This is a genomic window from Bifidobacterium felsineum (genome assembly GCF_002802915.1).
Lineage (GTDB): Bacteria > Actinomycetota > Actinomycetes > Actinomycetales > Bifidobacteriaceae > Bifidobacterium > Bifidobacterium felsineum.
In genome coordinates this window covers 288,357-346,027 of the sequence record NZ_PEBJ01000003.1, presented here as the reverse complement: position 1 = coordinate 346,027, position 57,671 = coordinate 288,357, and the positions used below count along the sequence as shown (strand labels likewise).

Sequence of the window (57,671 nt, the reverse complement as noted above, 5' to 3'; positions counted from 1 at the left end):
GATCTGAGCGGCGAATACGCTATTTCCGATTCCGCCGGTTACCTCGATCTGGTGGCCGAGCATCGACTGACTCCCGGCATCCATCGTGTCTCCTACACGGTAAACAAACGTAAGCCGGTGAGCGCCAACCTGTATACGATTCCATCCAGCGCCAAAGTCGGCATCATCTCTGACGTGGATGACACCATCATGATTACCCAGGCGCCGGTGTTGTGGAAGGCCGCATACAACCTGCTGTTTTTGAATCCCAAGAAAAAAGCTTCCGTGCCGGGTATGAGCGTGCTGTTCGCCCGCATTTCGGACCTGTTCCCGGATGCCCCGTTCTTCTATCTCTCCACCTCGCCGTGGAATGTGGAAAGTTCGATTCGCAACTTCATCACCGACCATGGTTTTCCTGAGGGGCCGCTGCTGCTGCGCGATCTCGACCCGCGGCCGAAAACCTTCGTACCCACCGGCCCACAGCACAAACTGGAGTTCGCCGAACAGCTGATGGCCGATTTCCCGGACATGAAGTTCATTCTCGTCGGCGATGACGGGCAAAAGGATCCCACGACCTACGCCACCATCGTCAAACGGTATCCCGGGCGTGTGTTGGCCATCGCCATCCGCCAGCTGAGCCCCAAGGAGAGCCCTGGTCTGGCATCAGTGGCGGGGCTCACCTCCACGCAGCCCATGCCGGTCACCGAAGTTCCGGTGTTCACCGGCACCACAGGCGCGAACCTGCTCAAAACCATGCTGCCATACCTGCGCGAGCACGCGAAGTAGCGGTAAAGGCGTCGTAAGTCCCTTACCGGCGCGTACAATCGCGTGATATGACTGATACGACCGAGCAGAGCGTTGCAATGAAGCCGCCCGTGGCCAAGCGGGAACCGAAGCGCCGTGAATTCCACGGCGACGTGTTTATCGATAACTACGAATGGATGCGCGACAAGGAATCCGCTGAAGTTCAGGATTATGTTGCGGCACAGAACAAATACTGTGAAGCGCGCATGGCACACCTGGCCGGACTGCGTGGCACGCTGTTCGAAGAGCTCAAGGCGCACGTGGAAGAGACGGACATGTCCGTGCCCACGCGCATCAATGACTACTGGTATTTCACCCGTACCCAGCAGGGCAAGCAATACGGTGTGCAATGCCGCATGCCCGTGCGCGGAGAGGATGATTGGGATCCGCCGGAGGTCGACCCGCAGGGTGCGCCCGGTTCCATGCCTGGCGAACAGGTGGTATTCGACGCGAACGCGGAATCCGAGGGACACGACTTCTTCCGCCTGGGCGGCTTGGACCTAAGCCACGATGGCCGCTGGATGCTCTATGGCGTGGACGTGACCGGCGACGAACGGTATGACTTCCGCATCCGAGACCTTGACGCCACCCTTGATCAGGGGCGGCCCGTGGAGTTGCCGGAACTGTTCAAGGGCATCGGTGGCGCGTGCTTCACGCCGGACGGCCAGTGGGTGTTCTGGACCGAGGTCGATGACTCATGGCGCCCATGCGCCATCTGGCGCCACCATGTGGGTACGCCGGTCGAATCGGACGTCTGCGTGTATCGCGAGGCCGACGAGCGCTTCTGGGTGGGCGCGGGCATCAGCTTCGACGAACGCAGCATTGTGATCGGTACCGGTTCGAAAACCACCACCGAAGTGCTGATGCTGCCGGTGGCTACACCGGAAGGTGAATTCCAGGCGTTCATTCCCCGTAAAGACGGCGTGGAATACGATGTGAGCTTCGCCTGCTTTGAAGGAGCGGGCGAGCACGGCGAAGATGTGCCACTGGCCGTGGTCTACCACAACGCCGACAATCCGAATTTCGAAATCGACGTTATTGATATGCGCGCACACAAGCCGCCATATCGCCTCGGTGAAGGCGTCTGTGTGGCTGCCGGTTCGCCCTATGGCTGTGAGCATGGCGAACCTGACCGGCCGATTACCGAGGCGTACTTCAATCCGGTCAACCCGGTGATTCTGCAGGGTGCACATGGTCTCGGCATTGAAGGCATCGCGTTGCATAAGTATTTCGTGGCGTTGAGCTACCGCGCTGATGGGCAGACGCATGTGGCGTACACCACCAAGCAGGCCGCTGCCGCTGACTTTTTGGCCGGGCGGCCTTGGCGATTCACTGAGCTGCTGCCGCCTCCTTTGGACAACGATTGGGATATGGTTGCCGCCGATCGTGCGGATAGCACCGGCGATCATGGCGAACGACTGTGGACCGAAGACAACGTTGGGGGCGACGCTGATGGTGCCGGTGTTCCGCCGGCGGCTCCGCAAGAATTCCCACAGGACCACACTTCCTCATTCGATGGCGCGAGCGATGATCATCTGCCAGGCGAGACCCGTCGTCTGTACAGCATCGGTACCGGTGGCAACCCTTCATATGAGGCGCCTCGTATGAGGTATTCGTTCTCCAGTTACACCCGGCCTGGCGAACTGCATGAAATCGATCCGGCAACCGGGCGCGATACCTTGCTCAAACGTGGCAAGGTGCTGGGTGACTTCGATCCGCGCGATTACATGGAGCGCCGCGTATGGATTACCGCGCGCGACGGAGAGCGGATCCCGGTGTCGTTGGTGTGGCGTCGCGATTTCCCGGCACAGGATTCACCGATGTTCATCACCGGGTATGGCGCATATGAGATTGCCTCCGATCCAGGCTTCTCGGTGGCCCGACTGAGCATGCTCGATCGCGGCGTGCTCTATGCGGTGCCGCATATTCGTGGCGGTGGCGAAATGGGCCGCGCATGGTATGAGCAGGGGCGCAGGCTCAATAAGAAGCATTCGTTCGAGGACTTCGTGGATGCCACGCGGGCACTGCAAGCTGCGCATCTGGCCGACCCACGGCGCACGGTGGCCAATGGCGGTTCCGCGGGCGGCCTGTTGATGGGTGCGGTGGCCAATATGGCGCCGGAGTGTTTCGCGGGTATTGAAGCGGATGTGCCGTTTGTGGACGCATTGACTTCGATTCTGGATCCGGATTTGCCGCTGACCGTCACCGAATGGGACGAATGGGGCGATCCTCTGCATGATGCGGATGTGTACGAGTACATGAAGTCGTACACGCCGTATGAGAATGCGCCGGAAGTTTTAGGCGACGCCAAGGATTTCCCGCGTATCTTCATCACCACATCGATGAACGACACCCGCGTGCTGTACGTCGAGCCGCTCAAATGGCTGGCTCGATTGCAGGCCGCCGGCGTGGATGCCGTGGCGAAAATCGAGGTGGAAGCCGGCCATGGCGGCATTTCGGGGCGTTACAAGCAGTGGGAGGAAGTCTCCTACGAAAATGCCTGGTGTCTGGCCGTCATGCACATCACGCGTTAGGTGTGATGTGCCGAGTGTTGTGCTGAGTGTGTGCGCCGGGTCCATTAATGTGTCCACGTGCTGAGCGGGAGATAACCGGCACGTGGGCACGCGAGTAGGCTCCGATTGCATGGCAAAGACATACAAGATCGCCGTCATTCCCGGAGACGGCATTGGCAAGGAAGTCACCCCATGGGCACAGAAGGCCTTGGAAAAAGCCGCTGAAGGCGTGGCTGACTTCGAATACGAACATTTTGACCTCGGTGCTGAACGCTATCTGCGCGATGGCGCCATTCTTCCCGAGGAGGAAGAGGAGCGCATCAAGGCCAACGACGCCATTCTGCTTGGTGCCGTGGGCGACCCACGTATCAAGGCCGGCATCCTTGAACGTGGCCTGTTGCTGAAGCTTCGTTTCGACCTCGACCAGTACGTGAACCTGCGCCCCTCTAAGCTTTACAAAGGTGTGACTTCACCTCTCGCCAACCCTGGCGACATCGACTTCGTGGTGGTGCGCGAAGGCACTGAAGGCCTGTACTGCGGTGCAGGCGGTGCCGTCCGCCGTGGCACCCCGAACGAGGTGGCCACCGAGGTCTCCATCAACACCGCGTATGGCGTGGAGCGCGTGGTACGTTACGCATTCAAGCTCGCCATGAAGCGCAAGAAGCACGTGACGCTTGTGCACAAGAAGAACGTGTTGGTCAACGCCGGCGACATGTGGCAGCGCATCGTGAACAAGGTTGCCGAGGAATACCCTGAGGTGTCCCACGACTACCTGCACATTGACGCCACCACCATCTTCCTGGTCTCCGACCCGTCCCGCTTCGACGTGATTCTGACTGACAACCTCTTCGGCGACATCATCACCGATGAGGCTGGTGCCGTGGTGGGCGGCGTGGGTTACTCCGCTTCCGGCTGCATCAACGCTTCCGACGAATATCCGTCCATGTTCGAGCCGATCCACGGTTCCGCTCCGGATATCGCCGGCCAGAACAAGGCCAATCCGACCGCCGCCATTCTCTCCGCCGCCATGCTGCTTGAGCATCTCGGCTTCGACGATGCGGCTAAGAAGATTCACAAGGCCGTCGAAGCGGACATCGAGGAGCTCGGCTCCACCGTTCGCTCCACCGACCAGGTCGGTCAGGATATTCTGAACCGCATGTGAGCGATGTGATGTAGCCACACCTTGACTGTCGGTTTTTGAACGTTGACTGTAGGATTTCTCATACCGACTGTAGGTTTTTGAACACTGACTGTAGGTTTTTGAACACTGACTGTAGGTTTTTGAACACTGACTGTAGGATTTCTAACGTTTTTCGTTAGAAATCCTACAGTTTTTGTGTAATTCCCTACAGTCGGTGTTGAATATCCGTCAGTCAACGTTCAAAAACCTACAGTCAAAATGACTGGTGCTGGGTGCGTTGGCGTGTAGTGGGTGTGCTGCTATGGTGAGGACATGACGGGGATTGTGAAGCGTGGGGAATGCAAGACGCCAGGCGGCAAGCTTGTCGCGGTGAACGTGACGCTTGCCGCGGATGGAACCGCGCAATCCTGCCAACTGGACGGTGATTTCTTCGTCGAATCCGCATCCGACGCATCCGCGGCGCAATATCTTGATGCCATTGCGCGGGCGTTGATTACTAGGCGCCCGATTCAGCCGATTATTGACGCCTGCTCTGATTGCCAGCTCATCGGCACCGATGCAATAGCAATAGAAACCGCTTTTGCCCGTGCGATTGACCGGGACCTTATATATAAGGAATCAGTCAACAATAACAAGCATCCTCATAACAGTGCCGGCATGGCACCTGATGACTATGCCGAGCGATGGCAGCGGCTCAAGCGCGACTTGATTGTGCTCCACGATCATCCGCGCACACCGGACGAACAAATGCGAATTGATGAATCCTGGGCGCGCGAAGTGGCGGAAGGCAAGCGCTCACCGACCCTGCGTATCTGGGAGTGGACCGGACCGGCGGTGGTAATTGGCCGGTTCCAGTCAACGCGGGATGAGGTGAACCTTGATGTGGCAAAAGAACTCGGTTTTGATGTGGTGCGCAGGTGCACAGGCGGCGGTGCCATGTTCATCGAACCGGGCAATACGATCACGTATTCGCTGTATGCCCCATTGGAATTCGTACAGGGGGTCAGTATCGAAGAGTCCTACAAGCTCTGCGACTGGTGGTTGGTGGAGGCGCTTCGCGAACTTGGTCTGGATGTGCGGTTTGCCGGGCTCAATGACATCGCTTCGCAATACGGCAAGATCGGGGGAGCGGCGCAACGGCGTTTTCCGATGCATCGGGCGGCGCGTGGCAAGAACGCGAATGATGCAGCATCGGGCGCGGTACTGCACCACGTGACTATGGCGTATGACATTGATGCCGCCAAGATGAGCCAGGTGCTCAATACGAGCCGTGAGAAATTCTCCGACAAAGCCGTGAAATCAGCGCAAAAACGTGTCGATCCGCTGAAAAGCCAGACCGGGTTGAGCAGGGAGGCGATCATCGGCCATATGCTGCAATGGTTGGCGTAAGACGCGAGCGAGGAAACCAGCTAAGAGGCGGCGCGGACCAAAACGCAGACAATGGATGCGACTTATTGTGAACGCGAACAAAATCCTGACGGAATGTGTGAGGCGCGTTACAATATGACGAGTGGCCGACGCCGGCTATGAGCATAAGGACGGTGCGATGAGTGTGGATACTCCGAACATGTTTTCCGATGAGGAGAACATTCTGCTGCAAACTGCGCTGTTCAAGCAGGTTTCCCCCGCTGAGGCGGAGGAGCTGATTCCACATCTCAAACGAGCCGTGTTCGATAAAGGCGACTATATCTTCTCCGAAGGCGATACCGATCAACGCATGTATCTGCTTGAGCGGGGACGTGTCAAATTGATTCGCACCTCTGCGGATGATCGCGTGCAGCTGCTTTCCATCCATGCTCCCGGCGAAGTGCTCGGCGAGATTCCGGTATTCGACCCGCACGGTGGTCCGCGTACCGCCTCTGCCGTGGCCATGGGCAACGGAACCCGCGTGGTGTGGCTGGAACATGATGCGCTGTTTTCTTGGCTGGATGAGCACCCGCGCGTGGCCATCGACATGCTGCAGGTGATGGCCAACCGCCAGCGCGCCAACAACGAACGCATCTCCGATCTGGTGTTCATGGATGTGCCCGCACGCCTTGCCAAAACTCTGCTGAACCTGGGATCCCGCTTCGGCGAACCGGTGGAGCAGGGACTCAAAGTGCCGCATGACCTGACGCAGGAGGAGCTGGCCCAGCTGGTGGGTTCCAGCCGCGAGACCGTGAACAAGGCGCTGATGGACTTTTCCAACCGCGGGTGGATTGCGCGCGATGGTCGCTCGATCATCATTTTCCAGCCGGGCATGCTGATTCGGCGCTCGCGGCGATAGTTGCGCATTCGGCCAGCATTCAGCAAACATTACGCTAGTGCGATTCTTGTGATGATTGGCTGTTGTAACGGACTCGACACTGGATTGGTACGCCGGGCCATTTAGAATGGGGCCCATGCCCAAAAAGAAGTCCTTGACAGTTCGTCGTGTGCTTGTTCTCCTGCTGGCCTACATCATGCTTGCCGTATCCGGCGGCGTAGTGGCCAGCGTATTGTTCGTGCCTGGTGTGATCGGCGCGAACCAGGCCGCCAAGGCCGTTATCCCCTCGCTGAAGGTGGAGAACGTGGACTTCGACGTGACTAATTTGCCGCAGAAGTCGACTATGTATGCGAACGATGGCACTACGGTTATCGCCACGTTCTACAACCAGAACCGTATTGTGGTTCCGCTGAAGAAGATTTCCAAAGCCATGCAGCAGGCAGTGGTGGCGCGAGAGGACCGCCGTTTCTGGAGCCACGCCGGCGTGGATGTGCAGGGCGTGATGCGTGCGTTCGTGCAGACCTATCTGGTGCACGGTTCGCAGCAGGGTGGTTCTTCCCTGACCCAGCAGTATGTCAAGAATGTGCTGCTGATGCAGGCAATTGAAGATGATGATTCCATCGCCCAGTACCATGCCACTGAAGATACCGTGGCTCGTAAGATTCGTGAGATGCTCATTGCCGTGCAGATGGAGAAGAAGTACTCCAAGGCCGAGATTCTGCAGGGTTATCTGAACATCGCCCAGTTCGGTAGCAACCTTTATGGCGTGGAAACCGCAGCACAGCGCTACTTCAGCGTTTCTGCTTCTGAATTGACGCCGATTCAGGCCGCTACAATTGCTTCCATCACTAAGAACCCCAATAAGTATGATCCGCTGGTTGAAGCCAACCAGGAGGAAAGTCAGAAGCAGCGCAATATCGTGCTCGATTTGATGGCTCAGGAGGGTTATATCTCCCAGGCCGAAGCCAAGAAAGACAAAGCTATCCCGCTGAAGGACACCCTGAAGGTGCAGACCGTGAACGTGGGCTGCCAGGATACCGGGGATTACGCGTTCTTCTGCGATTACGTGGTGCACCGCATCCAGAACTCCGAAGAGTTCGGCAAGACTCAGGCCGATCGTTACAAGCTGCTGCAGGAAGGCGGCTTGAAGATTGTGACCACACTTGATTTGGATGCGAACTCCATGCTGATGGAGACAGCGCGTGGCACGATTCCGCCGAACGATTCCAGTGGAATGGAAATCGCCATGGCGGCAGTTAAACCAGGCACCGGTGAAGTGCTGGGCTTTGGTCTGAACCGTTACTATGATGCCACGCCTGCGGCCGCCAATGATGAGACCAAGACCAGCCAGAACTATGCCGTTGATCTTGCGGACGGCGGCGGCTCCGGCTGGACTATCGGATCTTCATGGAAACCGATTAATCTGATTGCCTGGATGGAAGCGGGACATTCCATCAACGACAATCTTCAAACTACGACGAGCTACCCGACCACCGATTTCGCATGCGACCGGTATACGGGCGGTGCTGATTCCTGGAAGGTGCAGAACGCATTCGGTGGCACGACGAATCCTGAAAGCCCGTTCCTGGGCCTGGTTCGTTCCCACAACACCACGCAGGCTTCTATGGGCTCTATCATGAAGCTGTGCAAGGTGGCGGATACGGCCACCGAGCTTGGTTATCATGACGCAAAAACCGGTGAGACCATCGATAAGACCTCGTCGTTCACCCCGTCCATGATGATTGGTTCCGTCAACGTCTCTCCGCTGACCATGGCATCCATCTTTGCCGTGTACGCCTCCAACGGTGTGCAGTGCAATCCGATTGCCATCTCCAAGGTGACCGATGGCGATGGCCATGATCTGAAGGTGCCCTCCGCCAACTGCCATCAGGCCGTTGACAAGGATATTATCCAGACGCTTGCCTACACACTGAACCAAGGCGTGACCAGAGCCGATGGTGCAGGTGGATCATTCAAGCTGAACAATGGACGAAAGTCCTTCGGTAAGACCGGTACGAGCGAGGATTTGGCTGTGTCTGCTGGCACGTTCATTCCTAACCAGATTGCAACATTCGCAGTGGTTGGTGATGCTCAGAACCCATACACGCATCGTATTGCCAACATTCGTATCAACGGTGTGTACAACAGCTACTGGGATGGTTCCACCATTGCCGCGCCGGCGGCTCGTAACTTCCTGAATGCATATGCGGACAAGAAGCAGTTGCCGATTGACAATGATTATGGTCAGCCTGCGTCGAAGTATACGGCCAGCGGCACCACATTGGGTATTGGTGGCCGTGCCTACAGCACGCAGAAGTCCACCACCAATAATTCCAACAATTCCACGAACAACCAAAGTGGAAACAGCACGAACCAGAACCAAAGTGGTCAGTGACACAGAGGAGCACGGTCATGAGCAATCATCATTGATTGTGAATCCTTTGACTACATAGTTAGCGGGCGTCGCCTTAATGAGGCGGCGCCCGTTTTACAATTGAGCAGGATACATAACAAAATACTGCGGGCCGGCCATCTGCATGTCATGTACATCAGCTGCATGGCGAATGCATGGTAACCAGCCGCCCATTGGAGGGGAATCATTGGAGGGGATTCATGAACAGCGGTGAGCTGAAGCATGAGAATTTCGATTTCAGGGGATTCGATGTGCCTGAGCTGAAGGCGGTGACGTTGGCTTCATCAGGTCCGGATCCAGCGGAATCCAAATTGGACGCCGATGGCAGGAAATCCGGTGGCAAAACCGGCAAGAGTAGCGGAAAGAAGACCGACAAGGCCGAAAAGAAAGGCAAGAGCGTGGCCAAAGAAGCAAAGAAGAATCGTATTGGACTGTTCACTCCGATGGGGCTGCGTGATGTGACGGTGCGCAATCGCATCTGGCTGCCGCCGATGTGCACGTACTCCGCGCTCGCCCGCGACGGCAAGCCCACGCCATTCCATTACCAGCATTATGTTTCCCGCGCTTTCGGCGGATTCGGCATGATTATTGCCGAGGCGACCGCCGTGGCACCTGAAGGCCGTATTTCCCCATGCGATGTGGGCCTGTGGGAAGACGGTCAGATCGATGCATGGCGTTGGATTGTTGACGGCATTCGCAATGCCGGTGCCGTGCCCGCCGTGCAGCTCAACCACGCCGGCCGCAAGGCTTCCACTGGTTGTTTCGCAGTGGGCTATGAAGGTCAGAGCGTACCTGAGGAAGCTGGCGGTTGGTCTACCGTTGCGCCATCTCCGATTGCATTCGGCGGGCTCAATACGCCTCGTGAGCTTTCCGTGGATGAGATTCATGGCATTGTGGGCGCGTTTGCAGCTGCCGCCGGCCGTGCCGTTGCAGCCGGATTCCAGGCCATCGAGATCCATGCGGCTCACGGCTATCTGATTTCCGAGTTCCTGGATCCGCTGTGCAACGAGCGTGCGGACGAATACGGCGGTGATCTGGAAGGGCGCGCCCGCTTCCTGCTGGAAGTGGTGGACGCCGTGCGCGCCACCGTGCCGGAAGGTATGCCGGTGCTGGTGCGCATCTCCGCCACCGACTGGGCTGCCGGCGGCTGGGACTTGGATCAGACCATCGTGGTCTCCAAGATGCTCAAGGAGCATGGCGTCGACTTGGTGGATGTTTCCACCGGCGGCATTATGGCCGGTGTCTCCATCCCGGTGAAGGCGAACTATCAGGTGCCATTCGCCGAGCAGGTACGTGCGAAGGCTGAGGTTCCTACCACCGCAGTGGGTCTGATTACCAAGCCGAAGCAGGCCAATAAGATTGTGGCCCGTGGCGAAGCGGATGCTGTGGAGATCGGTCGCGCTGCACTGCGCGATCCGTACTGGCCGTTGCGCGCCGCCAACAAGCTCGGCATTCCCGCTACTGAAGCTCCGTATCAGCCGCAATACATTCGCGGCGCGTACTGATGGGCTCCGTCGATTAACTAAGCTACATCAGCCGATCTATCTGTTGTCGGCGTCTGAGATGGGGGTGTTCCACTGTGGAATAGTGGAACACCCCCATTGTCATGTTTTGCTGTGCCGGATTCTGTTGTGCCGGATTCTACACGGCGATCGGCATAGCTCGTTATGGTGTTTGGCTACCGCACGTCTACGCCGACGGCATCGGAGACGTGTTCGAATCCGTCGCGGCGCAGCAGCTGCGCGAGGCCGCGCTTCAACACGGTGATCTGCTGCGGGCCGCGGTACATCAACGAACTGATGAACATGATGAGGCTTGCGCCGGAGCGAATGCGCTCGTAGGCCTGCTCCGGGGTGAAGATGCCGCCGATGCCAGCAAGCGTGAATCGATCGCCATACTCCTGATACACCTTGCGCACCAATGTGTTGCTGGCGGTGGTGCATGGACCGCCGGAAAGCCCGCCCTCCCAGTCGCGCGGAATCTCAAGCCCGGTGCGATCCTTCTGCAGATTGGCAAGCGAGAGCCCCTGCACGTTGTGTTCGGCCAGCACGTCAAGCAGTTCCTTATACTCCGCCCATGGCTTGTTGAGTGGCATCTTGACCAGCGTGGGCTGCGGACGGTCGATCTTGTCCAGTGCGGTGAAGAGCTTATCCAGCGCCTCGGGGGAGGCGGTGAACGGTTCGCCCACATGGGTGTTAGGGCAGGAGACATTCACCTCCACCATCGCCGTGCGGCCGGCGGCGCGACGCATGGAGATGCAGTAATCCTCAATGCCTTCATCCAGATCGCCGCACAGTTCATCATTGGTGCGGGCAATGGAAACGGAAATTTGCATCTGATTGGCATTGGTCCAAGCCTTTTCGGCGCGCTCGATCACCTTGTCCGAGCCGATATTGGCCAGACCCACGTGCACCATCATCGAATCGTATTCGGGCAGACGATGGAACCAGGGCTTTGGATTGCCTGGGCAGGGGCGAGCGGTGGTGGATCCCACGGTTTCGAAGCCAAAGCCGGCGTTGTCGAGCACCACGGGCATGTCGCAGTTCTTATCAAGGCCTGCGGAAAGACCAAACGGGTTGGAGAATCCAACGCCCATGACATTGGTTTCCAGAATGGGGTCGGTATAGTCGAGCATCATACGCTCAGCGAACAGCAGCGGTGGGATGTTGCGCACCACATGGCAGAACTCGATCATCTGATCATGGGCTTCGTCCGGGCGGTGATTGAACACGAAATTCGGCTTGATGATGTGCTTGTATCCGAAGGTGAACAGGTCGGTGGTCGCCTTGTTGACTGCATCATGCCAGAAGTTATCGATAACGTAAGTCATAGTGCCTATTCTCTCACTCATTGGTGGTTGATGACTACCGTTTGCGATGAGGTTTTTTCCTGTTGCCTCGGCTGCGACGATGGTGCGTAATTGTGTTTCACGGCATGTTTCACGTTGTTGTGGTTGGCTGTGAGCGGCTTACGGATAGTCGTGGCGCGGTAAATTCTCATAGAAAACCCTGATTTCGAGAATTTGGTGAGCTGAAGGCAGGGGAAAGAAATGTTCGATTTTGAGCGATTTGAGTGCACTGGATGCTGTGAAAGTAAGCAAATCGACCATTTGAACGAAATCGAACGCGAAGATTGGCTGAAAAACGCTCAACACGGTTTTGTTTGTGAGCTTTTGTGTGCGATAATGTTCGTATGATTTCGTCACAACGTCAGCACCTCATTCTGAGCAGGTTGCGCACCCGCGGTGCAGTGCGCATCACCGCGCTATCCAAGGAGCTGGGAGTTTCGGCGATGACTATCCGCCGTGATATTGCCGAGCTGGCTGATAAGGGCTTGCTCAAGCGTGTTCACGGCGGTGCCGTAACCACCAGCACTTTGTTGAGCGAGCCCCTGTTCTCTGTGAAGTCTCAAATGGACATTGGCCTGAAAGACGCCATTGCCCAAGAGGCAGTGAAATACGTGGCGCCTGGAGATGTAATCGCCATCGGCGGCGGCACCACAGCTTACGTATTCGCCCAGCATCTGCTCGAATCCCAGCAGTCTAGCGGCATCACCATTCTCACCAACTCGATTCCTGTGGCCGAACTGGTTCAGGCGCTTGAATCCAAGGATGTGGAAGTGATCGTCACCGGCGGCGTTATCACTCGTTCGAATTCCCTCGTTGGCCCGATTGCCGACAAAGTCGTCGCATCCTTGCGAGTGAACACTGTATTCCTCGGCACCCATTCAGTGTCGATTCCACGCGGCTTCCTGATGCCGAATTCACTGGAAGCCGCAACCGATATGGCGATGATGGACATCGCCGATCGAACCATAGTTTTGACCGATCACACCAAGTGGAGCTGCACGTCGCTGTCTTTGTTCGCGCGCTTCGACCAAGTGGACACGGTCATCACCGACGACGGGCTCGACCCCGATTCCGCCGCCAAAACAAAGGATTTGGTCAAGGAACTCGTGCTGGCACACCAGAGCGAGACCAATGAGGAAAGTGAGTGAAGATGGCAGAGTTTGCCAACTACGAACCGGGTGAATACGCGAAGGAGCACATCCGCATCACGCCGACCAAGCTGGCCGATGGACGCGACTTCTTCTACCTGGATGATGATCCGGAATATGTGTCCGGCAAGAAGACCCGCGAGTTGAAGGATCCGCGCCCGCTGGATTACCGTTTCTCCCCGCATCTGGACGCCGACGGCAATGAAGTGCCGTACGCTGCCCCGCAGATGCGCCGCGACCCGCTGACCGGCGACTGGATTCCGATGGCCACCGCCCGTATGAACCGTCCGATCACCGCTGGTCCCGGCGCCACCGCCAAGGGCAACCCGCTGGCCGCCCGCAAGCCCGGCGATCCCTACCAGGATGGCGAGGTTCCGGACACTGATTACAACGTGGTGGTGTTCGAAAACCGCTTCCCGTCGATGGTTCGCGTGCCTGGCGAGGACGATTCCGTGAAGTTCGTGGACGGCAACCCGCTGTGGGAGCAGAAGCCGGCCGCCGGTCGTTGCGAAGTGATCTGCTTCGATCCGAACGAGGACGGTCTGCCGGCTGACCTTCCGGTCTCCCGTCTGCGCACTGTTGTGGAGGCTTGGGCTTTCCGCACTGCTGAAATCTCCAAGATGGAAGGCATCGAGCAGATCTTCCCATTCGAGAACCACGGTGCTGAGATCGGCGTCTCCCTGGCTCACCCGCACGGTCAGGTCTACTGCTACCCGTTCATCGCTCCGAAGATGGAGAAGGAACTCAAGCATACTGAGGCCTACCACGAGAAGACCGGCGGCAACCTGCTGAAGGACATCATGAACGCCGAGCTCGAAGCCGGCGAACGCATCGTGATGCGCAACCACAGCTGGGTGGCCTACGTGCCGGCCGCCGCTCGCTGGCCTCTTGAGGTTCATGTTGCCCCGGTGCGCGATGTACTGACTCTCGACCAGCTCAACGACCAGGAACGCTGGGATCTCGCCTCCATGTACTCCCACCTGTTGAAGCGCGGCAACGCGTTCTTCGACAAGGGCGACGGCAAGGGCATGGATCTGCCATACATCTCCGCATGGCACCAGGCTCCGATCCACGATCCGCGCCGCGAGAACTACCGCCTGAACCTGCAGTTCTTCTCCTTCCGCCGCGCAGCCAACAAGATCAAGTACCTGGCAGGTTCGGAATCCGGCATGGCCGCATGGATCTCCGACACCACGCCGGAACTCATCGCCAAGCGCTTCCACGAGCTCGGCGACGTGGACATCTCCGACTGAAAGACCGAAAGAAAGAAATAACACCAATGACTGCTGTTGAATTCATTGAACCGATCTCCCATGAGGACGGTGTGAAGCAGGCCAAGGCCCTGTTCGCCAAGACCTACGGCGTGGAACCGGAAGGCGTTTGGGCCGCTCCGGGCCGCGTGAACCTAATCGGCGAGCACACTGATTACAACGCCGGCCTGTGCCTGCCAATCGCACTGCCTCACCGCACGTTCATCGCCCTTTCCCCACGTAAGGACACCAAGGTGCGCGTGGTTTCCGATGTGGCTCCGGACAAGGTCGCCGAAGCCGATTTGGAAGGCCTCAAGGCCCGTGGCGTGGACGGCTGGTCCGCTTACCCGACCGGTGTGGCCTGGGCGCTGCGCGAAGCCGGCTTCGATAAGGTCAAGGGCTTCGATGCCGCCTTCGTCTCCTGCGTACCGCTGGGAAGTGGCTTGAGCTCCTCCGCCGCCATGACCTGCTCCACCGCACTGGCCTTGGATGACGTGTACGGTCTCGGCTACGGCGGTTCCGACGCCGGCCGCGTAACCCTGATCAACGCCGCCATCAAGTCCGAAAACGAGATGGCCGGCGCCTCCACCGGTGGCCTCGACCAGAACGCTTCGATGCGCTGCACCGCAGGTCATGCTCTGCTGCTCGACTGCCGCCCGGAGCTGACCCCGCTGGAAAACGTCTCCCAGCAGGAATTCGATCTCGACAAGTACGGTCTCGAGCTGCTCGTGGTCGACACCCAGGCACCTCACCAGTTGAACGATGGCCAGTACGCCCAGCGCCGCGCCACCTGCGAGGAGGCCGCCAAGATTCTCGGCGTGGCCAATCTGCGCGTTGCCGCCGATGGAATCGCCAGGGCCGATGACCCGTTCCAGGCGCTCAAGGAAACCCTGGACGCACTGCCGGATGAGACCATGAAGAAGCGCGTGCGCCACGTGGTCACCGAAATCGAACGCGTGCGCTCCTTCGTGCACGCCTTCGCAAAGGGTGACATCGAAGCCGCAGGCCGTCTCTTCAACGCTTCCCATGACTCGCTGGCTGCCGATTACGAGGTCACCGTGCCGGAGCTTGACGTGGCCGTGGATGTGGCTCGCCACAATGGCGCATACGGCGCTCGTATGACCGGCGGCGGCTTCGGCGGCTCCATCATCGCCTTGGTGGACAAGGGTCGCAGCCACGAGGTCGCCCAAGCCATCGCCGACGAATTCGAAAAGCAAGGCTTCCACGCGCCGAGGGCTCTGGCTGCAGTTGCCGCGCCTTCGGCGTCACGCGAAGCGTGAAAGTAGCCGAAGACGCGATGGGCAGTCCGGTGGACTGTCCATCAACTGCAGCCGAGGGCGAACCGGTAGGTGAGTCCGAGGTAATGCTGAGTCGGCCGTAGGCCGTCCGCAATTGCAGGACGCAGTGGCGTCGTCGAGCGCCAGCCGTGAAGCCTGACGTCTGCGACACGCGCGGCCGTACTTACGAAAAATTGAAAAACGTATTACGGTGACGTCTTGTTTTGAATAATCGCATGCCAACCGGCGTATTACTTGCCGGATGGCATGCGATTTTTTGTTGCCGAATGTGGCCCGGACGTTAGGGGCTTTCGGCGCTCGCCAATGAAGTCGCACACTGTGAGCTCGCGTGAATCATCGCGAGCGATAACGGTGTGCGGCAGTATGTCAGGACGTGCGCTGCGCAGCGGCAACAGACAAAGAGATACAAGAAGAGGATTCCGTTGTCCGAGAAACAGACAACCGCAAACAAGGCAACCATTCGTAATGCGCAACTCAACGATTCCGCATTCGTTCCGGGCAAGCCCCAGCACTTCGACCATCCGCACAAGGTCATGCTTGGCTTGTATATCAGCGTGTTCCTGGGCATGCTTTCGGAAACATCCATGAACATCACCCTGCCCGACCTGATGAATGATTTCGGCATCTCATCCGGCACCGCACAGTGGATGGTCGTCGGTTACATGCTGGCCATCGGCGTGGTGCTGCCGTGCGTCGGCTTCATGCTCAAGTGGATTAAGGCCAAGACGCTGGTGCTGTTCGCACTGGCTTGTTTCCTCGTCGGCGCCGTGATCTGCACCATCGCCCCAAGCTTCCCTGTGCTGCTGGCGGGCCGTATCATGCAGGGAATCAGCACCGGCATCGTGCTGCCCACTATGTATGCAGCCATCATGCGTGTTTTTCCGCTGCGCAAGATCGGTGCGGCCAACGGTGTGGCAGGGCTCGTCATCATGTTCGCCCCGGTTATCGGACCGACCATCGCAGGCGCACTTATCGGTGCGTTTTCATGGCGTGCGATTTTCGCGTTGTTCGCTTTCGCAGCTCTTGTGGCCATTGTGTGCACAGCGCTGTTCTTCGTTACGCCCATCGAACGCACCCGTCCGAATGTTGACGCACTGTCTATCATCACCTCGGCCATCGGCTTCGGCTGCCTCGTCGCCGGTGTGAGCCTGATCAGCGACATGGGATTCAGCCCGATGGTTATCGGCCTGCTAGCCATCGGCGTGCTGGTGTTGGCGTTCTACGCCTACCGACAGTTGCACATCGCCGATCCGCTGCTTGATTTGCGCGCCCTCGGCATTGCTGCGTTCCGCACGCCGGCCATCATGATCAGCTGCTCCTTCTCCTGCACGCTGGCATTCATGTATCTGGTGCCGCAGGAACTGCAGCGCGGCATGGGGCTGAGCTCCACCGTAGCCGGACTGCTCATGCTGCCAGGTGGTGTAATCAACGCGCTATGCACGCTTGCCGCAGGCCGTATGTTCGACCGTCATGGTGCGAGGAAGCTGGTCTGGATTGGCTCGGTGCTGACCATCATTGGTGGCGCGCTGTTCTTCGCGATTGGTGTTTCGACGCCGGTCATTTTGTTCCTCGCCGCGCACATCATCGTGATGATTGGCATCCCGTTCATCCAGCAGTCCTCTCAGTCCGCGGCGCTTAAGTCGCTGCCTGGCCACATGGCTGCGGATGGCAGTACGATCATGAACACCATGCAGCAGGTGTGCGGCGCCATCGCCACCGCTGTAGCCACCTGTTTGTTGGGTCTTGGCCAGACAAACTATGCAGCGGCTGGCGGCGTGAATCCTGCACAGGGCTTTGTGGATGGTTCTCGATACGGATACCTGTTCGGTATGGTGCTGGTCGTAGTGGTGCTGGCGTGCTCCTTCCTGCTCAAGGAGAAGAAGGAAGAACCTCAGCTTGTGCCGGTGCATGTGGATATCGAGAAACTGGCCGCCTGAGATAGACGATAAGACGTAACGGGTGTTCCTCTATACTGGGGAGCACCCGTTTTTCATATGTTCGAATATGTTCGCAAGTTCATTTCCGACCAGTTTTCAATCAGGGAGCGCCATGAACAAGGCCATCATCACCGTCGTAGGCCAGGATACCGTCGGCATCATCGCACGAGTCTGCACCTACCTTTCCAATCACAATGTGAATGTACTCGATATTTCGCAGACCATCATCGATGGTTTCTTCAACATGATGATGATTGTGGACTATTCCAAGGCGGACAAGGAATTCAGCGCTATGGTTGGCAACCTTGAAGATCTTGGCGATGACATTGGCGTGCGCATCCGTTGTCAGCGCGAGGAAATCTTCACCAAGATGCACCGAATTTGATCTCATCGGATCATCGGAAGGAAACACCATGCTGAATATCATGGAGGTCCACGAGACCAATCAGATGATCGAGCAGGAGAAGCTCGACGTGCGCACCATCACCATGGGCATCTCCCTGCTTGACTGTGCGGCGGACACCGTTGAGAAGACCTGCGATAACATCTACCGCAAAATCACCACGTATGCCAAGGACTTGGTTTCCACCGGCCGGGCCATCGAAAGCGATTACGGCATTCCGATCGTCAACAAGCGCATCACCGTCACTCCTATTTCCTTGGTGGGTGCGAGCTGTTGTAAGACTTCGGAAGATTTTGTTGCGATTGCTCATTCGCTGGACAAGGCAGCCAAGGAAGTCGGCGTGGACCTGATTGGCGGCTATTCGGCGCTCGTCTCCAAGGCGATGACCCCCGCCGAGGAATTGCTGATCCGCTCCCTGCCTCAGGCGCTTTCCGAAACGGATATCGTCTGCTCGTCGGTGAACGTGGGTTCCACCAAAACCGGCATCGATATGAATGCAGTGGAACTGCTCGGTCATATTATTAAGGACATCGCCGAACGCACCGCGGACAATGACTCCTACGGTTGCGTGAAATTCGTGGCGTTCTGCAACGTGCCAGACGATAACCCGTTCATGGCGGGCGGCTTCCATGGCGTGACCGAAGGCGATGCCGTGATCAACGTGGGCGTTTCCGGTCCGGGCGTGGTCTCCCGTGCACTCGATGCAGCCAAAGGCAAGGATTTTGAATTCCTGTGCGAAACCATCAAACGCACCGCATTCAAGATCACGCGCGTCGGCCAGCTGGTGGCCCAGGAAGCCTCCCGCAGGCTTGGCGTGCCGTTCGGCATCATCGACCTGTCTTTGGCACCGACGCCGGCCGTGGGCGATTCAGTGGGCGAAGTGCTCGAGAAAATCGGTCTTGATCGGGTGGGGGCTCCTGGTACCACCGCGGCTTTGGCTATGCTCAACGATCAGGTCAAGAAGGGCGGCATTATGGCCAGCTCGTATGTGGGCGGCCTGTCCGGCGCGTTTATCCCGGTCTCCGAAGATAAGAACATGATTGATGCGGCATCGTCTGGATGCTTGACCATCGAAAAGCTCGAAGCCATGACCTGCGTGTGCTCGGTGGGTCTCGACATGATCGCCATTCCGGGGGATACCTCCGCAGCCACCATCTCCGGGCTGATCGCCGATGAGGCGGCCATCGGCATGGTGAATCAGAAGACCACTGCCGTGCGAGTGATTCCGGTTGTTGGTAAGGGTGTCGGTGAAATGGCTAACTTCGGCGGACTCATGGGCTATGCGCCGATCATGCCGGTGAACCAGACTTCCTGCGAGGCCTTCGTGACCCGTGGCGGCCGCATTCCCGCTCCGATTCACAGTTTCAAGAACTGATGCATATGAATCTTGTTGCTATCTCGCTTAGCAGGGGTTGATTTCCGGTTCGAGCGACATCTATCTGCTTTACGAGGGGTCCCTTTACGAAGAAAGCCTGAGTATAAAGGTTGAAATATCAACACTTATACTCAGGCTTTCCGCATATAGCAACCCCTCGTAAAGCAGATAGACCTTCCGAAGGAGGGGAATCGACCCCTGCTAACGCAGATACGATGATGACTGCGAGGTTGAATCAACGTCCGCCGGCGAAATTCAGCTGGCGCCAAGCTTCGTAGATGGCAATGGATGCGCAGTTGGTGAGGTTCAGGGAGCGCAAGGATGGGCGCATCGGCAGACGAACCTGTTCGGCTACATGCGGGCCGGCCATGATATCCATCGGATCGGGAATGTCGCCGGGCTCCGGGCCGAAGAGCAGAATATCGGTCGGACGATATTCGATGTCCGTGTACAGCTTGGTGGCGTGTGCGGTGAACGCGATAATACGCGAATTCGGCATCGACTCCACCAGATTATCGAAGTTCGGGTGCAGCACCACATGTGCCATATCGTGGTAATCGAGGCCTGCACGGCGCAGTTTCGTATCGCGCAGGTTGAAGCCTAGCGGCTCCACCAAGTGCAGGATCGTACCGGTCACCGCGCACAGGCGGATGGCCGAACCGGTGTTGCCCGGAATGCGGGGGGAGTAGTAGCACAGGTGCGGGGTCATGGTTTCGGCTTCCGCAGCCTTCTCGGCGGAGAGCATGGCGTCCACCACGGAAATCGGGTTGCCGTGGGCGTCAGTTACCAATTCGTCTGGACCGTAGTTCGATTTGCGATATCCGTACTCGAACATCTTGCCGACCTGGGCCTCGGGATTTTCTGGGTTCTGCGGGTTCGTTTCTGCCTCGTTCGTCATAAATGCTAAGAATAAGAACGATGAACGACAGTGATATTGCTTTGCGTCTAAGCGCGTGGTGGGAAGCGCACGCGCGTGACCTACCCTGGCGTTTCGGCCGCGCCACGCCATGGGGTGTACTGGTCTCCGAGGTGATGAGCCAGCAGACTCAGATGAGCCGTGTAGTGCCGTATTGGCAGGAGTGGATGAATCGTTGGCCGGATGCACGTGCGCTCGCGGCCGCGCCTAAAGCCGAAGTGATTACCGCCTGGGGGCGGTTGGGATATCCGCGTCGAGCCCTGCGTCTGCAGGAATGCGCGCGTGTGGTGTCTGAGGAATATTCCGATGAGCTGCCACACACCTATGATGCGTTGATTGCACTGCCGGGCATCGGTGATTACACGGCTTCCGCTGTGCTGAGTTTCGCGTTTGGCCAGCGCGTTGCCGTGATTGACACGAATATCCGTCGTGTACTTTCCAGAGTGTTCACGGGCGTGGAATCGCGCGGAGGCTCTGCCAGCCCGGCCGAGCGTGCGCTTGCGAACCGGATGCTGCCGGAATCTGTGAAGCGGTCGGTGACATGGAATCAATCGGTGATGGAACTTGGGGCCGTGATTTGCACTGCAAAATCGCCATTATGCGATATTTGCCCGATTGCTTCGGGTTGCGCGTTCCTGAAAGCCGATAGACCGGGATTAGGGGAGCGTAGAACGCGGCCTCGCCAACGATTCCAAGGCACTGACCGCCAGGTAAGAGGCTTGGTGCTTGCGGCTTTACGCGAATTGCCCGCTCACGAGACCCTTGCCAGGAAGAATGTAGCGTCTATCTGGAAGGACCAAGTGCAGCTTGACGCCTGCATAGCCAGCTTGGACGATGATGGTCTTGTCGAGATGCTGCCGGACGGCTCGTTGCGCCTGCCGCACTGATTACACTGGGATGCTGTTATGGTTCAGCAGGGTAGGAATCGCGTGACCGGCACAAGCCGGGGGAATGGTGCGCCGAAAAAGCGCAAGCGCAAGATCAGCAAGAGGCAGCAGGCGATTTATCGTCGGCGTCGCATTGTGGTCGGCATCGTTCTGGCGTTGATTGTTGCATTGGTTGTTTTTTGCGTTTACAGCATCGGCCGTGGAATCGGAGCCATCAATACCATGATTCATCACGACGATGTATATGCCATTGCCCGCGAAGCCACACCCACCCCGAAAAGTACGTCTAACGTGAAGAAATGCTCCGTGAACGATCTGACATTGGAATTGAGCTCGAAATCGCAGTCTGTGGCAGTAGGCGGCACTTTGGAATTCACTGCGTCAATCGTGCACGAAGGCTCGAACAGCTGCCTGGTAGATGGCTCGGATTCGGGGCGTGTGCTCACTATTACCTCGGGATCGGAAACCATTTACCAGTCTGGTTTATGCGCCCCTGACTCGCGCTGGCTGCTGATGGCCAAGGGGGACAAGGATGTGCAGCAGCTCAAGTGGAACACGGACTACAACTCCACTCTGACCGAGTGTACGGACGAGACCAGCTGGCCCAAAGTGAATCCGGGCACCTACACCGCACAGATTGCCTTGAAGGACGCGCCTAAGGTAAAAAGCGACCCGCTGACGTTTACAGTGCAATAGCTTCAGGAGACCTGGGAGTCGGTGGTGCATCTGAGCCTGAAATTTGTCTGATCGGATGATGCGGCGTGTGCCGCCCAGCATGATGACTGAATGATATTCTGACCTTTGTCGTCACGCAGCTCGCGGGAGTGATCCGGTATATTGGGTCTGATTGATGGAGGCTCTGCAGTTACGGAGTATGCTCCATATGACGATAACGACGGTATGTGTTTTGTCGAGCATCCTATGGGGCAGGCGTCCACGAGTGGAGGATGTCGCCGACATAGATAGGAAGGTATATATCGTCATACGGAGGTAGCGCGAGACTTGCTATGTCGGCGGGCTCGATTGTATCCGGCGAATCTCGTATGGGCCTGCCATATGTCCCATATCAGATAGACAGGTGCATTGCCGTTGTGCTCGATAGGTTTGATTATGCCGCGATGACCCCATGTTCTGATTGTGCCAGCTTTGATATCGATACCCCACGGTTTAAATAGACGGTGCAATTGAGCGGGCGTTCCCTTGACACCGCTCAACCTTAGGCGAAGCATGTCGAGCTCATGTATGTCCTTAACGCGGTGTGTGGTGCGGCAGCGAGAGCATTCCAGCCAGCCTCCAGCCAATTCCCTTTCATCAGCTCTCAGCTCGTAATTGCAGTCGGGACACCAACCGATCATGCGTGTGCTTTCAGGCGGGTTCAGCAGATAGACCAATCGTTCAACTAACTTGCATGCATTATTTGCAAGTTTCTGCACGGTGGAGACAGGCATCATATCTAGGAGTGAAAGATTATCGCGCACGTTTTTGAGCAATCTTGGTGTACTCAAGTTGTTGTAGGAAGAGTGTAATCCCATAAGACGAGCGATCTCCCGAGTAAATCTGTCGATGTCTTGCAGAAGTTGGAATGCATCCATATTCAGTGGTATGGAAGTTGTATCGAAACTGCTGTGTCTGTCGCTCATTTGTACATCTATAGAGACTTGTCGATTGGCAACCATATCTATGGCGGACCAGTTAATTTCCAAAGAACGTAGATCTTTTTGGAATTGGCGAGTACTTGTTTCTATGCCGGCCAAGACTAACCTCCTCGTTTTAAAAAAGATGGATTATTTAGTATGTCATTCGGATTCTTTGTTTCGTCTTATGTGGAGAGGACTTTTGCTGAATTACACAGCCAATTTTATCTAAATGATTTCACTGTCGATTGCGGGGAATTCGCTCCATTGTGAATCGATTTGTGAGATTTCGTGCACCTATAATCTAATCCGCTATAATCCGTGGGATATGAGGCATGAAAGTCTGTCTGACTTGCTGACTTATTCGGTAGGGGAGTGATGCCGGCAGGTAATGGGAATGTCGCCCCATATCGCTATTCTTTGTAATTTGCATGAGGTGTGTCATATTGCGGGCATGCCGTCGACAATGAAGCGTCCGCATAGGCATATGGTGGCCATGCGCGCGCTCCCAGGGGAATACCACAACTTTAGCGAGCGATAAGGAACGTCCATTGGCTAATACAGCTACGACGAACACCACTACCATCATCGCACGCGCCGACCAGCATGACATTGACCTGCACAAGGCGTCGGATCGCGTGAACTTCGGTTCCATCAAGGAGCCTATCGATGTGCCCTACCTGCTGGGCGTACAGACCGACAGCTTCGACTGGCTGATCGGCAACGAGCGCTGGAAGAAGCGCGTCGAGGAAGACGAGGCCAACGGCACCAACACCGTTGCCCACACTTCCGGTCTCGATGAGGTCTTCAACGAGATCTCCCCGATCGAGAACTTCGCCCAGACCATGTCTCTGACCTTCTCTGACCCGTACTTCGAGGAGCCTCGTCACACGGTCCAGGAGTGCAAGGAAAAGGATTACACCTACTCCGCACCGCTCTACGTGAACGCTGAGTTCGAGAACGGCGACACCGGCGAAATCAAGTCCCAGACCGTGTTCATGGGCGACTTCCCGCTGCAGACCCCGCACGGTACCTTCATCATCGGTGGTACCGAACGAGTCATCGTCTCCCAGCTCGTGCGCTCCCCGGGCGTCTACTTCGATCGTCAGCAGGACCGTACTTCCGACAAGGAAGTCTTCGGCGCCAAGATCATCCCGTCCCGTGGCGCATGGCTCGAGTTCGAGATCGATAAGAAGGATCAGCCGCAGGTGCGCGTGGACCGCAAGCGTAAGCAGTCCGCCATCGTGTTCCTGATGGCCATCGGCATGACCAAGCCGGAAATTGCCCAGGCCTTCAAGGACTGCCCGTTGGTACTTGACGCCCTGCAGCGCGAAACCCTGGAAACCCAGGACGAGGCTTTGGTCGACCTGTACCGCAAGATTCGCCCGGCCGACACCCCGACTCCGGAAGCCGGCAAGAACCTGCTGGACTCCTTCTACTTCAACACCAAGCGCTATGATCTGGCCCGCGTCGGCCGCTACAAGATCAACCGCAAGCTCGGTCTTGAGGCTGACTTCAACGATCGCTCCCTGCACCAGGAAGACATCATCGCCACCATCAAGTACCTGGTGGCCCTGCATGATGGTGCCAAGACCTTCGCAGGCACCCGCAACGGCGAGAACATCGACCTGCGCGTGGACGTGGACGATATCGATCACTTCGGCAACCGTCGTATCCGCCAGGTCGGCGAGCTGATTCAGAACCAGCTGCGCACCGGCCTGAGCCGTATGGAGCGCGTGGTCCGCGAGCGTATGACCACTCAGGACGCCGAGGCCATCACCCCGCAGTCCCTGATCAACATCCGACCGGTGAACGCCACCATCAAGGAGTTCTTCGGCACCTCCCAGCTCTCCCAGTTCATGGATCAGAACAACCCGCTCTCCGGTGTGACGAACAAGCGTCGTCTCTCCGCTCTGGGCCCCGGCGGTCTGTCCCGTGACCGTGCATCCATGGAAGTGCGAGACGTGCACCCGTCCCACTTCGGCCGTATGTGCCCGATTGAGTCTCCTGAAGGCCCGAACATCGGTCTTATCGGCTCCCTGGCAACCTTCGGCCGCGTGAACCCGTTCGGTTTCATCGAGACCCCGTACCGTAAGGTCGTCAACGGTCACGTCACCGACGAAGTCGAATACATGACCGCAGACCGCGATCTCGACCACGTCATCGCCCAGGCCAACCAGGAGCTCGACGAGAACGGCAACTTCGTGCAGAAGTCCGCACTTGCCCGAGTCGGCGAAGAAGAGGCAGTCGATGTGCCGGTGAGCTCCGTGGACTACATGGATGTCTCACCTCGCCAGATGGTCTCCCTCGGCGCCTCCCTGATTCCGTTCCTGGAGCACGATGAGGGCCACCGTGCACTGATGGGTACCAACATGCAGCGTCAGGCCGTGCCGCTGATCGAATCCGAGCGCCCGCTGGTGGGCACCGGCTCCGAATGGCGTGCCGCCAACGACTCCGGCGATGTGATCAAGGCCGAGAAGGACGGCGTGGTGACCTACGTCTCCGCCGACCTGATTCGCGTGATGAACGACGATGGCACCACCAGCTCCTACAAGCTGGCCAAGTTCCAGCGCTCCAACCAGACCACCTGCTACAACCAGCGCCCGATCGTGCACGACGGCGAGCGTGTGGAAGCCGGCTCGGTCATGGCTGACGGTCCGGCCATCCAGAATGGTGACCTGGCCCTGGGCAAGAATCTGCTCATCGCCTTCATGCCTTGGAACGGCTACAACTACGAGGATGCTGTGATTATCTCCCAGCGCCTCGTGCAGGATGACACCCTCTCCTCCATCCACATCGAGGAGTACGAGATCGACGCCCGCGAAACCAAGCTCGGCGCCGAGGAAATCACCCGCGACCTGCCGAACGTCGGTGAGGACGCAGTGGCCAACCTCGACGAGCGCGGCATCATCCGTATCGGTGCCGAAGTCGAAGCCGGCGACATCCTGGTCGGTAAGGTCACCCCGAAGGGCGAGACCGAGCTGACTCCGGAAGAGCGACTGCTGCGCGCCATCTTCGGCGAGAAGTCCCGCGAGGTGCGCGACACGTCCCTGCGTGTGCCTCACGGCGAGACCGGTACCGTTATCGGCGTCAAGGAAATCACCCGCGAGGATGCCGAGGAGGACGGCGATGAGCTGCCCAACGGCGTGAACCAGATGATTCGCGTCTACATCGCCCAGCACCGTAAGATCACTGTCGGCGATAAGCTTTCCGGCCGCCACGGCAACAAGGGCTGCATCTCCCGCATCCTGCCGGAAGAGGATATGCCGTTCCTTGCAGACGGTACTCCGGTCGACATCATGCTGAACCCGCTGGGTGTGCCTTCCCGAATGAACTTGGGCCAGGTGCTCGAGCTACACCTCGGCTGGATCGCTCACTCAGGTTGGGACATCTCCCTCGATCCGAACCTGGAAGCCGAGTGGAAGAAGCTGGTTCCGTCCGGTGCCGAAAAGGCCGAGCCGGGCACCCCGGTGGCAACTCCGGTGTTCGACGGTGTCAAGCCGGAAGTGCTGAAGGGCCTGCTGTCCACCACGCTGCCGAACCGCGATGGCGACCGCCTCGTGGGTCCCGACGGCAAGGCAACCCTGTTCGACGGTCGTACCGGCGAACCGTACACCAAGCCGATTTCCGTTGGCTACATGTACATGCTGAAGCTGCACCACCTGGTCGACGACAAGATCCACGCCCGCTCCACCGGTCCGTACTCCATGATCACCCAGCAGCCGCTCGGCGGTAAGGCCCAGTTCGGTGGCCAGCGCTTCGGTGAGATGGAAGTGTGGGCCCTCGAGGCCTACGGTGCTGCCTACACGCTGCACGAGATGATGACCACCAAGTCCGATGACGTCGACGGCCGCGTGCGCGTCTACGGCGCCATCGTGAAGGGCGAGAACCTGCCGCCGGCAGGCATCCCTGAGTCCTTCAAGGTGCTTCTCAAGGAAATGCAGTCCCTGTCCCTGAATGTCGAAGTGCTGAACGCCGAAGGCGTGGCCATCGACATGAAGGACGAGGAAGACGATCCGGTGAGCTCCGCCGACGATCTGGGCTTCAACATCGGTGCCCGCCCTGATGCGGCCGCCAAGGAAGACCAGAAGGCAGAAGAGCCCGAATACCAGTGATCCCACGGGTCGTAAGCCTGTTTGATTGGTCGGCCTCACGCTCAGTAAGAGCTGTTGAGGCCGGCGCAATCCAGCAGCATGCAAGGCATACGCAGGCTTACGACTCCACACAGCGTGAACGAAATTTTCAATAGAAACGGATTAATAAGTGCTGGACGTCAACGCATTTGACAAGCTTCGCATCGGCCTGGCCACCGCGGATGACATTCGCGGCTGGAGCCACGGCGAAGTCAAGAAGCCTGAAACCATCAATTACCGTACTCTGAAGCCTGAGAAGGACGGTCTGTTCGGTGAGCAGATCTTCGGTCCGACCCGTGACTGGGAGTGCGCCTGCGGTAAGTACAAGCGCGTGCGCTTCAAGGGCATCGTCTGCGAGCGATGCGGCGTCGAAGTGACCCGTTCCCGCGTTCGTCGTGAGCGCATGGGCCACATTGAATTGGCTGCACCGGTCACCCACATCTGGTTCTTCAAGGGTGTGCCTTCCCGCCTGGGCTACCTGCTGAACGTCACTCCAAAGGATCTGGAGCGCGTCATCTACTTCGCCTCCTACATGGTCACCGAAGTGGACGATGAGCAGCGCCACAACGATCTGCCTGGTCTGCAGGACGAGTTCGATTCCGAAATCTCCCGCCTTGAGCAGCGCCGTGACTCCGATATCGAAGCCCGCGCCAAGAAGGTGGAAGAGGATCTTGCCGCCCTCGAAGAGGCTGGCGAGGCCAAGGGTCCGGCCCGCGCCAAGCTGCGCAATGGCGCCGAGCGCGACATGGCCGCCATCCGTACCCGTTACAACGATCAAATCGCCCGCGTGGACGCCGTCTTCGACAAGTTCAAGAAGCTCAAGCCTGGCGACATGGTCGACGATGTCGATCTGTGGCGCGAAATGCAGGATCGCTACGGCGATTACTTCGACGGCTGCATGGGTGCCGAGGCCATCAAGAAGCGCCTGCAGTCCCTCGACCTCGAAGCCATCTCCAAGGAACTGCGCGAGGAGATCAAGGACGCTTCCGAGCAGCGTAAGACCAAGGCCCTGAAGCGCCTGAAGGTCGTCAACGCCTTCCTGACCACCGGCAACAAGCCGGAGGCCATGGTGCTCGACGTGATCCCGGTCATCCCGCCGGATCTGCGCCCGATGGTTCAGCTCGACGGTGGCCGCTTCGCCACCTCCGATCTGAACGATTTGTACCGTCGTGTGATCAACCGTAACAACCGACTGAAGCGACTGATCGAACTCGGCGCCCCGGAGATTATGCTCAACAACGAAAAGCGTATGCTCCAGGAAGCCGTTGACTCCCTGTTCGACAACGGCCGTCGTGGCCGCCCGGTCACCGGTGCCTCCAACCGTCCGCTCAAGTCCCTGTCCGACATGCTCAAGGGTAAGCAGGGTCGTTTCCGTCAGAACCTGCTCGGTAAGCGAGTCGATTACTCCGGCCGTTCCGTGATCGTCGTCGGCCCGTCTCTGCGCATGCACCAGTGCGGTCTGCCGAAGCCGATGGCACTCGAGCTGTTCAAGCCGTTCGTCATCAAGCGCCTCGTGGACTTGAACTACGCTCAGAACATGAAGTCCGCCAAGCGTCTCGTGGACCGTGGCGACTCCGAGGTGTGGGGCGTGCTCGAAGAGGTCATCTCCGAGCATCCGGTGCTCCTGAACCGTGCACCTACGCTGCACCGTCTGGGTATTCAGGCCTTCGAGCCGATCCTGGTGGAAGGCAAGGCCATCCACCTACCGCCGCTGGCCTGCGCCGCCTTCAACGCCGACTTCGATGGTGATCAGATGGCAGTCCACCTGCCGCTGTCCGCCGAAGCCCAGGCCGAAGCACGCTCCCTGATGATGGCTTCCGACAACATCCTGAAGCCGGCAGATGGCCACACCGTGACCATGCCGTCCCAGGATATGATCCTCGGTCTGTACTACCTCTCCACCGTGCTGGAAGGCGCCAAGGGCCAGGGCCGTGTGTTCTCCTCCCTCGAGGAAGCCGAAATGGCCCTCGATCTGCACGAGATCGACATGCAGGCCAAGGTGCTCATCCGCCTGCCGGAGAGCTTCGTACTGCCGAAGGATTGGGAGCCGGGCGAAGTCAAGGTGCTCGACCCGCGTGAAGGTGAGAGCGACGTTGCCAAGGAAGAGCGCTTCCACGACGGCAGCGTGCTGTTCGCCACCTCCTACGGCCGCATCCTGTTCAACCAGACCCTGCCGACCGACTACCCGTTCGTCAACGACCAGGTGGCCAAGGGCCGCCTGTCCAAGATCGTCGATGACATCGCCATGCGCTACTCCACCCAGCAGGTGGCAGTGACGCTCGATGCCTTGAAGGATCTCGGCTTCACCCGCGCACCGTGGTCCGGTGTGTCCTTCGCCTTCTCCGACGTGAATGAGCCGCCGGAGCGTGATCAGAAGATCGCTGAGTACGAGGCCAAGGCCGATAAGGTCAACGCCAACTATGAGATGGGTCTTTTGACCGAGGAGGCTCGCCGCCAGGAACTCATCGACCTGTGGACCGAGTGCACTGCTGAGGTCTCCAAGGAAGTCGAGGACAAGTTCGACCCGACCTCCAACCTGGCCATCATCGTGCAGTCTGGTGCACGAGGCAACATGATGCAGATCAACCAGATCGCAGGTATGCGAGGCCTCGTGGCAAACCCAAAGGGTGAGATCATTCCTCGTCCTGTGAAGTCCAACTATCGTGACGGCCTGTCCGTGCTGGAGTACTTCATCTCCCAGCACGGTGCACGTAAGGGTCTGGCAGATACCGCACTGCGTACCGCAGAATCCGGTTATCTGACCCGTCGTCTGGTGGACGTCTCCCAGGATGTGATCGTCCGTGAGGAAGACTGCGGCACCAAGGCCGGCCTGATGATCCGCGTGGCCGACCGCGACGCCGACGGCAACCTGACCCTCGTCAAGGCCGCTGACGGTGGCCCGTACTCCCGTCTGCTCGCCGCTGACGTCATCGACCCGGCTGACGGCAAGACCGTGCTGTACAAGCGTGACGACGCCTTGTCTATGGACGTGCTCAACGATCTCGTTGCCCACGGCGTCGAGGAAGTCAAGTGCCGTTCCGTGCTGACCTGCGAGTCCAAGCGCGGCGTGTGCGCCAAGTGCTACGGCTGGTCCCTGGCCACCAACACCCTGGTCGACGTTGGCGAGACCGTCGGTATCGTCGCCGCCCAGTCCATCGGTGAACCTGGTACCCAGCTGACGCTGCGTTCCTTCCACTCCGGTGGTGTGGCCGCCGCATCCGATATCACCCAGGGTCTTCCTCGTGTTACCGAGCTTTTCGAGGCTCGTACCCCGAAAGGCGAGGCTCCAATCACCGAATTCGCCGGCACCATCAAGATCGTGGAGAACGATCGTGGCCGCCAGATCATCCTGACCCCGGACGCCGATTCCGGCGCTCCGAAGGAAGACGGCGTCATCAAGCCGATCACCTACCAGGTATCCAAGCGCGTGCCGCTGAAGGTTGCCGATGGCGACCACATCAAGGTCGGCACCCAGCTGGTCGAAGGTTCCGTGGATCCGAAGAAGATCCTCACCATCCTCGGCAAGCGCGCCGCCCAGGTGAACATCGTGGAAGAAGTGCACACTGTGTACCGCTCCCAGGGCGTGGATATTCACGATAAGCACATCGAGGTCATCGTGCACCAGATGACCCGCCGCGTCACCATTATCGACTCCGGCGACACCGATCTGCTGCCTGGTGAACTGGTGGACAACGCACGCTTCCGCGAGATCAACCGCAACGTGGTCAAGAACGGCGGCAAGCCTGCCGTCGGCCGTCCGGCACTGATGGGTATCACCAAGGCCTCCCTGGCCACTGATTCCTGGCTGTCCGCCGCATCCTTCCAGGAGACCACCCGCGTGCTCACCGAAGCTGCACTCTCCGAGAAGGTCGATGACCTCAAGGGTCTCAAGGAGAACGTCATCATCGGTAAGCTCATCCCGGCTGGTACCGGTCTTGCCCGTTACCGCAACGCTGTGGTTGAGCCTGACAAGGCCATCCGCGACACCATCTACCCGAACTTCGGTCTGGGTGGCGACGGTGATCTTGGCGACGCGAACTTCTCCGACGCCGACCTGTCTGACCTGAACTTCTCGAACCTTGAGTTCGGCGATTTGAAGCTCGGCGACGACTTCAACCCTGACGACTTCTACTCCGATCAGGGCGGTCTGACCGACGGCGACGACCAGCAGTGAGTTGGTGTTAGCCCAGTAGCGTAAGGGGCTTGGAACGGATATCCGTTCCAAGCCCCTTTTCGTTTGCCGCGGTTGTTTGCTGCAGCCAGGCACTATTACTGTGCTTTCGCGTACTGCATCTGGCTTACTGCACTTGCTGCACCTGAGTCAACTCAAAGAACAAATCGCCCAATCGTATGGTGGTAGGTGGCGTCAGTTGCACAGGCGTGCCTTTAAGAACCTGAGTCTCCTGACCATCCTGAAGAATATACGTGCCATTGAGCGACCCATAATCCTCAATCCACAAAATGCCACTGGCATCGATGCTGATGGCTGCATGATTGCGTGACGTGGTGCGGGTCGGGTCCTCGATACGCGCGGCCTTGACCCCTTCAGGCACATCCAGTGAAGGTTTGCGGCCAAGAAGTGTGCTGGCATCGATGACGATGTCCTGGCCGGTCACATCGTTATGCAGACGATAGGTGGTGTGAGGTGTTTTGGCCGTGAATGATGAGGACAATACAGTACTGTCCCAATCCTGAATAGTGGCATCCTGCAGATTCTGCTCATCATCTGATGCTGCAGACGATGCCGGGGAAAGGCCGGAATCGTATCCCGGAAAAGAGAGAAACTCCGGGAATCCGGAATCGGTATGTTCCAAGGACACCGACTCCTGTGCGGCTGCTTTCGCCGGTTCGGTGGTATTCGCCTGGGCAGCGGTATGTGTTGCGGTTATCGCGGAGCTGACATGCTCAGCCGCTGGGCTCACCGCGCTTGAACCGTCCGACTGAGGGTCATCGGCATACCAACCAGGTTCCGGAGCCGGAGGATATGGCACAACGGACATTGCTACTCCCATTCGCTCTCATGATTGGCGGGACTGGCGGGAAGCCAATGCGGCGTCGATGGCCGGATCGTGAAGTTGACGCAGCCAATCCACTAGGGCCGGATACGTGTTGGGATTGCGGGCGATGCAGACGCGCAATTCCGGAGCATATTGGGCGATTTGAGCGATCTGCATCTGATCGGTTGTAGTCAACGCCTGTTCAGCCGTAAAACCGTACGGGTTGGTCGGTGTAGGCTCCGCAAATGCCGGAGTTTGCGAAACGGTTTGGGATACGGTCTCGGTTTGCTTAGTGGCAGCCTGCTCTGGAACAGACTGAGATTGAGTCTGCTCCGTAGTAGTCTGCGGCTGGATCGGACCTCCAATCGCATCGGCGGTGAACCCGATTTGCGCCAGCGTTTCACGGGCACGCGCGTCACCGAATTCAGCCAGCCAACGCTTCAGCCCTGGGTAGCAGCGAGGATTTACGGCAACATTGGCGCCGAATTCCGGGTTTTCGTAGGCGATTTTGGCGAGCAGAATCGGATCGGCGTTCGGGTCCTGCACTGCGGCTACGGCAGCATCGTAATCAACCATGAGCTTGTCTCCTTATATGACTTACCTTATGCGGTTTATGCGCGGTCTATGTTCGTGTGTTTATGTTTGTTTATGTCCGAGTGACTTTGCACGTATGTCTATGACTGCATTGCGCGAATGGTGCGCAACGTCTGCAATGTGGTGTCGTCGATGTCGCCCAGATCTTCTCCGTCACCGAGCCGGAATGCGCTGAAATCATGTTGTGCTGATTCGGCAACGGGCATATCCGCCACGATTACGGTGATATTGTCTCTGCCGCCGGCGTCAAGAGCCATCTTCACCAAGGCGTGCGCGGCATCTTGGGGATTGGCATGGGTGGCGGCTATGCCGGCGATATCATTGTCGGAGACTTCCCCGTACAGACCATCTGAGCAGATGATATACCGGCCGGTGAGATCGGCGACGTAGATGTCGGCATCGATGCCATCTGGATCGCCCAAACATTGGGTGATGATGTTGCGCGGTATCAGAACCTCGGCATCCTGCGGGGTGAGAAGACCCGCATCGATGGCCTCTTGCCTTTGCGAATGATCACGAGTGATGCGAATGAGCGAGGATGCATCCCAGAATGAGGGAGTCGAGACAATGTTCGATTCGGAAGCACTTTGCGGGCTGGAATGCTGCTGGGCATCGTGTTTCGGGCTGAGATGATACACGCGGGAATCACCGATATTCACCACATAGGTTTGTTGCATATCGCTTGTATTGCCGGTGGGAATGTGGGGCAGCACCAAACCGCTTATCGTGGTTCCTGCTACACCTCCCAGTCGTTGCCCCAGATTCAGAATCTGCCTGTGAGCATCGTGGAGCGCGGTTTGAATATCACGACGGTTGCGAACAGGTGAATCAGATAATGTGGCAAACCGTTGCACGGCAAGCTGACTCGCTTGCTCACCTCCGAGGCCTCCGCCCATGCCATCGCACACCAGGTAGACGCCTTGACGCGCCAGACCGGCATCCTGATTATTTCTGCGCCTAAGACCTGGATCACTGGTCATTGCCGCACGAATGAAACCGGTAATCATGATGTCTTCCCCTTATCGCATCGGCGTGTGGTCAGTCTGGTCGACGCGTTGCGCGGCGTCTCTGCGCGCGTCCTGCTGGTGTGCTTGTGTGCAAGTATACGCACGCCTCTCAGGGAAAGACGTGTGGCTATGCGCCGCAATCGAGGCAGCGAACGTAGCATTGATTTGCGTACTGCATCCACACGAGCCCAGTACCGGTTGGCTTGATGAGCGTCTATTGGCTGCCCGGAAAATGTGGCATAGTCGGCTTCCTGACTCAGGTCGCGCAGCGCATCGGCTGAAGTATCGAGTTGTTGTGCGATTGCAGCAGCTTGAGCGCGACGCGTGCCGGCTATTGATATGCCGCTTTGCATGGCTAATGCACACAGTGCATTCCACCCTGAAGCCACTCGGGTTTGAGGGGCTCCATACCTGCGGGCGCGTGCCAAAAGCAGCGCTTTGATCGACAAGATAACGCCGCAGATAAGCATGATCACCCATAATGGACTGCCATAGAGGACCACGGTTCGGGCCGTGCTCCAGAACCGAATCCATATGGGATTAGTTGCTTGGTCGTCGGCATCCGCTCCGGAGAGCGAGCTTTGGCCTTTTGCCTGTGCTTGGTCTCGCAATGGGTCGGTGAGTGGCACCGGTGGCTGACGGACCAAGGTCTGAGGATTCGGCGGCGTAAGATTCTGATCAGCATCAGGAAGTTTGGTCTCTTTGGGAGTGGGGTAGAAGGCCACCCAGCCAAGATTTTTGAGTTTGATTTCCACCCACGCGGCGATGTCGTTGCCGGTGAATTCGATTTCCGTGGCGTGGTCGGATGCGATTGTCGTTCGCGCGTCGGAAATGCTGCCATCATCATCTTTGGGAAGGAATCCCATAACCACACGTGAAGGCAGCCCCAATTCGCGTGCCATCAATGCCATAGCTGAAGCGTATTGTTCGGAATCGCCCACCATCGCAGTGCCAGACAACAGCTTATTGATGCGATAGTTGCCGTGCCCGGCCTGAGAAGGATAATCGCCCTGCAGCCCGTGGGAAAACCAACCTGAATCCTTCAGCGTGGTGGCTAATGCCTGGGCTGCGGCGCCACCGGATGCCTGACCGCCGGCAATCGCAGTGGCGAATTTGCTCACGGAATCAGGCACATCCTGCGCAGGAGGTTGACTGATGTGCGCGGCCGGCGCTTTGCTGACGGTGGTATTGCTGGGATTCGCGGGAATAATGCCCGACTCGGTGTATGTCATGCCGTTCCTGGTGCCGGAGGAAAAGATCGCGGAATCCGTGCCGCTGTTGTAATAGAACGTATCCGCATCATTATGCGCGGAGAATCGCACGCTTGTTGCTGCTCCAGCCAAGGGCAGCCAGGTATCGTTGAGGCCGTTATGCACGGTAAACGTTGCGGTAAACGATTTGCCATGTTCGTCGGTGGCGATTGATGTGCCGATTCTACGGTAGTTTGAGGAATCCGCGGCCTCGGTGGAATCGGAAAGATTCCAAACCGAACCATCAAAGCGGTCCATTACCGCCAATCTGACTGGGGTGCCAGCTGGAAGGTTCTTGACGGTGAGCAGCACATCGTCCTTGTGGTCTTTAATGTAGGAGCGCATGCCGCTTAATGGGCTTGTATAGTCATACGGACTGATTGGCGGGTCATAGAGGTCTCGCAGCACCAAGCGATGTTGCGGAATGAACCAGGTGCCGGCAAGTGCCGTTGCCATGGCGATTAACACGATGATGAGCGCGGAGAGCCAACGTCCCCATTCCATGAATCCCAATCGCCATGACATCCACACGATTAGCACTATGGTGAACGCCATGCCACTAGCAATTCGATGCCATCCCGTGCTGGTGCCCAACAGCGCGCATACGGCCATCGCCGCGCCAAGCGGCAGCGTGCTGAGCAGGGCAAGCCATGTATTTGGGTTGAAGACGAACAATCCTGCGAGGAATGAAAGCCATAGTCCTATGGTCCATGCAGCCATCAGACTGCCATCTGCAGCACCGATGGGAGGCTCAATGGAAATAAGGTATTTGAAAGATCCGAACGTTGCATTCCACCCCTGGCTCAGGGTCTCGAGACTGGGAATAACGTGGGCGATGGCGGTGGAGTTGAGTGCTATGACCGGTCCAATGATGAACTGTGACGTGGCAAGGAAAACAAGTTGCCACCATAGTCTCAGCACAGGTACCTGACCGGCGAGCGCGATAAGCGTTCCCAAGACCGCGGAGGGGAGTGCTGCCGCCATCCATGCCATCGGGGTGCCATACACATCAAGAAGATTGGATTGCGCAATCCACATGAGCAGCAGAATGATTGCAAGACTCATGAAATGCTTTGGCCATAGTCGCTGAGTGCTGTTGAATCCGTGCTGATCTCCGCGAGTCATCCAGACCACCGAATGGGTGGCATTGGCCCATGACCCTGTGACGGATGTGGCATTGAAAGAGGATTGCGAAACAACGTTGGTCATGCGAGCGCCTCCATGATAATGGGCAGGTCGTCAAGTTCTCCAACGGTGGCCAGCGTAAAATTGCTGAACTGCCTAATGACGCGATTGGCTCCAGAACAGACTTGCAGTACAACGCATCGTGAGGAGCGGGGGAGTGCCTTGGTCATCCGTTTGACAAGGTCAATGGCTTTCATCGAGCCTACGGTGAAGCAATAGAACGAAGCATCCGGCGCATGCCTCAGTGTGCTATCGGCAAGATTCGGCGGATCTTCTCGGTTAGGCACGATGCCACTGGCCTCATCGAGCAATTCCATGGCATTGCGTGGACGGTTGCATGATTGACCGGCATGCGTGTAGACCGGCCTGTTTTGAACCAGACATTGGACACCGATTGAGGCATGAGCGGAAACGGCTATTTCGAATTCCTCAGCCGAGGCATAGTCATCGGGATTGATGTCGAGAGTCAACGATGTATCGGTGCGCCTCGTGGCTTCATACTGACGAATCATCAGCGAGCCGGTTTTCGCGGAGCTCAACCAGTGCACATTGCGTACATCATCACCTGGCGTATATTCACGAAGACCATAGAAATCAAGGTCATCATCAACGATCTGGCCTGATGGTTGGCCCTCCAAATCTCTTGGAATGCCAGCATTCAGTGCGCTAAGACGCACGGTTTTGGGATGAATGAACACGGTGACCTGCTCAGCCAACTGCTTTTCATGACGAATAAAACCAAAGGGATCGCCTTTGCGAATATGCAAGGGCCCAATGGGAAGCACCGCTCGAGTAATGGTGCGGAACGCCAGTTCGGTGTGTTTGGATTGACCGGAGGCAAGCATTGGAATGGTAAAACGCTCATGGGCCTGTCCAATGGGCAGATCGCCGTGGGCATTGGTCGTTGCGGTTTTGCCGGTATTGCTTATTTCGACATTGATATTCACGCAGTCGCCAACGGTCACACGGCGTTGTGAAGCGCCGATATGCGCTTCAAAGCGAGTATTGCCCAGAGATAGGATGACGGCAGAGAACATCATCATTGCCGTCATCATGCCGAACACCAGCAGTTCAACCCATCCTAGGAGTGGAAAAAGCGCAAGACAGACCATTGATGCAATGCCGATGGCCCATCCCCAAGGAGAGACGTACGCGCTGAAAGCATGTCTGACGTGCTGGGCGGCGCGGCTGAGCCGACGTCCAGCACGTCGGCGTAACCGTGATGATGCAACGAGCGGAGTGGTCATCGTAATACCTTTCAGACTCCCATTCCCACGGTGGGGGCGGGAACATCTTCGAGGGTCTGCGCGATGAGATTTTCCGCTGTAGTGCCATCAAATGTGGCCTCTGGAGTGAGAACGATGCGGTGAGCGAGAACCGGTACGGCAAGATCCCTGATATCATCCGGAATCACGTAGGCTCGGCCATCGGCGGCAGCCCAAATTCTGGCACAACGGGTAAGCGCTAGCGCGCCGCGCATTGAGGCTCCTACCGTGATGCGCTCGTTATGCCTGGTCGCTTCGACCACACGCACGATGTATTCGCGGATGGCATCATCCACATAGATGCCGGTGGCGGTTTTGCGCAGACGAAGCACATCGTTACCCGTCAGCACCGGTGAGACGGTCTGTGCGCGATCAGTGACATCCACTTGCTTGAGGATATCTATTGAAACGTCATGGCTGGGGTAGCCGATGGACGTTTTCATGAGGAACCGGTCCATCTGTGCCTCTGGTAGAGCGTATGTGCCGAGTTGCTCAATGGGATTCTGCGTGGCGATTACCATGAACGGCTGAGGAACGTTATGCGTCTGGCCATCTACCGTAACCTTTTGTTCTTCCATGACTTCCAGCAGAGAGGACTGAGTCTTCGGCGAAGCGCGGTTGATTTCGTCAGCCAGAACGATGGACGCGAAGATAGGGCCGTCACGGAATTCGAATTCGCCGTGTTTCTGATCGTAATAGGTGATTCCCACTACGTCGGAGGGTAGAAGATCCGGTGTGAACTGAATGCGTTTGAAGCTGGCGTCAATGGAATTCGCAAGACCACGGGCAAGCTGTGTTTTGCCGGTGCCGGGATTGTCTTCGAGCAGCACATGCCCGCCTACCATCAACGCAGTGACGCATTGTTTGATGGGATTGGTTTTCCCAACGACCACCTGTGAGATATTGCGGACCAGATTATTGAAGGAGCGCTGGAACGCTTCGATTTGCGGTGAAGGCTGCGGCATCAGACCGGTGGTGATCGTTGTAGCCGACATGGCGGGAATTGCAGGAGCTACGGACTTGTCGGAATGGATGAATGGTCTGTGAGGAATATGGCCCAAATGGGTGCGGTCTGATAATTGGGTGGCGTCTGACAGCTGCGTCGCGTCATCGATATGCTCGCTCATGTTGTCTCCTATGATGTGGTCGAAAAACTGATGCTGATTCGTTGCGGTTATTGGATTGCGGTCATTGCCGCGGATTATTGAGGTGTATTGGCCAAACCGAGTATCCAGGGATGTTCGGCAAGCGTTCGTACCTGACTGGATGCTCTCAGTGACATCGGGGCCGTTGAAGTGTCCCCCGGACGCGATCCTTGAACGGTGCCGCCTTGTGCCGTGTTGTCAAGGGCATGCAAACCGTTATTGCCGGTTACCGCAACGCTCCAGGTGTATGTGTCCGCGCGTGGCAATCCAGTAACGTCCAAAGGCCGTCCGGGAATCCAGATGAAAGGTTTGTCGTTAATGATGATTTGAATGGTCGCGTCTTTGCCATAGGTATTGACCGATCCGCCGGAGACATTGATGACCTGCTCATTGTTTGCCCAACGCAGTTCGTCCGGTGCTGTGATATCCACCGGTACTTCATATACGTATGGTTTTCCTGTCTCCGGTCCGCCTGTTGCCGGTGTGCTGGATGTTCCGTTGAACGTCTGCATGACCGAGGCGCCACTGCATGTGGCCCAGGGGCTCATGGTGAATGCATATGATGTTGCATTGCCGGATACAGTGTCAGTGCCGATGCCATTCGCGATCACTTGGAATGATTGGGCTCGCCCCTGCTTGGACCATTGGACAGTGCACTGGTCCGCATTGACGGTGGTACTTACATTCGTAGGCGGTTTGACGCTGTACGACGGCTTGATCTGCGTTTGTGCGGATGCCGGATCGGCGCTGAGCTTGGGCTGCACCGTGGCTTTGACCGTGAACTCCTCCGTGTTGAGTGCGCTTTCCGGCACAGTGAACGTTGCGGTGCCATCTGTGCATGAGACATCGGCATTTGCCGCTCCGGAGATGGCGATACTGATGCACCCGGCATTGCGATTGTCGTTTGCCGTTGCGATGACGGTTATCGTGGTGTCTTCATTGGTCATCGTCACGGTAGGAGCATCTGGGTCTCCCCAAATGTTTTGCGGACTGGACGCCGTGGACTCTGGCCCCCAATTGGCCTTGTTATGTGCTTTGACCGTTGCCGTTATGGTCGTGCCATCGGTAATGTCGTTGTTGTTGAACTCGAATGTGGCTCGTGTATTTGTTCCTCCGGTCTCTTTGCTTTGTGCGGCTCCCGCACCTGTGATGGTGACGGTGTAGTTGTCGACTGCGCTGAAATCTCCTTCAGGGGGATTCCAAGTTACGGTCGCCTGTTTATTGCCGCCTTGCACCTGAACATTGGTGGGAGCGGATGGTGCATTGTCTGGCGTCGCGCTGACTGGGTTGGATGCTTTGGACCATCCAACCTCGTTTTTGGCGCTGACGGTGAAGGAATAGGTGTTGCCGTTGGTAAGTCCTGTGATTTGACATGCTGTCACTGCTCCACAGGATTTTTCGCCGGTGCCGGCACCCGTCCACTGCACTTTGTAGTCGGTAATCGGACTGCCGTTGGCCGATCCGGGAGTCCAGCTGAGATTCACCGCACCGTTCTGCGGATCTCCGGCGATCGGGGAGAGCAACGGAGTGCCGGGCTTATCAATCACGGAAACAGTGATGCTGCCGGTAACCTCACGCTCTTTGGTTTTGGTGCCGTCTGACACATCTACCAGAACCATATTGGAAGATGCCCCGATATCAGCTGCAGCGGCTATGACAATGGTCCCTGATGACCCACAACTGGTGACGGACAGTTTGGACGTGTCGTCGGTTCGGCAGTTGGTGACGCTTAATGCCGTTTCCGGGAATGGATTGTAGGCGTCGGCCAACATGTTCACCGTTGCGGTGGAACCGGCTTTGATGGTAACTGATTTGTTGCTGATACGTGCAAGGGGACGTGTGGATACCGCGACGCGCACGGTAATGCCGGCGTTCACGGTTCCTTTGCTGTACTTGATTGCTATGGGTATTGACGCTGTGGTACCAGGGTCTGCGTCAACCCGTGCCGCAATCTTCAAGGAGCCGGATGAAGACAGGCTGGATGTGATTGGTCCAGAGGAAGTGCCGCCAGAGTACGAGTACTGCTTCTCGTCTTCATACAGGCCGCTAGGTGAGTGGGTCAGTGCCGTAAGATCAATGGTTTTGGCCTCGGCGCCGGCTTCTACGTCAATGGTGGGTGAGGAAAATGTGGGAGGCGGCACATCTCGCCCGACCACTGTGATTTGCAGAGTGATTACCGCGGAATTGATGATCTTGGTTTTGGATGATCCGGGTTTGCCATCAACCGCCGTGAAGGTGATTGACGCCGGGCCGGCATAATCCTTATCCGCGGTGAATTTCAGCGTGGTGCTATTCACATAGAGGTCAGCATTTGATGCTTTGGTGGCGCTGACTGAATCGGCGCTTTCGATATATGGTTCCTTTCCCGCGCCTACGCGAACATAATCATTGATGTTGATTTGGATGGTTTCTCGGGCGTTGACTTTGAGCTCGGGTGCTTTGGGGCGCAGGGTTGGAGGGAACACACCATAGGCCGGCACCTGAATGAATGCCGTGGAAGTGATGTTGTATGTCGTATTCGTCACCGTATACGGTACGGCTCGTGCCTGTGCGGTGAGATCAACGGTGATGATGGTCGAGTGCTTTCCTTCTTTGACACGCGCATGATCGGCGGCGGAGGGATGCACGGCGACGCTGAGTTCATCGGTTGTGCCGGAAGGATTGGCAATCCATTGTGATACGTCGACGTCCACGGTCTTTTTATCGATAGTGGCGGCTGAAGGTACGCGATAGTCATATGCCGTAGGAGGCTCTATCGGCGCATTGGGATCTACGTTCACGCTGAGTGTGGCGGTATCCGAAAGCCCGGCCTTGTCTCGAACCGTGTAGGCGATATATGCGGTGGTGGCGTTTGGGGGAGTGGTGAACGCAATCATATTGTCCTGCACGCTGACACCCTCAATGCCTTGGGCTTCAATGTTGTCGCTCACCGTAAGATCCGTGTCGTCCCCGGAAATATCGTTTTGCGTCACCGGCACAGTGGCGGCCGTGTTGGGACGCAATGTGATTGCATCATCGCGCGCGTATACGCCGGAATCGGATGCGCCTTGGAAAACGCCCACACGAATCTGCGCCTGTGCTCGTTGGCCTGTCCAATCCTCCACGGCATAAGAGAACGTATCCGTGCCGGAGGAATCCGGATAAGCCTCGTAAATGAGATAATCCGATCCCACTTCTGAGATACGGCCCAAAGTCGGCACTTTGTTGCCTAGGCCCAGTAGTTGATCGTCATCGCCATCGGTGTCAATGCCGGTCAGTGTGATGGGGATACGAACCTTCTGGCCTGCGGCCACTTGGGCTTCCGTATTATGCGGGGTTGGGGGAGCTTTGCTTTCCGCATTGCTCTCATGAACGGTGATAGTGATGGTGGCTGAGGCCACATTACCGAGATTGTCTTCCACCGTATACGTAATGGGGAATACGCCTGTTTCCTGCGAGGCCTGGTATCGCACCGTGTCCGCGGAGACGAAGGCGAGCCCTTTGAACGTGCTCTTGTCGTATTGCAGATTGTTTTTCAGACGCACGGTGGTGCCGTCCGAATAATCGACATGATTGAGCACATCCACCGACACGATGCCTCCGGTGCGGACCTGCGTATTGATATTGCTCGCTTTGGGAGCTGAGTTGGAAGCGGCTAACGCTGGTGGCTGCAACACTATGGTGCCGGTGGACGTACCAGCGGCATTGGCCACGGTATAGCTGATTGGCGTTGGTCTTGTCGGGATTTGACGTGCAGTGATATATACGCGTTTATGACTTACCAGACCGACTTTGATACCGGAATCAGCTGCTGCGCTTACCGTAGTCACGGACAGGATGCCTCCCATCGGATCGACGTCGTTGGCAAGCGGCTCCACGATTGCCGTATTATCCGCTCCAAGCAGGGCGACATCATTGGCGGCTACCGGTTTGGCGGATTCGCCGGTAACCGGTAGCACTTCAACGCGTGCCAGACCGGTTGCGGGAATCGGACCTTGGGTAATGGTGTATGGCACATAATACGTGCCGGGATTGGAGGCCTTGAATGAGATCGACATATCAGCGGCGTTGGAGGTTGTGACCGCGCCATTCGGGGTATCGACTTGGCTGAGCTGCGCCGGCCGCGTGGAAGTGCCATGAACATAGGGCGCAAGATCGATAACGGTATCGGTGTTCGGCGTTGTGGCTTTGGTAACCGGATCGATGACCGCTGGCAGGGTATTGGCTGACTTCACCGAAAAGTAAAGTATCCCGGTGCCGGTTGCCTCGCCGTCTGATACGGTGACTTCAACGCTGACTCGTCCTGCAGCTTGAGCGCCGGTATTGAAAGTAAGTTGACCGTCTGCTCTCGTGGAGACCTGGACCTGATCACTGTTCTGCGCGGCCGCGGAGATAAGCGTCAATGGGTCGCCATCCGGGTCAGTGAAGCTACCAAGCGCGTTGGCCGTATAACTTGCCCCCTGTTCGACGTTGATTTCCGGCGGCGTGTCCGATTGTTCCGGGGCATGATTGCCCTGATCGCTCAAAGTCACCGTCACCATGGCGGTGGAGGTTTGCCCACGACCGTCCGAAATATCGTATGAGAACGTCGCGGTACCTGTCGATGTTGCCGATGCATCCATCTGAAGGTACCGACCGTCATAAATCGAGGACACTGTGATACTGGCACCACTAACGGCGCTCACTTTGGTGATGGTCAACACCGAACAGTCGGTTTGCTCATCGTTGTGCAGCACATCGAGAATCTGCTCGGATCCGGCTCGTGCGCCTATCTGATCGTTCTCGGCCTGAATCTGCCCTGATTGTGCGGAACAGGTTTTTGAAAAATCGCGATGGTTGTTTGCTGAATCGTTGGTGCTCTGGTCTTGTGTATTGTGGTCGGTTTGTATGGTGTTCCACTGAATCTTGATGACTTTGGTGTTGCTATTAGGATTCCATACGTTGCCGTTGACTACATCATTGAGCACTACCAGCCTATGGTTGGTGCGGAACACCAACTGGGATGTGGCATTCACCGATTCCAAGGTCTTGAAATCATCGTCCGATGCATCTGCGCCACATATGCGGATGTAATTACGGGCTTTCTGGCTCCAGGCCGCATATACGCAGCCGTTCAGGGAAACCGGTTGAGCGGGGTCTCCTGTACCTTCGGTGGCGAGGAAGCGTGCTTTGCCGTCGGACTTCAATTCGACTGCCGCAACGCCTCGTGGCGATGCGGCGGCCACCCATGTGGTCTGCCTGCCATCGGTTGAAGGGGCTTGAAGCATCAATGTGCCGACGGTGTCTATTGTGATTCTCCTATTGTTGAATATCACGGTATTGCCCGAGGTGATGACTGGCGTATCGCCAATGACGGTAAAGCTATCTGCTGTTTGCTGCTTTCCATTGGAAAGAGACGTCAACTCCTGTGGGTTGGAAGAATTTGGCTCCTGTAGCATCAGGACCATGCCATCTGACGGCCGATACCCATAGACTGTCCCTTCATGGGTCACCGCGATACGACCACCTGATCCCAGTTTCATCTGTGGCGCGGTGGTGGTCGGTGTCAGGTCGTCAAGTTGATCGGCCGGTCCTGCCCATACATTGCCTGTTTGTTCGTTGATGAACGCAAGGGTATCGCCACCGTTCAGGGCTAGGGTATTGGCTTTAACGTCGGTTTTCTCATCGGTACTTACGGTGGAGGCTTTGATGGAGGTGGCTTGGCCTGGTTCGGTCAATATCGTGTTGCCATTGTGCTGGGCAATGTCGAATTGTGGTGCCGATGAAGAAACTCCGGCGTCGGCTTCCTGATTCTTGACATTGAATCGGGCTGCCTTCTGGTGGCTGAACGACGTGACCCATACGGTTCCGTCATCCAATTGCACATGTTGTCTGGTTACTGAACTGATGATTACCGCTCCGGCAACCAGCGCCAACAGCGCAAGAAGCGTGAGCATGGGTGCCAGCCAGGTATGCTGCCGGAATAGAGGCATGCGGCGTGTAATGGCGTTGAGCCTTCGCCGATTATGTGCATGTGACGAGTGTGCCATTGAACTTTCCCCCGAACTCCCCTTGTTCTTCGCGCCAGTCTCTCGCTGGCTTATGGTCTTGCCGCGCAAGCGATGGCGGGATTGGTGGACATTTGCCGGTTGATTCGCACAAGGGACACCTGAATGCAGGTTTGTGAACCTTCCTGAGGACTGACGGTGATGGATGTTGCTTCGGTGATGCTCGTTTGAACGTTTTGGTCAACGGTATCCGATTGAATCAACGACCATGCGTAGGAGTCGCCGTTGCGCGGATCCGGATTCATCCACGTGAAAGTCACTGATGTGCCGTCCGCAGCATACTGCCCGGAAAGGTTTTCCGGGGAAGGTACCTGTCCGTTTATGATATCGGTGATGGTGTCATCGTTCTTGGCAACATCTTTTCCGCGATCCGATTCCGTGGCTCCGGGAGCATTCGCATGGGTAATACCGGAAGTCGAAGATGTGTCCATCCTGGGGAACACCACGAAAACGAATATCAGGCAAATGGAAGCGATGACCGCCGCCGCGCATACGGTGATTAGCGTGGGCTTAAGCCAATTGCGCCCGGCATGAGTCTGCGTTGAGGTTGCGTTCTCGCTATGACGCCGGCGCATGGAATCTTTCGGATACGCGGATACGCCATCGGCGACCACGGGAGTGATATGACCATAGTCAACCGACTGCACGCGCTGCATGGCCCGAGCGAATTCCAACGCTGAGTAATAACGATGATCGGGATCTTTGTCTAAAGCCTTGCTGAGCACGGATTCCACATTTGCGGGTACATCAGGCCTGCCAATACGAGGAAGCGGATGATTGATGATGAGATCCGCCAATTCCGACTGCGTATGCGGATGATAGTCATGCTGATAGGGAGAGCTTCCTGCCAGTAGTGCATATAATGTGGCCGCCAACGAATAGATGTCAGCTGTTTCAGAGCCGTTGGAACGATGTTCAAGTACCTCGGGCGGCGCCCATGGCAACGAGAATCCAGTGGCATTCCGATCGTATACGTCAGAGGATATGCCGAAGTCGCTTAAGACTGGCAGTCCCTGAGCGGTGATGAGAATATTGCTGGGCTTGATATCGTGATGAATGATGTTGTTCCGATGCGCACTGTAGAGGGCGCCGGCGAGTTTGATGCCGAGGTCGAGTACCTGCTCACAGCTTAAGGACTGTGTCTTCATCGCATTGTCGTACGTTCCGCCGGAAGCATATTCGATCACCATGAAGCCTCGGCCATCCGCAGTGATGCCGGCATCATAGACCGACAGAATATAAGGATTCGAGGAAAGCGTCGCCATGAAATTCGCCTCGCGGTTGAATGAGGCCGCAGCACGAGAATCAAGCGTGGTATTGCTGACTTTCACAGCAACCGGTCGTTGAGGCATACGCTGGTTGTAGAGGAAAACCGTGGCAGCTGCTCCGGAACCCAACTGCTGCACAAAGTCATAGCCCGGCAATTGCGGCGGTGCAATAGTAACGGACATGATTCCTCCCCCTTGATGCGAAATATCCAAGTCGCCCCTGTTGTTCAGGATACCGCCAGCATAAAGGCATTATTTGAGCGCGGTAAATTTTTTCCCTCCTGGAATTTGGGGCTTAGTCTTGAACCATGAATGAGAATAGGAACTTTTCACTGCTGCTGGATGGCATCGAACGCGATGGTGCGTCGAGGCTGGTAATCGGAGTGCCCGGTGCGGGGAAAACGGAGTATGCGCTTTCCGTATTGCTGGAAGGATTGCGTAGATACGGTGGATCGGAAGCGGTGATGACTGTGTCCGGTCGTATCGCCGCCGAACAGTTAGGCAACCGGGTGATTCGTGAGCGCGGTTTTTCCACCCAGGCCAGACCGGTGACCACTCTGGGAGCAGTTGCTTTCCGGCTGATCGCGGCATCGCGCGCTGAATCAGGGCTGTCTGAGCCGCATTTGCTGAATGGTGCTGAGCAGGATGCATTGCTCAGACGTGTCATGGCGCTGCACATGGCTCATGCCATTGCCGGTGATGAGTGTGAGACGTGCCAGCTATTGCGTGAGTATTTTGCCCAATCCCAATGGGCTGCACTGATCATGGATTCCGGTGCGGCCGTAGTTGGCGGTTCCACCAGCGTGGAAACCATGGCGCGCGGCATTTCGGATGCGTTCATCAGCCAATTGCGAGATATGCTCGCTCGTCTGGATGAGCTTGGAATAAGTCGAGGTGACGAACCTGATTTGCTGCATGCCGTTCAATCGGATGTGCGTCTGTTGGTGCAGTGGAGACTGGCCTTTGCCCTGCGCGCGGAATACATTCATGCGCAGTCGGAAGCATATCCGGGTCAATATCGTCTGGATGCATCGTATCTGCTGGTGGCCGGTGCGCGTGAGGTGCGAGACATTCGAAGTCGTCAGTCCGACTGGGTTGATGATGCAGACTCCCTGCAAACACATGATGAATCGGATTCCAGTTTGAGGAATACGGTTATTCCCCGGCTCATAGTGGTGGATGATGCGCAGGACATTACTCTGGCTGGTCTGAGTTTCCTGGAGGAATTGCATCAGTCTGGTACCGCAATCGTATTGGTCGGCAATCCGGACGAGGCGGTACAGACATTTCGCGGGTCGTATCCCGAATATCTCATGCATCGAGCATGTTCAGGGCAATTACATGCCATCGTGGTTCCGTTACTCTCCCAAAGTGCGCATGATCAGCAGGAGTCGGAACCGAATTATGCGCAGGTGGTAGCATCGCGGATCTCATTGTCCATCCCATCGGAGGAAGAAGAGGAATTGCCTCTTGCCAAGCGTCCCGGCAAACTGGTCGCGGCTTTACATGCTGGTGAGCGGAATTATTCGAGCGATCATTCGTTGCTCACCGGCTTATATCGTTCTTCGCGTGAAGAACTTGATGATGTGGTGTGGCGTGTCAAACGCACTCATCTTGACGGGCACGTTCGTTGGAACGATATGGCGGTCATCGCGCATGACAATGCCGCCGTACGTGTGTTTGGTGAACGTTTACGGCGTGATGGCGTGCCGGTCCGGTACTCCTCGGTCACGAGGCCGCTCAAGGATGAGCCGTTCATTCAAGGATTATTTGCACTTGTTGAACTCGCGAGGCTTCGTGTCGCAGACATACGGCATTGCGACATGACGATGGCTCAGATAGCCGCATATACGCGTGCACGAGTGAAGACCCTTATGAATGGTCCTCTTGTCACCACTGGAAGGAAACCGGGGCAAGGTAAGGCCGCACGTCTGGCTCCAGTCGAATCAGCAATGGACGCTTTGGAATCATTGGCATCAGTGGCTGGTGAGGAAGGTTCTCTAGCCGCATTGGTGAATGGTTGGCACGCATTAAGCGACGATGCGGCCTCACTCCGCGCAGCTGATTCGGCGCCAGATTCGTATGAGGGGCATACTGAACCGTCCCTCATCATTGATGACACCATTGTGGACGGTGCTGCGCATGCCGATCTCGCATTCGGTGTCGATGCATTGTTCGTAATGCTCGCTTTGGATGATCAATCCGCTTCGGCGTATCAGGTACTCGCCGCAGTGAACGCGGTGTTAGGCAATGATCCTCAGGCACAGGCATTCATGAATTTGTGGAATCTCGTTGACCAGGTCAGTGAGGAATTACGTACGCTTCCGGAAGATCAACGGGACATGCCTGGTAATGTCTTGTCCATCGCATGGCATGCTACAGGCGTGGCATTGCCATGGCAGAAGACAGCATTGGCGAATACGCCGGATGGACGATCTGCGAATGACCGATTGGATGCGGCCATGCGTCTGTTCCAATTCGCTGAGGCCTCTACAGCCAGCGATAATATCGCAGGATTCATCGCCCAAGTGCGCAATATGCAAGTGCAAGCGGATTCCCTGGCGCATGTTGGTCCGGTCGAGGATGCGGTGAGCCTTACTACGCCAGCGGGTGCGGCCGGCCGACATTGGCCATATGTATGGATTCCCGCAGTTGAACAGGATGTGTGGCCGAATCTCGCCAGCCGCAACACTATGTTTGGGGGCGAGGAGCTCGCGGAACTCGTGCTGCGGGGAGCGTTGGTCCATACCGATGCGCAAGGCCATGATCCACGATTTATATCGGTGCTCTCCAGCGAGAAGAAAAGCTTCCTCGTTTCGTTGACCAGAGCATCCGAACAGGTATTCGTCAGTGCTGTTTGGAGCGATGACGCCAGCCCCTCGGACTTCCTGTTCGGATATCTTCCGGAACGGTACCCGAGAAATAGTGAGGAAGCGGTATTCACTGAGGTGGGCTACTGCGATGATCATGTCGCTCATGCTGATCATGTGAACAATGGTGAATATGCCGATGAGCCAGATGGGCTGTACGCCGGTTTGGATGGCAATCCTCGTGATCTGGTAGCGGCGGCACGCGTAGTGCTCGCGGAGACGTCGGATTCCCCTGGTCGAGAACAAGATGCGGCAGCCGCTTTGGGCATACTTGCCGCTCACGGGATTGATGCTGCGGATCCGAAGCATTGGGCTTTCACCCAGCACGATGATTATGCTCCTGACCAGCAGGCCAGCATAGCGACGCAACAAAAACCTGACGACAAGCAACCGGTTGTCACGCTCTCTCCTTCGGCGGTGGACGGATTATGGGCCTGCCCGGTGTGCTGGCGGCTGGAGCATCAGTTCGCCGGGCCACAGCCGGGTTCGGTGAATGCGGGATTCGGCACGTTGATTCACGCTGTGGCGCAACAGGGTAGCGAGGAGCATATGGATCGTCTTGATGCTGATGCCCATGCACTTGCATCATTGGGATTGAATGCCGACGCAGGCAAAGAGGAACGTATCCAGGCAGTGAGAGACAGACTTATGGCCATATACGAAGAAAAACGGCCTGATCCGACTGCAGTGAGTGACATTCGAGAACGATACCAAGCTGTGCGTAAGGATGATGCCGCCAAGGATATGCTGCATAATATCGCCAGCTATTTCGTGCTGTCTGCGGAGGAATCCTATCTGGGGCAGAATTTCGGCAAGTTCAACATTGGTGCATTGCGAGACGTCGACTGCGAGCTGCAATTCACGGCTCGATTCGATTTGAACGACATTCTCGCTGCCTACAATGCCGTTCCTGGCATGAATCGCATTGACCGACATACGTTGATGCAACTCATGGGAGTGCTGATAAACGACTGGCCGGAAGGTATGAGCGAGGACCTGGTCGTGCGCCTCTCCGGCCGCATGGACCGCGTGGAAAGACGCGAGCTCGCTGACGGTACCGGCAATATCCGTCTTATAGACTATAAGACCGGCGCATTGCCGGTTGGCAAGCAAGTATTCAACGATCTTCAATTGGTGTGCTATCAGCTGGGACTGGTGTTTCCGGAACACGGTCCTCGTGGTGCGGCCGCATTGCGTAAAGCGCCCAGAATAGGGCAAAGCGCTTTGTTCCATGTTGGGCATAACGCGGCTCCTGCGCAAAGCCGTGCGCCAGAAGGAACATTCCAGCCTCCACTATTCACTGAAGGAAGCCTGAATGCGGAACCGTTTACTCAACGGACCGGCTACCCGTCGCTGGATAAATTCCGTGATGTGCCGGTGCCATCGGCGCAGCAGCGGCCGCGCAACGTGAGTGAGGAGGAGTGGCAGCAGTTCCTCAGTCTTGCCGGCACGCAAACCATGTGGTCGCTCACCATGATCTCGCGTGTATTCTACGCCGCGGCGGCCAGCAGATCGGCGACGCTGGATGCACACCCGCAGAGCACACATATCGAACACTGCCGTATGAAGAACGTTTGCCCGGCCTGCGCAGGCCAGGTGGACACCGTATTTGAAACGAGACAAGCATGAGCGCGTTTACTCCAAGCCCTGAGCAGTCGGCCATCATCAACGCTCCCGCCAATAGCGATGTACTTGTGGTCGCCGGTGCGGGTTCCGGTAAAACCTTCACCATGACCCAGCGCATCATCGCCCTGATTCAAGGCGGTGTAGCCCCTGAACGCATTCTCGGCCTTACCTTCACGCGCAAAGCCGCTGGCGAATTGCTCGAACGAGTATCGGCCGCGGTGAGCGGCACGGGTGGTCAAGAAGTTCAAGGCGGGAACATTGCCACATCATGGGACCATGCTTTTTTGAAGCCGGCGATATACACCTATGATGCGTTCTTTCAGACGTTGGTGAGACAATACGGTCTGCTCGTCGGGTTTGACCAGAACACACAGCCATTAAGCGAAGCCAGTGCCTTGCAGCTTGCCATCGAGGTTATCGACCAGCACATGGAATTGATATCCGGTGAAGATTTCGGCGCGCTCGCCAAGGTAGCTCAACAGGTCATCGATTTGTCGTCTGCAATAGGAAGCGCCATGATTGGTGCCGGATGCACGGATTTCGAAGAGGCCGTGGACCGGGTGCATCAGTGGGATGACGCCTTTATCAAGGTGTTGCAACGGAACCTTGAAGGGGAGTCCATTCCCGAAAAAGAACCTAAAATCACCACCATAAAAAAGGCGAAAAAGGATACGGACGCCAGCTGGCAAGCCAAGCTGGATATCCGTGCCGAGCAAATGCATACCTTATGCGTCTACCGTTGTGCTGAATTGCTTGCGGCAACACGTAAACGTGAGACGCTGCTGCGACTGGTGCGGGCATATGCCCAGGCCAAACGAGAGCGGAATATGGCTGAATTCTCTGATTTCACCATTGCTGCATATCAGCTCGTCGAGCGATTCCCCTCCATAGGCGAACAAACACGTCGTCGATACAGTCATGTGTTGCTGGATGAGTATCAGGACACTTCCACTACACAGGCAGCCTTGATTGCGGCGCTGTTTCATCCGGACGACGCTCACCGTTGCGCGGTCAACGCCGTGGGCGACCCATTCCAATCCATTTACGCTTGGCGTGGCGCAAGCCCGGGCGCGTTCCGCATGTTCCAGCATGACTTCCGTATGCCGGGGGATTCCAAGCCATTCCCCCTATCCATTACACGGCGTAACAGTCAGATTGTGCTCGAGGCCGCCAATGATTTGACGCTTCCGTTGCGCTCCCGCCCAGCACGACCCTCAAGTTCACTGATGCATGAGGTCGGTGTCTCGTCATTGCGTGCATTGGATAACGCCCCGGAAGGCACCCTCGGAGTGCTCGGATACGCGACAATCGGCCAGGAGATCGATGCCGTGGTGCGGTTCTGCAAGCGTGCGGTAAAGAAATACCGCAAGCGTGAGCCGGACTCGGCTCATGTGGCGGTATTGTTCCGTGGCAAACCTCGAATGCCTCTCTATCAGGAGGCTCTGGAACGGGCAGGTCTCACCACATTCGTTGTGGGATATTCCGCATTGTTGGAACGTCCTGAAGTGCGCGACATTCTGGCATTGCTGCATGTGGCATCCGACCGTACCGATGCCAAGTCGCTGATGCGATTGCTGGCCACTCCACGGTTCAACCTGTCGGCGGCTGATTTGACCGCTTTGGCGTCGATTGCCGAAGAACTCAACACGCAGCAGCGTTTCAGGGCCTTGGCCGAGGCGGGATTGGTGCCTGTCGACACTCCCGTGGAGCAACAGGCAGCGGTGGTGCGTGAGCATCGCGACCAGGTTGCCAACATGGTTTTCGTTCCAGACCTGTTATTGCACGACGACCTATCCACATATGAACACAAGCTCAGTGAACGAGGACGACGTGGCATCGCGCAAGCCGCGCAAGCGGTGCAACAAGTGCAGCATGCCGTTGGGCGCCCACTGGCGGAAGTGATTCGTGCGGCAATCGAAGCATTGGATCTTGACATCGATGCCGTAGTGGCTCATGCCATGCGCCCAGAAGGGCATCTTGATCCCACGATTGCACGAATGCCCATGCACTCCATCGTGGATTTGGTCGACACCTATACCCAAGAACTCGATGTCGATCAGACGCCGACGTTGCGTGGTTTCATCACGTGGGTCGATTACCTGAGCAACGTGAAAGACGAGGCTGCCAACTTGCCGGATGCCCCGGTGGATGTGGAGCTCATGACCGTACACCAATCCAAAGGTCTGGAATGGGATGCCGTGGCGGTCGTCGGCATGGCACAAGGCGGATTCCCCAGTAATCAGGGATCCCATTTGTCCATAACGCTCGAGGAAGGTCATGAAGGAGGCACGGAACAAGGCCAATGGCAAGCTCCCGAATATCATGAGACGGCGCATTCCTGGCTTACCGATCCGGTTGCAGTGCCAGTGCCGATGCGAGCTGATGCCGCTATACTGCCGCGTTTCCCGCATGATGCCGATGTGGATGCCGATCCGATTGCCATGTTGCAAACCCTGGAAGGCGTGGAGCTCATCGACGATGAGGCATTCGGTTCCATTCGCGATTGCGGAGACGGTGTAGAAGACGCTGACCGCAGCGGTTGGTATTTGACGCAGACGGAGGAATACGGGCGCAGACTGCATGCCGATGAGCGCCGTCTGGCCTACGTGGCGTTGACCAGGGCGCGCAAAGACGTGCTGATGACCTATTGCGCATATACCAATGAGTCCAGCAGGGATCCCTCTATGGTGAAGAAGGGAGCGAGGAAGTCCTCGCCCTCCAACTTCTGGATGGAAATCCATGATGCCATGCACGCTCATCCACACGTGGTAAGCGCGGAACAATGCGTGGCGCAACTCTCAGACGCGGTGGCGCTCACTACCCAGGAAGGCGAACCTATTGCACCGCCTCAAGGATTCTTCGTGGGAGACGCGGCGGAAGAATATGGCAAGGCCGTGGTTGCCGATGCTTGGCGTACTCCATTGGAACAAGTATCCGAAATCGATGGCCTATATTGGCCGGCGCGGCTGAGCCCGGATATACAACAACGACTGACACAAGACATTCCTTCCGTTCTTCAAGCCATCGACGAGGCGAAACAAGTCGTAGCCTCCAACGGTGAGACCTCGCAGCTGATATGCGGGCCGATTTCTCGGCGGGCGCAGCTGCTGGCCGATGACATCGATTTGATGAGCGGCGGCGAGAACGAGGAATCACTTGATGAGACGGTGAAGGCCAAAGCGCAGCGTATTCTCACCGCAGGCCGGCAGAACGTCACTAGTCTGCAAGCTCGTGTTGGCGGTATGAGCGAACGGGAGGAGCGCGACTACTGGCGTTATGTGGTGCGCCCAGTGCCGCGGCTCTCCTCTCCTGCGGCGCAGGAAGGCACTCGCTTCCATGATTGGGCGGAGCGATTCGTGAACGCGGGCAATCCGGCCGAACAGCTGCACCAGGAACTACTCATCGAATCCGGCCAAGACACAGACCAATATGCGGGCCAGTATCTCGGCCTGCGTTCGCGGCAAGGTGCCGATCGATACAGAGGAGTGCCTATGCCGACGGATGGCGACATAGCAGTGTGGGCGGAACGATTGGCTCAATCGCATTGGGCCAATCGCATGCCGGTGTGGGCCGAGCGGTCGATTGTGGTCGATGTGCCCGGCATAGGTCTCGTCAATGGCAAGCTTGACGCGGTCTTTGCCGGTGGCTTGAACGCTGATGATGCGTCCAAGCGGTTCACCATCGTTGATTGGAAAACCGGCAGACGGCCAGTCAAAACCGCGGACATCGAACGCAAGTTGGCCCAGCTCGACATGTATCGACTGCTGCTCGCCGTAGTGGAGGATGTGGAGTTGGAGAGTATCGACGCTACCCTCTACTATGTCAGTGAGCCTGATGAAGGCTTGCGTGAACTTCATGCTCACGCCAAAACCAAACAGGAAATCCTTACCGAGTTGAACTCCGGAATCCCTGAACAATCTGACAACGACTAGGCGCTATGACAACGCCTATGACTGGGTGCCGTTGAAGCGCGTCGAACAGCTTATGTTCTCGCGGCCAATCAGAACGGCATCTGTCCGCGGGAGAAACGCACTGCGTGACGTTGCTCAGGGACCGCTACCCTCGGAAGGCGCGTGTGGGCGGGCGCACGTGTCGGACGAACTACCAGTAAGGAGAACACCGTGTCTACGACTCGTGTTGATACCACGTCGTATGCTGCCCATCCCTCCCCATACCGGAGGCTATTCGCACTGCCAGGGGCCAAAGCCTTCTGCCTTTCCGGAGCAGTGGCTCGCCTGCCTATCTCCATGATGAGCCTCGGCATTGTGCTGGCGCTGAACCACTTGTATGACAATTGGACCATAGCAGGCACCATGAGCGCCGTGTATGTGCTGGCCATGTCCTGCGTCACCCCGTTTTATGCGAGGGCGTTCGACCGATTCGGCCAGGCCCGGGTCGGCCGTATAGCGCTCGCAGTGCAGATCGTCGCCATGCTGTCGTTCGCGTTTGCGGCTCTGATCCGCGTGCCGATAGCGGCGCTGTTCGTGCTAGCCATCATCATGGGACTTACGCAGTTTTCATTCGGCGCATTGGTCAGAACACGTTGGGCATACGCGTTGCGCACGGTCGAAGACGGTGAGCAGCTGCTCAATACTGCATACGCCATGGAAGCAGCCATCGACGAAATCGTGTTCATCTTGGGGCCGATTATGGCTGCATGGCTCGCTACCTCAGTCCATCCTGTTTCACAGCTGTTTGTGCCTACATTGGCTTGCGGCATCGGCGGTACCATATTCTTCTCGCTCAAATCCACGCAGCCGAGCATCATTGTGGAGCCCGTCACTGTATCCGTATCCGAGCATGCCACGCTAAGCAATGCGTCCGCCGCACCTACGGCTACACCTACGAAGAAGGGCTCGTCGGATACATCAGCCGCGGATCGGCTCACGCTTCGCCAGCTGAAAACGCAGGCGCCTAAGCCTAAGAGCGTGCTGCTTTATGCGGGCGTATTGCCGCTGCTCGCGGTGTTCGTGGTGTTCAATATGAGCTTCACCTCATTCGACGTCTCAATCACCGCGACGATGAAAACCATGGGATTGGAACCGTTCCTCGGTCTTCAGCTTGCCATGTTCGCCGTAGGCTCGTGCGCCGGCGCTCTGATATTCGGCTCGCGACAGCTCAAAGGCTCCCATTGGGCGCATATGGTCATGTTCCTTGCATTGCTCACCGTGGGATACGTGTTCTTCCGCCTTACCATGGACAGCCTCATTTTGCTGGGAATCATCGAGATTCTGACAGGCCTGACGGTTTCACCATTGTTCGCAACCGGCAACCTCATCGTCAAGGATCTGGTACCGCCGGAATCCCTGACTGAAGGACTGAGCTGGGTGACTACCGCCGGTACGGTCGGTACATCGATTGGTTCCTCTGTGGCCGGCGTCGTTCTGGATGCGGCGAACCCGCACGTGGGCATGATGCTGCCGTTCCTCTTTACCTTGGCCGCGGTTCCGCTCGCATTGTGCGGATGGCTATTGGCAAAGAGGCGAACCTGATTGCTTCGCCGCATCGTCGTCGCGCACCGCGTTCTCGCATCACACCGGCAGCCCCATTCCGTGGACATTTCATTGGTTTGCATGGCTGCTGGTGATAGGCTGATTGCCGATTTAGAGGCGTACAACGTACAACACAAAGATATTAAAGAACATATAGGGGAGCAGCATGATCAAGGTTTCTGTAGTCGGTGCCAAAGGTCGTATGGGTTCGCACGTGGTTGCGGCGGTGAACAATGCATCGGATACCGAATTGTCGCTGGCGTTGGATGCCGGTGACGACCTGGCCCAGATCACTCCCGACAACACCGATGTGGTCGTGGAATTCACTGTGCCGAGTGTAAGCCTGACCAATGTGCTTACGCTGATCGGCCAAGGCGTCGACGTGGTGGTGGGCACCACCGGTTGGACCGATGAGAAGCTCGCCCAAGTCAAGGAAGCCATCGCGAAGGGGCCGAAGCCGGAAACCCAGAAGGTATTCATTGCCCCGAACTTCGCCATTTCCGCCGTGCTGGCCGATTACTTCGCGGTCAAGGCCGCCAGGTACTTCGAATCCGCCGAAGTCATCGAATTGCATCACCCCACCAAGGTTGATGCCCCCTCCGGTACCGCCATCCACACGGCTCGCGGCATCGCCGAAGCACGCAAGGCAGCCGGCATGGCTCCGGTGCCGGACGCCACCGAAACCGATGGTGGCTCCCGTGGTCAGGTGATCGACGGCATCCATGTGCACGCCGTGCGCCTTCGTGGTCTAAACGCCCACGAAGAGGTGCTGTTTGGTAACGTTGGCGAACAGCTGACCATTCGTGCCGACAGCTTCGATCGCACCAGCTTCATGCCGGGCGTGCTGCTCGCCGTGCGCAAACTCGCCGGCGACGCTCCTGCAGGCCTGACCGTCGGCCTCGACCATTTCCTTGACCTGTGAGCGCCCCCGCCACAGGTGAAACCAGACATACAAACGAATCACAAGCATCACAACAACGGGCTCTATGTCGGTTACATAAGAGTCCACAATGGGAAGTACGGTGAACACTATGAGCGAGCATGACATGCATCTTCTTGACCCTGCGCCTTTCGGCCGAATCCTGCCGGCAATGGTTACCCCTATGAAGGCAGATGGCAGCGTTGATTTCGACGCGGCGGTCAAGCTCGCCAAGCATCTCGTGGCCGATGGAGCGGATGGTCTGGTGGTCAATGGCACCACCGGCGAATCGCCCGTGACCCATATGGAAGAAAAGGTCGAGCTGGTCAAGGCCGTCAAGGAAGCAGTTGATGTACCGGTGATTTCCGGTGCTGGTTCCAACGACACCGCACACACCGTGCGTATGGTTGAGCAGACTCAAGAGGCCGGCGCTGACGCAGTGCTGGTAGTCATGCCGTATTATTCCCGCCCCTCCCAGGATGGCATCGTCGGCCATTACAAGGCCGTCGACGAATCCGCAGAAAAGCCGATCATCGTATACGATGTCCCCGGCCGCACCGGTCTGAAGGTCAAGATCGAAACTTATGACCGTCTGGCCGAACTTGAACACGTCAAGGCCGTCAAGGACGCCACTGGCGATCTTGCAGCCGCAGTGGAGAAGCAGCAGCGCACCGGTCTCGCCTGGTATTCCGGCGATGACGGTCTGTTCCTGCCGTTCCTCTCCATTGGTGCCGTCGGCATCATCTCAGTGATTGCCCACGTCGCCTCCAACCCCATGCAGCAGCTCGTCCAGGCATTCGATCGTGGCGATATCACCACTGCCCGTCGTCTCGCCAATCAGCTCGCACCTCTCGTCCACGCGCTCAACGGCGACGGCTACCAGGCCGTTATGGCCAAGGCCGCGCTCAAGGTCAAGGGATACATCCCCTCCACCACCATGCGCCTGCCGAACATCGGCCCTGATGCCGCTCAGCTTGATAAGGCCGAAGAAGGCATGCGCGCCGCTGGACTGCTGTAAGCAGCTGCTGTATACGGGTTGCCAGCCCGCCGCTTCCGCATGACAGAGCGAAAGCACAAACAACAGAAAAATCCAAGAAGATATG

At 57.2% G+C, this 57,671-nt stretch carries 34 protein-coding genes (2 of these 34 cut by a window edge); 23 read left to right on the top strand and 11 right to left on the bottom strand.

Annotation, left to right across the window (positions count from 1 at the left end; all coding sequences use genetic code 11):
* The 7 genes from CSQ86_RS07730 to CSQ86_RS07700 all read left to right on the top strand — a co-directional run.
* On the top strand, positions 1-765 hold the 3' portion of the coding sequence (locus CSQ86_RS07730; RefSeq protein WP_423734812.1) for an App1 family protein. The gene continues 408 nt to the left of window position 1, outside the view; only the last 765 of its 1,173 coding nucleotides appear in the window; its start codon lies beyond the left edge, outside the window; the stop codon is at positions 763-765.
* Between the two features lie 47 nt (positions 766-812).
* Positions 813-3,317: a S9 family peptidase gene (locus CSQ86_RS07725; RefSeq protein WP_100494520.1), complete on the top strand. Its 2,505-nt coding sequence runs from the start codon at positions 813-815 to the stop codon at positions 3,315-3,317.
* 109 nt (positions 3,318-3,426) lie between these two features.
* Positions 3,427-4,458 (top strand): 3-isopropylmalate dehydrogenase, encoded by a 1,032-nt coding sequence (locus CSQ86_RS07720; protein WP_100494519.1) that lies wholly within the window; start codon positions 3,427-3,429, stop codon positions 4,456-4,458.
* 291 nt (positions 4,459-4,749) lie between these two features.
* Entirely contained in the window at positions 4,750-5,826 is a 1,077-nt protein-coding gene (locus tag CSQ86_RS07715; protein ID WP_100494518.1) for a lipoate--protein ligase family protein, read from the top strand.
* Between the two features lie 157 nt (positions 5,827-5,983).
* Positions 5,984-6,703 carry a Crp/Fnr family transcriptional regulator gene (locus tag CSQ86_RS07710; protein WP_100494563.1) on the top strand — a complete coding sequence of 240 codons (720 nt, stop codon included), beginning with the start codon at positions 5,984-5,986 and terminating at the stop codon, positions 6,701-6,703.
* Between the two features lie 106 nt (positions 6,704-6,809).
* Positions 6,810-9,077, top strand: coding sequence for a transglycosylase domain-containing protein (locus tag CSQ86_RS07705; RefSeq protein WP_100494517.1), 2,268 nt, complete (start codon positions 6,810-6,812; stop codon positions 9,075-9,077).
* A 218-nt stretch (positions 9,078-9,295) separates the two neighbouring features.
* A complete protein-coding gene (locus CSQ86_RS07700; protein ID WP_165773791.1) occupies positions 9,296-10,600 on the top strand; it encodes an NADH:flavin oxidoreductase/NADH oxidase in 1,305 nt (434 codons plus the stop codon).
* Between the two features lie 173 nt (positions 10,601-10,773).
* Here the strand turns inward: CSQ86_RS07700 and CSQ86_RS07695 are convergent, their stop codons facing one another.
* Entirely contained in the window at positions 10,774-11,925 is a 1,152-nt protein-coding gene (locus tag CSQ86_RS07695; protein ID WP_100494516.1) for a quinone-dependent dihydroorotate dehydrogenase, read from the bottom strand.
* 362 nt (positions 11,926-12,287) lie between these two features.
* On the opposite strand from CSQ86_RS07695, the gene CSQ86_RS07685 reads away from it, so the two are divergent.
* From CSQ86_RS07685 to CSQ86_RS07660, 6 genes are all read left to right on the top strand, one after another.
* Positions 12,288-13,091, top strand: coding sequence for a DeoR/GlpR family DNA-binding transcription regulator (locus CSQ86_RS07685; RefSeq protein ID WP_033891309.1), 804 nt, complete (start codon positions 12,288-12,290; stop codon positions 13,089-13,091).
* Positions 13,092-13,093: 2 nt separating this feature from the next.
* Positions 13,094-14,344, top strand: coding sequence for a galactose-1-phosphate uridylyltransferase (gene galT, locus CSQ86_RS07680; RefSeq protein ID WP_100494561.1), 1,251 nt, complete (start codon positions 13,094-13,096; stop codon positions 14,342-14,344).
* Between the two features lie 26 nt (positions 14,345-14,370).
* Complete coding sequence (galK, locus tag CSQ86_RS07675) at positions 14,371-15,621, top strand: galactokinase (protein ID WP_100494514.1); 1,251 nt, start codon at positions 14,371-14,373, stop codon at positions 15,619-15,621.
* Between the two features lie 440 nt (positions 15,622-16,061).
* Positions 16,062-17,576 (top strand): MFS transporter, encoded by a 1,515-nt coding sequence (locus CSQ86_RS07670; RefSeq protein ID WP_243387730.1) that lies wholly within the window; start codon positions 16,062-16,064, stop codon positions 17,574-17,576.
* Between the two features lie 112 nt (positions 17,577-17,688).
* Complete coding sequence (locus CSQ86_RS07665) at positions 17,689-17,961, top strand: ACT domain-containing protein (RefSeq protein ID WP_033891311.1); 273 nt, start codon at positions 17,689-17,691, stop codon at positions 17,959-17,961.
* Positions 17,962-17,989: 28 nt separating this feature from the next.
* Positions 17,990-19,354 (top strand): PFL family protein, encoded by a 1,365-nt coding sequence (locus tag CSQ86_RS07660; RefSeq protein ID WP_100494513.1) that lies wholly within the window; start codon positions 17,990-17,992, stop codon positions 19,352-19,354.
* Between the two features lie 235 nt (positions 19,355-19,589).
* Here CSQ86_RS07660 and CSQ86_RS07655 read toward each other — a convergent pair whose 3' ends face one another.
* Positions 19,590-20,252 (bottom strand): tRNA (cytidine(34)-2'-O)-methyltransferase, encoded by a 663-nt coding sequence (locus tag CSQ86_RS07655; protein WP_100494512.1) that lies wholly within the window; start codon positions 20,250-20,252, stop codon positions 19,590-19,592.
* Positions 20,253-20,272: 20 nt separating this feature from the next.
* Here CSQ86_RS07655 and CSQ86_RS07650 point away from each other — a divergent pair, with 20 nt between their 5' ends.
* Positions 20,273-21,157 carry an HhH-GPD family protein gene (locus CSQ86_RS07650; protein WP_100494511.1) on the top strand — a complete coding sequence of 295 codons (885 nt, stop codon included), beginning with the start codon at positions 20,273-20,275 and terminating at the stop codon, positions 21,155-21,157.
* Positions 21,158-21,175: 18 nt separating this feature from the next.
* Entirely contained in the window at positions 21,176-21,853 is a 678-nt protein-coding gene (locus tag CSQ86_RS07645; RefSeq protein ID WP_100494510.1) for a hypothetical protein, read from the top strand.
* 284 nt (positions 21,854-22,137) lie between these two features.
* Here CSQ86_RS07645 and CSQ86_RS07640 read toward each other — a convergent pair whose 3' ends face one another.
* Positions 22,138-22,911 carry a hypothetical protein gene (locus tag CSQ86_RS07640; protein ID WP_100494509.1) on the bottom strand — a complete coding sequence of 258 codons (774 nt, stop codon included), beginning with the start codon at positions 22,909-22,911 and terminating at the stop codon, positions 22,138-22,140.
* A gap of 431 nt (positions 22,912-23,342) precedes the next feature.
* On the opposite strand from CSQ86_RS07640, the gene rpoB reads away from it, so the two are divergent.
* A complete protein-coding gene (gene rpoB / locus CSQ86_RS07635) occupies positions 23,343-26,906 on the top strand; it encodes a DNA-directed RNA polymerase subunit beta (RefSeq protein WP_100494508.1) in 3,564 nt (1,187 codons plus the stop codon).
* 148 nt (positions 26,907-27,054) lie between these two features.
* A complete protein-coding gene (locus tag CSQ86_RS07630; RefSeq protein WP_100494507.1) occupies positions 27,055-31,098 on the top strand; it encodes a DNA-directed RNA polymerase subunit beta' in 4,044 nt (1,347 codons plus the stop codon).
* Positions 31,099-31,222: 124 nt separating this feature from the next.
* On the opposite strand, the gene CSQ86_RS07625 is transcribed toward CSQ86_RS07630, so the two are convergent.
* The 8 genes from CSQ86_RS07625 to CSQ86_RS07590 form a co-directional block, all read right to left on the bottom strand.
* Complete coding sequence (locus CSQ86_RS07625) at positions 31,223-31,924, bottom strand: FHA domain-containing protein (protein ID WP_100494506.1); 702 nt, start codon at positions 31,922-31,924, stop codon at positions 31,223-31,225.
* Between the two features lie 18 nt (positions 31,925-31,942).
* A complete protein-coding gene (locus CSQ86_RS07620) occupies positions 31,943-32,497 on the bottom strand; it encodes a variant leucine-rich repeat-containing protein (RefSeq protein WP_100494505.1) in 555 nt (184 codons plus the stop codon).
* Positions 32,498-32,595: 98 nt separating this feature from the next.
* The gene (locus tag CSQ86_RS07615) at positions 32,596-33,522 is read right to left on the bottom strand and encodes a PP2C family protein-serine/threonine phosphatase (RefSeq protein ID WP_100494504.1); all 927 of its coding nucleotides are present in this window, start codon (positions 33,520-33,522) and stop codon (positions 32,596-32,598) included.
* Positions 33,519-35,981 (bottom strand): transglutaminase TgpA family protein, encoded by a 2,463-nt coding sequence (locus tag CSQ86_RS07610; RefSeq protein ID WP_100494503.1) that lies wholly within the window; start codon positions 35,979-35,981, stop codon positions 33,519-33,521. The genes CSQ86_RS07615 and CSQ86_RS07610 overlap by 4 nt, the downstream gene beginning before the upstream one ends.
* A complete protein-coding gene (locus tag CSQ86_RS07605) occupies positions 35,978-37,204 on the bottom strand; it encodes a DUF58 domain-containing protein (protein ID WP_100494502.1) in 1,227 nt (408 codons plus the stop codon). The genes CSQ86_RS07610 and CSQ86_RS07605 overlap by 4 nt, the downstream gene beginning before the upstream one ends.
* Positions 37,205-37,215: 11 nt before the next feature.
* Positions 37,216-38,349 (bottom strand): AAA family ATPase, encoded by a 1,134-nt coding sequence (locus tag CSQ86_RS07600; RefSeq protein ID WP_100494501.1) that lies wholly within the window; start codon positions 38,347-38,349, stop codon positions 37,216-37,218.
* Between the two features lie 74 nt (positions 38,350-38,423).
* Positions 38,424-44,375, bottom strand: a complete 5,952-nt coding sequence (locus CSQ86_RS07595) for a fibronectin type III domain-containing protein (protein WP_100494500.1) — start codon at positions 44,373-44,375, stop codon at positions 38,424-38,426.
* 50 nt (positions 44,376-44,425) lie between these two features.
* Entirely contained in the window at positions 44,426-45,844 is a 1,419-nt protein-coding gene (locus CSQ86_RS07590) for a serine/threonine-protein kinase (protein WP_165773790.1), read from the bottom strand.
* A 125-nt stretch (positions 45,845-45,969) separates the two neighbouring features.
* Here CSQ86_RS07590 and CSQ86_RS07585 point away from each other — a divergent pair, with 125 nt between their 5' ends.
* From CSQ86_RS07585 to CSQ86_RS07560, 6 genes are all read left to right on the top strand, one after another.
* Positions 45,970-50,160 carry a PD-(D/E)XK nuclease family protein gene (locus tag CSQ86_RS07585; protein ID WP_100494499.1) on the top strand — a complete coding sequence of 1,397 codons (4,191 nt, stop codon included), beginning with the start codon at positions 45,970-45,972 and terminating at the stop codon, positions 50,158-50,160.
* Positions 50,157-54,089, top strand: coding sequence for an ATP-dependent DNA helicase (locus tag CSQ86_RS07580; protein WP_100494498.1), 3,933 nt, complete (start codon positions 50,157-50,159; stop codon positions 54,087-54,089). Before CSQ86_RS07585 ends, CSQ86_RS07580 begins: the two co-directional genes overlap by 4 nt.
* Before the next feature lie 189 nt (positions 54,090-54,278).
* Positions 54,279-55,649, top strand: coding sequence for an MFS transporter (locus tag CSQ86_RS07575; protein WP_100494497.1), 1,371 nt, complete (start codon positions 54,279-54,281; stop codon positions 55,647-55,649).
* Between the two features lie 166 nt (positions 55,650-55,815).
* On the top strand, positions 55,816-56,571 hold the full coding sequence (dapB, locus tag CSQ86_RS07570; RefSeq protein ID WP_100494496.1) for a 4-hydroxy-tetrahydrodipicolinate reductase: 756 nt from the start codon (positions 55,816-55,818) through the stop codon (positions 56,569-56,571).
* A gap of 109 nt (positions 56,572-56,680) precedes the next feature.
* Positions 56,681-57,586 carry a 4-hydroxy-tetrahydrodipicolinate synthase gene (dapA, locus tag CSQ86_RS07565; RefSeq protein ID WP_100494495.1) on the top strand — a complete coding sequence of 302 codons (906 nt, stop codon included), beginning with the start codon at positions 56,681-56,683 and terminating at the stop codon, positions 57,584-57,586.
* 82 nt (positions 57,587-57,668) lie between these two features.
* On the top strand, positions 57,669-57,671 hold the 5' portion of the coding sequence (locus tag CSQ86_RS07560) for a ribonuclease J (RefSeq protein ID WP_100494494.1). 1,842 nt of this gene lie beyond the right edge of the window; 3 of the gene's 1,845 nt are visible here — the first part of the coding sequence; the start codon lies at positions 57,669-57,671; its stop codon lies beyond the right edge, outside the window.

Bases quoted from the DNA above. Each gene is read 5' to 3' on its own strand.
- CSQ86_RS07650 (WP_100494511.1), top strand. From the start codon at position 20,273: ATGAACGACAGTGATATTGCTTTGCGTCTAAGCGCGTGGTGGGAAGCG.
- CSQ86_RS07655 (WP_100494512.1), bottom strand. From the start codon at position 20,252: ATGACGAACGAGGCAGAAACGAACCCGCAGAACCCAGAAAATCCCGAG.
- CSQ86_RS07585 (WP_100494499.1), top strand. From the start codon at position 45,970: ATGAATGAGAATAGGAACTTTTCACTGCTGCTGGATGGCATCGAACGC.
- CSQ86_RS07580 (WP_100494498.1), top strand. From the start codon at position 50,157: ATGAGCGCGTTTACTCCAAGCCCTGAGCAGTCGGCCATCATCAACGCT.
- CSQ86_RS07605 (WP_100494502.1), bottom strand. From the start codon at position 37,204: ATGACCACTCCGCTCGTTGCATCATCACGGTTACGCCGACGTGCTGGA.
- CSQ86_RS07590 (WP_165773790.1), bottom strand. From the start codon at position 45,844: ATGTCCGTTACTATTGCACCGCCGCAATTGCCGGGCTATGACTTTGTG.
- CSQ86_RS07715 (WP_100494518.1), top strand. From the start codon at position 4,750: ATGACGGGGATTGTGAAGCGTGGGGAATGCAAGACGCCAGGCGGCAAG.
- CSQ86_RS07710 (WP_100494563.1), top strand. From the start codon at position 5,984: ATGAGTGTGGATACTCCGAACATGTTTTCCGATGAGGAGAACATTCTG.
- CSQ86_RS07665 (WP_033891311.1), top strand. From the start codon at position 17,689: ATGAACAAGGCCATCATCACCGTCGTAGGCCAGGATACCGTCGGCATC.
- CSQ86_RS07625 (WP_100494506.1), bottom strand. From the start codon at position 31,924: ATGTCCGTTGTGCCATATCCTCCGGCTCCGGAACCTGGTTGGTATGCC.
- galK (WP_100494514.1), top strand. From the start codon at position 14,371: ATGACTGCTGTTGAATTCATTGAACCGATCTCCCATGAGGACGGTGTG.
- CSQ86_RS07615 (WP_100494504.1), bottom strand. From the start codon at position 33,522: ATGATTACCGGTTTCATTCGTGCGGCAATGACCAGTGATCCAGGTCTT.
- CSQ86_RS07720 (WP_100494519.1), top strand. From the start codon at position 3,427: ATGGCAAAGACATACAAGATCGCCGTCATTCCCGGAGACGGCATTGGC.
- CSQ86_RS07620 (WP_100494505.1), bottom strand. From the start codon at position 32,497: ATGGTTGATTACGATGCTGCCGTAGCCGCAGTGCAGGACCCGAACGCC.
- CSQ86_RS07685 (WP_033891309.1), top strand. From the start codon at position 12,288: ATGATTTCGTCACAACGTCAGCACCTCATTCTGAGCAGGTTGCGCACC.
- CSQ86_RS07700 (WP_165773791.1), top strand. From the start codon at position 9,296: ATGAACAGCGGTGAGCTGAAGCATGAGAATTTCGATTTCAGGGGATTC.
- dapA (WP_100494495.1), top strand. From the start codon at position 56,681: ATGAGCGAGCATGACATGCATCTTCTTGACCCTGCGCCTTTCGGCCGA.
- CSQ86_RS07645 (WP_100494510.1), top strand. From the start codon at position 21,176: ATGGTTCAGCAGGGTAGGAATCGCGTGACCGGCACAAGCCGGGGGAAT.
- CSQ86_RS07610 (WP_100494503.1), bottom strand. From the start codon at position 35,981: ATGACCAACGTTGTTTCGCAATCCTCTTTCAATGCCACATCCGTCACA.
- CSQ86_RS07705 (WP_100494517.1), top strand. From the start codon at position 6,810: ATGGGGCCCATGCCCAAAAAGAAGTCCTTGACAGTTCGTCGTGTGCTT.
- CSQ86_RS07600 (WP_100494501.1), bottom strand. From the start codon at position 38,349: ATGAGCGAGCATATCGATGACGCGACGCAGCTGTCAGACGCCACCCAA.
- CSQ86_RS07660 (WP_100494513.1), top strand. From the start codon at position 17,990: ATGCTGAATATCATGGAGGTCCACGAGACCAATCAGATGATCGAGCAG.
- CSQ86_RS07725 (WP_100494520.1), top strand. From the start codon at position 813: ATGACTGATACGACCGAGCAGAGCGTTGCAATGAAGCCGCCCGTGGCC.
- dapB (WP_100494496.1), top strand. From the start codon at position 55,816: ATGATCAAGGTTTCTGTAGTCGGTGCCAAAGGTCGTATGGGTTCGCAC.
- CSQ86_RS07695 (WP_100494516.1), bottom strand. From the start codon at position 11,925: ATGACTTACGTTATCGATAACTTCTGGCATGATGCAGTCAACAAGGCG.
- galT (WP_100494561.1), top strand. From the start codon at position 13,094: ATGGCAGAGTTTGCCAACTACGAACCGGGTGAATACGCGAAGGAGCAC.
- CSQ86_RS07595 (WP_100494500.1), bottom strand. From the start codon at position 44,375: ATGGCACACTCGTCACATGCACATAATCGGCGAAGGCTCAACGCCATT.